Annotated in this window: 57 protein-coding genes (2 of these 57 running past the window's edge); 19 read left to right on the top strand and 38 right to left on the bottom strand. The window is 63.6% G+C overall.

Translation table 11 applies throughout. From position 1 onward, the window contains the following. Positions 1–464, top strand: partial view of a GntR family transcriptional regulator gene (locus O7B34_RS26065; protein WP_337148730.1) — the 3' portion only. 214 nt of this gene lie to the left of the window's left edge; only the last 464 of its 678 coding nucleotides appear in the window; the start codon falls outside the window, past its left edge; the stop codon is at positions 462–464. Positions 465–487: 23 nt separating this feature from the next. Here O7B34_RS26065 and O7B34_RS26060 read toward each other — a convergent pair whose 3' ends face one another. Together O7B34_RS26060 and O7B34_RS26055 are read right to left on the bottom strand one after the other, a co-directional pair. Next, positions 488–1933, bottom strand: coding sequence for an ROK family protein (locus O7B34_RS26060; protein ID WP_337148729.1), 1446 nt, complete (start codon positions 1931–1933; stop codon positions 488–490). Between the two features lie 34 nt (positions 1934–1967). Further along, on the bottom strand, positions 1968–2876 hold the full coding sequence (locus O7B34_RS26055) for a tagatose-bisphosphate aldolase (protein ID WP_337148728.1): 909 nt from the start codon (positions 2874–2876) through the stop codon (positions 1968–1970). A gap of 282 nt (positions 2877–3158) precedes the next feature. Between O7B34_RS26055 and O7B34_RS26050 the strand changes: the two genes are divergently transcribed. From O7B34_RS26050 to O7B34_RS26035, 4 genes are all read left to right on the top strand, one after another. Further along, the gene (locus O7B34_RS26050) at positions 3159–4064 is read left to right on the top strand and encodes a sugar-binding transcriptional regulator (protein WP_337148727.1); all 906 of its coding nucleotides are present in this window, start codon (positions 3159–3161) and stop codon (positions 4062–4064) included. Positions 4065–4485: 421 nt separating this feature from the next. After that, positions 4486–5463 carry an ABC transporter substrate-binding protein gene (locus O7B34_RS26045; RefSeq protein WP_337138891.1) on the top strand — a complete coding sequence of 326 codons (978 nt, stop codon included), beginning with the start codon at positions 4486–4488 and terminating at the stop codon, positions 5461–5463. A gap of 102 nt (positions 5464–5565) precedes the next feature. After that, positions 5566–6630, top strand: a complete 1065-nt coding sequence (locus O7B34_RS26040) for an ABC transporter permease subunit (protein ID WP_337148725.1) — start codon at positions 5566–5568, stop codon at positions 6628–6630. Then, positions 6623–7378 (top strand): ATP-binding cassette domain-containing protein, encoded by a 756-nt coding sequence (locus O7B34_RS26035; RefSeq protein ID WP_337148724.1) that lies wholly within the window; start codon positions 6623–6625, stop codon positions 7376–7378. The genes O7B34_RS26040 and O7B34_RS26035 overlap by 8 nt, the downstream gene beginning before the upstream one ends. A gap of 147 nt (positions 7379–7525) precedes the next feature. Here the strand turns inward: O7B34_RS26035 and O7B34_RS26030 are convergent, their stop codons facing one another. From O7B34_RS26030 to O7B34_RS26005, 6 genes are all read right to left on the bottom strand, one after another. After that, positions 7526–8032 (bottom strand): L-2-amino-thiazoline-4-carboxylic acid hydrolase, encoded by a 507-nt coding sequence (locus O7B34_RS26030; protein ID WP_337148722.1) that lies wholly within the window; start codon positions 8030–8032, stop codon positions 7526–7528. Then, positions 8029–8814, bottom strand: a complete 786-nt coding sequence (locus O7B34_RS26025; RefSeq protein WP_337148721.1) for an ATP-binding cassette domain-containing protein — start codon at positions 8812–8814, stop codon at positions 8029–8031. The genes O7B34_RS26030 and O7B34_RS26025 overlap by 4 nt, the downstream gene beginning before the upstream one ends. Before the next feature lie 4 nt (positions 8815–8818). Next, complete coding sequence (locus O7B34_RS26020) at positions 8819–9694, bottom strand: ABC transporter ATP-binding protein (protein ID WP_337148719.1); 876 nt, start codon at positions 9692–9694, stop codon at positions 8819–8821. Continuing rightward, on the bottom strand, positions 9691–10521 hold the full coding sequence (locus O7B34_RS26015; RefSeq protein WP_337148718.1) for an ABC transporter permease: 831 nt from the start codon (positions 10519–10521) through the stop codon (positions 9691–9693). The genes O7B34_RS26020 and O7B34_RS26015 overlap by 4 nt, the downstream gene beginning before the upstream one ends. Beyond that, the gene (locus O7B34_RS26010; protein WP_337148717.1) at positions 10518–11504 is read right to left on the bottom strand and encodes an ABC transporter permease; all 987 of its coding nucleotides are present in this window, start codon (positions 11502–11504) and stop codon (positions 10518–10520) included. Before O7B34_RS26010 ends, O7B34_RS26015 begins: the two co-directional genes overlap by 4 nt. A 282-nt stretch (positions 11505–11786) precedes the next feature. Beyond that, positions 11787–13397: an ABC transporter substrate-binding protein gene (locus O7B34_RS26005; RefSeq protein WP_337148715.1), complete on the bottom strand. Its 1611-nt coding sequence runs from the start codon at positions 13395–13397 to the stop codon at positions 11787–11789. Between the two features lie 366 nt (positions 13398–13763). On the opposite strand from O7B34_RS26005, the gene O7B34_RS26000 reads away from it, so the two are divergent. Beyond that, a complete protein-coding gene (locus O7B34_RS26000) occupies positions 13764–14954 on the top strand; it encodes a Xaa-Pro peptidase family protein (RefSeq protein WP_337148713.1) in 1191 nt (396 codons plus the stop codon). Between the two features lie 208 nt (positions 14955–15162). On the opposite strand, the gene O7B34_RS25995 is transcribed toward O7B34_RS26000, so the two are convergent. The 3 genes from O7B34_RS25995 to O7B34_RS25985 are packed head-to-tail and all read right to left on the bottom strand — an operon-like array spanning position 15163 to position 17649. Next, a complete protein-coding gene (locus O7B34_RS25995) occupies positions 15163–15579 on the bottom strand; it encodes a cupin domain-containing protein (protein WP_337148712.1) in 417 nt (138 codons plus the stop codon). A 6-nt stretch (positions 15580–15585) separates the two neighbouring features. Next, positions 15586–16443, bottom strand: a complete 858-nt coding sequence (locus tag O7B34_RS25990) for a phosphoenolpyruvate hydrolase family protein (protein ID WP_337148711.1) — start codon at positions 16441–16443, stop codon at positions 15586–15588. A gap of 9 nt (positions 16444–16452) precedes the next feature. Next, complete coding sequence (locus O7B34_RS25985) at positions 16453–17649, bottom strand: Tm-1-like ATP-binding domain-containing protein (protein ID WP_337148709.1); 1197 nt, start codon at positions 17647–17649, stop codon at positions 16453–16455. Between the two features lie 140 nt (positions 17650–17789). Between O7B34_RS25985 and O7B34_RS25980 the strand changes: the two genes are divergently transcribed. From O7B34_RS25980 to O7B34_RS25950, 7 genes are all read left to right on the top strand, one after another. Next, positions 17790–18467, top strand: a complete 678-nt coding sequence (locus tag O7B34_RS25980; protein ID WP_337148708.1) for a TetR/AcrR family transcriptional regulator — start codon at positions 17790–17792, stop codon at positions 18465–18467. Between the two features lie 365 nt (positions 18468–18832). Beyond that, positions 18833–20149, top strand: coding sequence for an ABC transporter substrate-binding protein (locus O7B34_RS25975; protein ID WP_027144635.1), 1317 nt, complete (start codon positions 18833–18835; stop codon positions 20147–20149). A 69-nt stretch (positions 20150–20218) separates the two neighbouring features. Next, positions 20219–21124 (top strand): carbohydrate ABC transporter permease, encoded by a 906-nt coding sequence (locus O7B34_RS25970; protein WP_015315632.1) that lies wholly within the window; start codon positions 20219–20221, stop codon positions 21122–21124. A gap of 1 nt (position 21125) precedes the next feature. After that, the gene (locus O7B34_RS25965; protein ID WP_337148707.1) at positions 21126–22085 is read left to right on the top strand and encodes a carbohydrate ABC transporter permease; all 960 of its coding nucleotides are present in this window, start codon (positions 21126–21128) and stop codon (positions 22083–22085) included. Further along, positions 22082–22312: a hypothetical protein gene (locus tag O7B34_RS25960; RefSeq protein WP_140503109.1), complete on the top strand. Its 231-nt coding sequence runs from the start codon at positions 22082–22084 to the stop codon at positions 22310–22312. Before O7B34_RS25965 ends, O7B34_RS25960 begins: the two co-directional genes overlap by 4 nt. After that, positions 22309–23412: an ABC transporter ATP-binding protein gene (locus O7B34_RS25955; RefSeq protein ID WP_337148705.1), complete on the top strand. Its 1104-nt coding sequence runs from the start codon at positions 22309–22311 to the stop codon at positions 23410–23412. The genes O7B34_RS25960 and O7B34_RS25955 overlap by 4 nt, the downstream gene beginning before the upstream one ends. Beyond that, positions 23412–24515, top strand: coding sequence for an ABC transporter ATP-binding protein (locus O7B34_RS25950; protein ID WP_027144640.1), 1104 nt, complete (start codon positions 23412–23414; stop codon positions 24513–24515). The genes O7B34_RS25955 and O7B34_RS25950 overlap by 1 nt, the downstream gene beginning before the upstream one ends. A gap of 7 nt (positions 24516–24522) precedes the next feature. Here the strand turns inward: O7B34_RS25950 and O7B34_RS25945 are convergent, their stop codons facing one another. Together O7B34_RS25945 and O7B34_RS25940 are read right to left on the bottom strand one after the other, a co-directional pair. Then, on the bottom strand, positions 24523–24954 hold the full coding sequence (locus tag O7B34_RS25945) for a DUF4437 domain-containing protein (RefSeq protein WP_140503104.1): 432 nt from the start codon (positions 24952–24954) through the stop codon (positions 24523–24525). Positions 24955–25067: 113 nt separating this feature from the next. Continuing rightward, the gene (locus O7B34_RS25940) at positions 25068–26039 is read right to left on the bottom strand and encodes an AraC family transcriptional regulator (protein WP_337148704.1); all 972 of its coding nucleotides are present in this window, start codon (positions 26037–26039) and stop codon (positions 25068–25070) included. 178 nt (positions 26040–26217) lie between these two features. Between O7B34_RS25940 and O7B34_RS25935 the strand changes: the two genes are divergently transcribed. Beyond that, a complete protein-coding gene (locus O7B34_RS25935; protein ID WP_337148703.1) occupies positions 26218–27432 on the top strand; it encodes an MFS transporter in 1215 nt (404 codons plus the stop codon). Between the two features lie 113 nt (positions 27433–27545). On the opposite strand, the gene O7B34_RS25930 is transcribed toward O7B34_RS25935, so the two are convergent. Continuing rightward, positions 27546–27893 (bottom strand): GFA family protein, encoded by a 348-nt coding sequence (locus O7B34_RS25930; RefSeq protein ID WP_337148702.1) that lies wholly within the window; start codon positions 27891–27893, stop codon positions 27546–27548. Between the two features lie 116 nt (positions 27894–28009). Between O7B34_RS25930 and O7B34_RS25925 the strand changes: the two genes are divergently transcribed. Then, on the top strand, positions 28010–29302 hold the full coding sequence (locus O7B34_RS25925) for an amidase (RefSeq protein WP_337148701.1): 1293 nt from the start codon (positions 28010–28012) through the stop codon (positions 29300–29302). Between the two features lie 29 nt (positions 29303–29331). Here O7B34_RS25925 and O7B34_RS25920 read toward each other — a convergent pair whose 3' ends face one another. Genes O7B34_RS25920 through O7B34_RS25900 form a run of 5 tightly spaced genes read right to left on the bottom strand, consistent with a single transcriptional unit; the run spans position 29332 to position 33588 of the window. Next, on the bottom strand, positions 29332–29721 hold the full coding sequence (locus tag O7B34_RS25920; RefSeq protein WP_337148700.1) for a hypothetical protein: 390 nt from the start codon (positions 29719–29721) through the stop codon (positions 29332–29334). A gap of 39 nt (positions 29722–29760) precedes the next feature. After that, the gene (locus tag O7B34_RS25915) at positions 29761–30741 is read right to left on the bottom strand and encodes a hydroxyacid dehydrogenase (RefSeq protein ID WP_337148741.1); all 981 of its coding nucleotides are present in this window, start codon (positions 30739–30741) and stop codon (positions 29761–29763) included. A gap of 14 nt (positions 30742–30755) precedes the next feature. Beyond that, positions 30756–31475, bottom strand: coding sequence for a FadR/GntR family transcriptional regulator (locus O7B34_RS25910; protein WP_337148699.1), 720 nt, complete (start codon positions 31473–31475; stop codon positions 30756–30758). Positions 31476–31477: 2 nt separating this feature from the next. Beyond that, the gene (locus tag O7B34_RS25905) at positions 31478–32647 is read right to left on the bottom strand and encodes a mandelate racemase/muconate lactonizing enzyme family protein (protein ID WP_337148698.1); all 1170 of its coding nucleotides are present in this window, start codon (positions 32645–32647) and stop codon (positions 31478–31480) included. A 53-nt stretch (positions 32648–32700) separates the two neighbouring features. Next, a complete protein-coding gene (locus O7B34_RS25900) occupies positions 32701–33588 on the bottom strand; it encodes a sugar phosphate isomerase/epimerase family protein (protein WP_027144650.1) in 888 nt (295 codons plus the stop codon). Between the two features lie 400 nt (positions 33589–33988). Between O7B34_RS25900 and O7B34_RS25895 the strand changes: the two genes are divergently transcribed. The 3 genes from O7B34_RS25895 to O7B34_RS25885 are packed head-to-tail and all read left to right on the top strand — an operon-like array spanning position 33989 to position 37174. Beyond that, on the top strand, positions 33989–35044 hold the full coding sequence (locus O7B34_RS25895; protein WP_337148697.1) for a sugar phosphate isomerase/epimerase family protein: 1056 nt from the start codon (positions 33989–33991) through the stop codon (positions 35042–35044). 53 nt (positions 35045–35097) lie between these two features. Beyond that, entirely contained in the window at positions 35098–36285 is a 1188-nt protein-coding gene (locus tag O7B34_RS25890) for a Gfo/Idh/MocA family protein (RefSeq protein ID WP_337148696.1), read from the top strand. Between the two features lie 37 nt (positions 36286–36322). Next, entirely contained in the window at positions 36323–37174 is an 852-nt protein-coding gene (locus O7B34_RS25885) for a sugar phosphate isomerase/epimerase family protein (protein ID WP_337148695.1), read from the top strand. 231 nt (positions 37175–37405) lie between these two features. On the opposite strand, the gene phnE (O7B34_RS25880) is transcribed toward O7B34_RS25885, so the two are convergent. The 13 genes from phnE (O7B34_RS25880) to phnG form a co-directional block, all read right to left on the bottom strand. Further along, positions 37406–38773: a phosphonate ABC transporter, permease protein PhnE gene (phnE, locus tag O7B34_RS25880; protein ID WP_337148694.1), complete on the bottom strand. Its 1368-nt coding sequence runs from the start codon at positions 38771–38773 to the stop codon at positions 37406–37408. A gap of 3 nt (positions 38774–38776) precedes the next feature. Then, a complete protein-coding gene (gene phnE / locus O7B34_RS25875; protein WP_337148693.1) occupies positions 38777–39733 on the bottom strand; it encodes a phosphonate ABC transporter, permease protein PhnE in 957 nt (318 codons plus the stop codon). A 56-nt stretch (positions 39734–39789) separates the two neighbouring features. After that, entirely contained in the window at positions 39790–40698 is a 909-nt protein-coding gene (gene phnD / locus O7B34_RS25870; RefSeq protein ID WP_337148692.1) for a phosphonate ABC transporter substrate-binding protein, read from the bottom strand. A gap of 110 nt (positions 40699–40808) precedes the next feature. Beyond that, complete coding sequence (gene phnC, locus O7B34_RS25865) at positions 40809–41666, bottom strand: phosphonate ABC transporter ATP-binding protein (protein ID WP_337148691.1); 858 nt, start codon at positions 41664–41666, stop codon at positions 40809–40811. A gap of 130 nt (positions 41667–41796) precedes the next feature. Beyond that, positions 41797–42507 carry a DUF1868 domain-containing protein gene (locus O7B34_RS25860; protein WP_337148690.1) on the bottom strand — a complete coding sequence of 237 codons (711 nt, stop codon included), beginning with the start codon at positions 42505–42507 and terminating at the stop codon, positions 41797–41799. Positions 42508–42656: 149 nt separating this feature from the next. Next, complete coding sequence (locus tag O7B34_RS25855) at positions 42657–43274, bottom strand: DapH/DapD/GlmU-related protein (protein WP_337148689.1); 618 nt, start codon at positions 43272–43274, stop codon at positions 42657–42659. After that, complete coding sequence (phnL, locus tag O7B34_RS25850; RefSeq protein WP_337148688.1) at positions 43271–43978, bottom strand: phosphonate C-P lyase system protein PhnL; 708 nt, start codon at positions 43976–43978, stop codon at positions 43271–43273. The genes O7B34_RS25855 and phnL overlap by 4 nt, the downstream gene beginning before the upstream one ends. A gap of 49 nt (positions 43979–44027) precedes the next feature. Continuing rightward, positions 44028–44804, bottom strand: coding sequence for a phosphonate C-P lyase system protein PhnK (gene phnK, locus O7B34_RS25845; RefSeq protein ID WP_056577906.1), 777 nt, complete (start codon positions 44802–44804; stop codon positions 44028–44030). Further along, positions 44801–45700: an alpha-D-ribose 1-methylphosphonate 5-phosphate C-P-lyase PhnJ gene (locus O7B34_RS25840; protein ID WP_337148687.1), complete on the bottom strand. Its 900-nt coding sequence runs from the start codon at positions 45698–45700 to the stop codon at positions 44801–44803. Before O7B34_RS25840 ends, phnK begins: the two co-directional genes overlap by 4 nt. Beyond that, positions 45697–46116, bottom strand: coding sequence for a FosX/FosE/FosI family fosfomycin resistance hydrolase (gene fosX / locus O7B34_RS25835; RefSeq protein WP_337148686.1), 420 nt, complete (start codon positions 46114–46116; stop codon positions 45697–45699). Before fosX ends, O7B34_RS25840 begins: the two co-directional genes overlap by 4 nt. After that, positions 46113–47225, bottom strand: a complete 1113-nt coding sequence (locus O7B34_RS25830; RefSeq protein ID WP_337148685.1) for a carbon-phosphorus lyase complex subunit PhnI — start codon at positions 47223–47225, stop codon at positions 46113–46115. The genes fosX and O7B34_RS25830 overlap by 4 nt, the downstream gene beginning before the upstream one ends. A 2-nt stretch (positions 47226–47227) precedes the next feature. Continuing rightward, positions 47228–47839, bottom strand: a complete 612-nt coding sequence (gene phnH / locus O7B34_RS25825; RefSeq protein WP_337148684.1) for a phosphonate C-P lyase system protein PhnH — start codon at positions 47837–47839, stop codon at positions 47228–47230. Further along, a complete protein-coding gene (gene phnG / locus O7B34_RS25820; protein ID WP_140756376.1) occupies positions 47839–48300 on the bottom strand; it encodes a phosphonate C-P lyase system protein PhnG in 462 nt (153 codons plus the stop codon). Before phnG ends, phnH begins: the two co-directional genes overlap by 1 nt. Positions 48301–48413: 113 nt before the next feature. On the opposite strand from phnG, the gene phnF reads away from it, so the two are divergent. Then, a complete protein-coding gene (gene phnF, locus O7B34_RS25815) occupies positions 48414–49160 on the top strand; it encodes a phosphonate metabolism transcriptional regulator PhnF (protein ID WP_337148683.1) in 747 nt (248 codons plus the stop codon). An 8-nt stretch (positions 49161–49168) separates the two neighbouring features. On the opposite strand, the gene O7B34_RS25810 is transcribed toward phnF, so the two are convergent. The 6 genes from O7B34_RS25810 to O7B34_RS25785 form a co-directional block, all read right to left on the bottom strand. Next, positions 49169–50185 (bottom strand): zinc-binding alcohol dehydrogenase family protein, encoded by a 1017-nt coding sequence (locus O7B34_RS25810; RefSeq protein ID WP_337148682.1) that lies wholly within the window; start codon positions 50183–50185, stop codon positions 49169–49171. A 76-nt stretch (positions 50186–50261) separates the two neighbouring features. After that, positions 50262–51230 (bottom strand): ABC transporter permease, encoded by a 969-nt coding sequence (locus tag O7B34_RS25805; protein ID WP_027144667.1) that lies wholly within the window; start codon positions 51228–51230, stop codon positions 50262–50264. Beyond that, the gene (locus O7B34_RS25800; protein ID WP_140503053.1) at positions 51227–52780 is read right to left on the bottom strand and encodes a sugar ABC transporter ATP-binding protein; all 1554 of its coding nucleotides are present in this window, start codon (positions 52778–52780) and stop codon (positions 51227–51229) included. The genes O7B34_RS25805 and O7B34_RS25800 overlap by 4 nt, the downstream gene beginning before the upstream one ends. A 156-nt stretch (positions 52781–52936) precedes the next feature. Then, a complete protein-coding gene (locus O7B34_RS25795) occupies positions 52937–53929 on the bottom strand; it encodes an ABC transporter substrate-binding protein (protein WP_337148681.1) in 993 nt (330 codons plus the stop codon). A gap of 340 nt (positions 53930–54269) precedes the next feature. Continuing rightward, a complete protein-coding gene (locus O7B34_RS25790; protein WP_337148680.1) occupies positions 54270–55268 on the bottom strand; it encodes an aldo/keto reductase in 999 nt (332 codons plus the stop codon). A 61-nt stretch (positions 55269–55329) separates the two neighbouring features. Beyond that, positions 55330–55406, bottom strand: partial view of a UxaA family hydrolase gene (locus tag O7B34_RS25785; RefSeq protein WP_027144671.1) — the 3' end only. Its footprint extends 1429 nt past the window's final position; the window shows 77 of its 1506 coding nt (coding positions 1430–1506); the start codon falls outside the window, past its right edge — the gene reads right to left on this strand; the stop codon is at positions 55330–55332.

Here is a 55406-nt window from a genome sequence, read left to right as displayed (position 1 = left end):
GGCACGGGCCGGCGGTGGCCAAGCCGGACCTTGGCCGAACCGACGAGATCTATGAGCTCAGGGCCCTGCTCGAAGGCATAGCCGCGCGTGCCTGCGCCATGTCGGCGACGAATGCGCAACTGACCCTGCTCGACAGTGCGCTCGCCAATCTTTTCGAAGCCTGGGCATCCAGCAAGCCGGCCGAGGTGATGCGGGCGACGACAAAGTTTTACGAAGTGCTTTTCGAGGCAGCCGACAAGCGCGTCGCCTGGGAGATCGTGACCGGGCTCAATGTGCGCATCAATCAGCTGCGTTCCATGACCATTCTTTCCGCTAACCGTCGCGGACCGGCGATTGCCGAGATGACCGAGATCATGGATGCCATCAGATCGCGCAGGCCCGACGAGGCTGAAGCGGCGGCGCGGCGGCATGTCAAATCCGCCTGGCAGATCGCCCGCGCGACGCTTCGGCTGCCACCGGCATAACCGGCGCTGGCACCGGAAGCGGCTCAGGCGTCGCTGGCCAGGGTCGCGCGCAGCCATGCGGCGATGGCATCGAAGTCGATCGGCTGCGTCGTATCGACGTCGAACAGCGGCCCGCGCCGCAGCGGTTCGGCGCGCTTGGCCAGTTCAATCAGTTCAGGGATATAGGCGGCGCCGGGATGGCCGGGTAGGCGCTGACCGAGCCGGGCGCCATAACGTTCGGCCAGAACCTCGCCGGGCGCGTGGCACCAGATTTCGACTGTGTGTTCGACGCCGGCCTTGCGCAGATGATCTTCGAGCACTTGCCGCGGCTGGAAACCGAACCAGGCATCGACGATGAAGGTGCTGCCTGCAGGGGCGTCGCCGACGAGCGACCAGATTGCCTGGTAGCTGGCGCGGCCGAGCGTGCGATTGAATTCGCGGTCGGCGCCGCCGAGCACTTCGAGGAACGGATTCTTGACGGTATCGAGTGCAAGCAGCGGCCATCCCATGCGATCGGCGATGCCGCGTGACACCGTGCTCTTGCCGCTGGCCGGGATGCCGTTGACGAGCACGGCGCGTCTGGCGCGGCCAGGCTGAACGGAAGGCGATGTCGACGCCGTCGCCGAAAGCGCCTGCAGCGCGGCGCCGATCACACCGGCATCGTCGCCGAGCTGCGCCGGCGCTACCGGGCATTGGTACCATGGCGCCAGCGCCGGCGCGTGGCCGAGCGCTCTGTGTGCCGCCAGGCCAAGCCCACCGCCAAGCAGGACGAGATCGGGGTCGAACATGGCGACGGTGGTATCGATCGCCGCGCGCAGCGGCCTTGCCCAGGTCTCCAGTATGCCGCGCGCCTTGATGTCGCCGGCCGCGTCGCGGGCAAAGAGCTGGTCGACCGAAACGTTGGGGCCAAAGCCGGCGAGCGCGATATGGCGGCCAAGTGCCGTGCCGGAACTGGTGGTTTCGACACAGCCGCGACGCCCGCAGGCGCAGACCTCGCCGTTGACGTCGACGGTGATGTGGCCAAGTTGCCCCGCCGTTGCCCGGCCGCGCATGATCCGTCGGTTCTGGACGACGGCGCCGCCGATGCCTGTGCCGATGGTGAACATGGCGATGTTGTCGTGGCCTTGGCCGGCGCCAAGGACCATCTCGGCGGCCAGCGCCATATTGCAGTCATTGTCGAGGATAACAGGCTTGCCGGTCATGCTTTCCAGCCGCTGCGCGAGCGCGACCGAGGCAAGGTTGACGTAGCCTCCCGACAGGACCGCGCCGCGGCGCGCATCGACGCGGCCGGGAACACCGACGCCGATGGCCACCACATCAGGCGTATCGAGAAGGCGCACCATGTCGGCGATGCGGCCAAGCACCAGTTCCGGATCGGGCGCGCTCTTCTCGGAGAGGCGTTTGAGGATTTCACCGGTGCCGGAGATGCGGGCGGCACGCAAATTGGTGCCGCCGATATCGATCCCTATGGCCATCGACTTTTGTGGCATGACATCCTGCACGTGTCGGTGATCCAACAGGATATCAGGCGGCGGCCTTCTGCCGATAGTGCCCGATCACCGCCTGGATCTCGCGCAGTCGCGGCACCGCGATGGTCTCAAGCCTTTCGCGTTGAATGTCACGGTCGAGCGAGATGCAGTCCTTCCACAGTGAACGGCCGGCGATCACACCGGAGGCGCCGTTTTGCATGGCGATCTCGACCTGGCCGAGAAAGGTGGCGTGGTTGACGCCAGCCGAAAGCACGGCCCACGGCACTTCGCCGGCCATTTTTGTGATGTTGGCGCAGGCTTCCGGTGTTCCGGGGTAGGGAAGCTTCAGCACCTTCGCGCCGCATTCCAGCGAGATCCTTGTACCCTCCTCGATCAGCCAGGGTGTCTTGGCCGCATAGTCCTCGGGGCTTTCACCTTCAAGCTGATAGGTCAGGAATTCGACCACGAGCAGCAGGTCCTCCTTGCCGAAATCGGTGATGCATTGGCGCAGGATGGCGATGTTGTGTTCGTTGGCCTGCGGCTTGTCGGCCCGCAGATACACCATGATCTTGCCGCCCGTGCCGCCGAGTTCGCGCACGCGCCGCGCATCGATGCCGGGAACCAGCCGAGACAGGCGGTAGCCTTCTGGCGAGACGTCGAAACCGGAGGCGTCGAGGCCGATGAGGAGTGCGGTATCCCGGTTCAGCACGCCTTCATCGACAACCCGCGGCACCGCGCAGAGCGGATCGAGCAGCACGCAGGAGGCCGCACTTGCCAGGTAGCGCGTGATGTCGGCCTTGGTGTCGCCGAGCATGTCGTTGGTGATCCTGGCCTGGTCCGCGGGGTCCGACGCCAGCAAGGTGCGCATGCCGCCGCGCTGGTCGCAGGCGATGGCCACCATGGCTCCGTCCTTGCCGCATATCTGCTGGTAGCCGCGCCGTTCCGCGGTGGTCATCTTCGTCATGGTCTTCTGTCCGATGTTGGCGCTCTCTCGTCGAGGGCGCTGATCCCGTGGATACAATGGTCAGTTTGCCCGCCTGCCGGCAGGAAGATTTTTGCCGCCTGAGGCATCGCCGGCCGCTGGGATAAGCAGCCTTGCCGGCGCTTGGCCTGGTATGGCCCTCAAGTTGCGAGTTCGCCGGATTTGCGCGATAACTCCCATCGGCGTACACGTGTGTAACACGTTGCTGAAAGGAATTGCAAGCTGTCTGTTCCCTCCGTCCAGGACGCGACCGCATCGCGCACCATGCTGCACACGGTTGCCAAGCTGCACTATGTGGAGGAGATGTCGCAGGTCGACATAGCGCGGCAGCTCGGTGTCTCCACCGCGACGATTTCGCGCCTGCTGCAGCGGGCGCGGGCCGAGGGCATCGTGCGCATCGAGGTCATCGACCTGGCGACGCCGGAAGATATCACCAGGCAACTTGTCGACGGATTGAAATTGCGGGACGCCGCCATTGTCGAGACGCCGGCGGCGGGCGCGCTGACGGCGCTTTCCGCCCCGCTTGGCGCTTTGCTCAGGCAGGCGCAGCTGGTGGCCGGCTCTGTGGTCGCCATCGGCTGGGGGCGCGCGGTGCGCGAGGTCATTCGAGCCGGCCTGCCGCGCATGCCAGGCGTGCTGACGGTGGCCGCAACCGGCGGCATGCAGCAGCACGCGGCGCATTTCCAGGTCAACGAATTCGTGCGGCTTGCCGCGGAGGAGTTCGGCGGCACGCCACACTTCATCCACGCCCCCTATCTGCCGTCGAGCGAGTTGCGCGAGGTCTTCCTCGGAGACGCCACCATCCGCGATGCCGTCGCGCTGTGGGACAGGACTGATGTGGCGATCGTCGGCATTGGCCTGCCGCATGCCATCAACGCGCCCGAGGCGAGTGCCGCCACGCCGAGCGAGCAGGCGCTGGTCCACGCGGCCGGCGATGTCCTTCGGCATTATTTCGATGCCGATGGCGTGCCGATAGCCTGGGACGGAGAGGGCCGGATGATCGCCATGTCGCCGGCGCAACTTCGGGCCGTGCCCTTGGTGATCGGTATCGCCGCGACGCCGGAAAAAGCGACGGCCATCATTGGCGCCGCTCGCGCCCGGCTGATCAACGCGCTGGTAACGGATACCAAGACTGCGCAGGCCATCCTCGCGGTTCTTGCAACGCGATAGCTGCCGCTCGCTGTCGGCGCGGAGAGAAGCTGTTGCGAAATCGATTGTGTCGCCGGGGAGTCGGGACGATAGTTCGCCGGGGGCTCCGAGGAGCAGTCAGATGGTGTCTGGGAAAGCCGGCGTTGTGGCCTCGGAAAAAACCGTGTTGCAATTTATTTCTGCAAAGTGTTACAAACTGCGAACCCGGCGTGCAGGCATGCCGGGCGCGGTGGTTCCCTGACTTCGCGGAGGCGACGAAAGCGAGCACGGCGATTGTGCCGGTGGGCTGGACCGGCTGACATTTAGACTGGAGGGCGCTTGGGAGGAGCTGCCCGCGAAAGGCAACAGGCGTTCCCGGCCGTCGGCATCCTGCCTCCGCGCGGATGACGGCCATTCCAATGTCACCGAAAACGGCAGAACTGCCAACAATGAGGAGGATGTCATGAAGAAGATCGTTGCCGCGCTCGCGGCACTTGCCGTCAGCGCGACGGTGCTGATGGCGCCCGCGCAGGCGCAGGACAAGAAATACACCATTGCGCTCATTCCCGGCCTCACCACCGACGGCTTCTACATCACCATGCGCAAGGGTGCCCAGGCGGCGGCCGATGCGCTCGGCGTGAACCTGGTCTTCCAGGGCGCTCCGGACTTCAACCCGGTCACCCAGGTGCCGGTGCTCGACGCGGTCATCGCCAAGAAGCCGGATGCGATCCTGATCGCGCCGACCGATAAGGTTCAGCTGGTCGAGCCGCTGCGCAAGGCCAATGACGCCGGCATCCCGGTCATAACAGTCGATACTTTCATCGGCAGCGGCGTCTACCAGACGGGTGCAGGCGATGCCGATTTCCCGCTGGCCTACATTGCCTCGGACAATGTGCTGGGAGGCGAGATCGCCGCGCGCGCGCTGGCCACCGCCATCGGCGACAAGGGCAAGGTCTATGTGTCGAACGTCAAGCCCGGCATTTCGACCACCGACCAGCGCGAAGAGGGGTTCAAGAAGGAGATGGCCAAGCATACGGGCATCACCGTGCTGGAGACCCAATTCAATGATGACGACGCCAACAAGGCGGCCTCGCAGCTGCAGGCTGTCTTCGCGCGCAATCCCGATCTCGTCGGCGTGTTCGGCGCCAATCTGTTCTCGGCCCTGGGTGCCGCCAACGGCGTCAAGCAGGCGGGCCAGACGGGCACCGTCAAGGTCGTTGCCTTCGATGCACCGACCAGCATCGTCGACAACATCAATACCGGCCTCGTGGATGTGGCAATCGCCCAGCATCCCGCCGAGATCGGTTATTTCGGGGTCGTTTCGGCCTATGCCCATCTGACCGGCCAGTCGATCCCGGTCGCGATCGGCACCGGCTTCACGATCATGGACAAGTCCAACATCGCGGACCCGAAGATATCGAAGTATCTCTACTCCGAGTAAGTCCAGACGAGCTTGGCTCCTCCCGGTATCGCCGGGGGGAGCTCGTGCCGGGTCCCGCAAAAGGCGGGGCCTGTTTGAAGACAGCCGCGCCGCGGAGTATTCATGACCTCGACATCACCAGCCCAACCGGCCGAGAAGCATGTCGCCCCCCAGGCCGATCATGGCGATCCGGCCAGGACCCTGATCGGACGCATCGCCGAAGGGCGCGCCTGGTTGTTCCTCGCCGGCCTGATCATCTGTTTCGAGATATGGTCGAGGTTCGCCTTCGGCGCGACGTTCGTGCTCAACCCGTTCAACTTGCAGTCCATCGCGATCTTCGCGATAGCGCCGCTGCTGCTTGCGACCGGACAGACGTTCGTCATCATTTCGGGCGGCATAGACCTGTCGCTCGGCTTCATCATGGGGCTTGCCGCAGTCGTTGCCGCACATGCCACCAATCTGGCGGGCGCCGCCGCCATTCCCTTGCCGCTGGCCATGCTGGCTGGCATCCTTGCGGCGGTGATCGTCGCCAGCTTGCCCGGCATCATCAATGGCCTCCTAATCTCGCGCCTCAGGGTGCCGCCGTTCATCGGTACGCTCGGCATGTTCGGCGTGGCGCGCGGTGTCGCCTTCCTGCTTGCCGGCGGCACGACTGTGCCGGTGCAGAATTCCTGGTTCGCGCTGCTCGGCAATGGCAAGTTCCACGGCGTGCCTTATCTGGTCATGATCGCTGCCGTTTTCGTCATCGCGATGCATTATCTGCTCGGCCAGACGCGGTTCGGCCAGCACAATTATGCCATCGGCGCCAATGTGCAGGCGGCGCGGCGTGCCGGTATCGACATCAAGGGCCACATATTGCGGCTCTATGTGCTGTCTGCGATGTGCGCCGGCCTTGGCGGGGCGCTCTACGCGGCGCGCTTCACCGCCGGCGCGGCACAGGCCGGCGAGCCGTTGCTGCTCGACAGCGTCGCTGCGGTGGTGATCGGCGGCGCCAGCCTGTTCGGAGGCTCCGGCACGATCCTGGGCACGGTCGCCGGCGCGCTGGTGATCGCGGTGATCCAGTACGGGCTTGTCTTCGTCAATGTCGAGCCGTTCTGGCAGTTCATCGCCGTCGGCGTCGTCATCATCATTTCCGTGCTCATAGACCAGGCGCAGCGCCGGTTCAGTGGAGGCCGCCAGGATGAATAACACCAACCCGAACACCCCCTTGCTCGAAGTCCGCAACCTGTCCAAGCATTTCGGCGCCGTGCGTGCGCTCAGCGATTTCTCCATGGCCGTGCGGGCGGGCGAAGTGGTGGCGCTTGCCGGCGACAATGGTGCAGGCAAGACGACGCTGATCAAGGCGATCTCGGGCGTGTTCCAGCCGACAGGCGGCGAAATTCTGCTCGGTGGCCAGCCGGTGGCATTCGCGACGCCGCAGGAGGCGCGCGAAAAGGGCATCGAGACGATCTACCAGGATCTGGCCCTGGCCGACAACCTATCGATCGGCGCCAACATCTTTCTTGGCCGCGAACCGATGCGCAAGGCGTTCGGCTTTCTGCCGGTGCTCGACCGCAAGGCGATGGCCGACGCGGCCAGGGAGACGATGAGGCGGCTGGATTTCCACGTCAGCCGGATGAACGCCCCGGTCAGCAATTTCTCCGGCGGCCAGCGCCAGGCCGTCGCCATCGGCCGCGCTGTCTACTGGGACGCGCAGATCCTCATCATGGACGAACCGACGGCGGCATTGGGCGTGCCGGAGCAGCGCAAGGTGATTTCGCTGATCCACCAGCTCAAGGCGCAAGGACGCGGCGTGATCTTCATCTCGCACAATCTGCAGGATATCTTTGCGGTCTCGGACCGCATCGTCGTCCTGCGGCGCGGCGTCCAGGCCGGCGAGCGCAAGATTTCCGAGACCAATCATGATGAGGTCGTCCGGTTGATGGTCGGGGGTTAAGGCGTGTTGATATTCAGCAGGCCTGCAAACGCCTGACACATGCGCTTCCGGTGCTTACGCACCTTAAATACGCTCCGCTCCGGTTCGCGACGTCAGCCGTTTTCGGCTCGGCCTGACCTGAACCTCGACACACCTTAAACCGTCGGCTTAGCCAGCATCCTGGTTGGTCAGCGCGATGTGGCAACAGTCGGAGCCGTGACCCGGCGTCCAGGTGACATTGTCGAAACGCACGCCGGTCGCCTCGAAGAGGCCGCGGTCGAAGGCGCCGGCGATGCGGCAGAGGGTCGCGAGCTTGTCGTCGCCGACACCAGCCTCGACCCAGGCATCCTTCAGGGGGCAGCGCTTGACCTTGAAAGCGATGCGGTCGTCACTGCGTTCGATATCGGTCGGGTACATCAGGCCGCTATCCGGGCTGACAGCCAGAAACGCCTCGCCGATTGCTGGCGCATCGTTGGGGCCGAAGGCGGCAAAAGCGGCCGCTGCAACCTCCCTACCACGCTGTTCTATGGTGCGGATCATGATCGCCTCGGCCTTTTCGGCGCCCAGCTCCTCGGTCAATTCGTCGAGAAAAAGGCGATAGAGATCGGCGCGGTTGCGGAAGGCGGAATCGAGCTCGCGCGACAGTTTCTCTGCTCTGGCTTCGGGATCGGTCATGATGCGTCCTGTGTGGTCCTGTGTAATCTCGGGGCGGCTGCCACCAGCGCCTGGCCGATGGCCGATTGCGGTGCACCGATGACGGTTCGGGCATCACCGTTCTCGGCGATCCGACCGGCATCGAGAAGGATGACACGGTGGGCGACCGCCCGGACGACGCCGAGATCATGCGAAATGAAGAGATAGGCGATCCGTTCCTCGCGCTGCAGGTCGAGCAGCAGATTGAGGATCTGGCCGCGCACTGAAACATCGAGAGCCGATACTGCTTCGTCAAGCACGATCAGCGACGGTTTGGTGGCGATGGCGCGGGCAATCGCCACGCGCTGCCGCTGACCGCCGGAGATTTCGTGGATGGCGCGGGGCGCGAGATCGGCCGCCAGGCCGACCCGTTCCAGCAAGGCAGCGATGCGGCGCGGGCGCTCGGATCGCGAGGCGACGCCGTGGATGCGCAAGGGGTCGTCGAGGACGCGCGCCACCGTGGCGCGCGGATTGAAGGCGGCGAGCGGATCCTGGAACACCATCTGCAGGCGGGCGCGGCGCGCACGCAAGGCCGCGCCGCGCAAGGCAAGGAAATTATCGCCTTCGAATTCGATGCGTCCGCCATCCGGCTCGATCAGTCGCAGCACCAGCCGCGCGATTGTCGACTTGCCGCTGCCGGAAGGGCCTGCCAGCGCCAGCGTTTCGCCTGGCTCGATATGGAAGGAGACATCGTCCACCGCGGCGAGTGTCTTGCCGCCGCGACTATAGCTTTTGATGAGATTGGATACCGTCAGCAGGTTCATGGATTCAGCCGCTTCGGTTCAGCAAGGGCTCGGCGTCGAGGCCGATATGGGCGTCGAGCAGCGCGCGTGTATAGGCTTGCGTCGGTGCGTTGACGATTTGCCCAGTGCCGCCGATTTCGATCAGTTCGCCATGACGAAATACGGCGATGCGTTCGGCAAGCTCGGCGGCGAGCGCAATGTCATGGCTGATAAACAGCAGCGTCATGCCGTCCTCGGCCACCAGCCGTCGGATCAGCGCGACGATCTCGGCCTGCACGATGGTGTCGAGCGCGCTGGTCGCCTCGTCGGCGATCAGCAGTTTCGGCCCGGCGGCAATCGCGGCGGCAATCGCCACACGCTGCTTTTGACCGCCGGAGAGCTGGTGCGGGAAGGCGTGAATGGTGGAGTCAGGGTCTGGCAGGTGGACGCGTTCGAGCAGTGTCTTTGCCCTGGCATAAGATGCTGGCCAGCCGAGACCAAGATGGGTGCGCACCACTTCCGCGATTTGTTTGCCGACGGTCATCACCGGGTCGAGGCTGGCTGATGGGTCCTGGAAGACGAAGCCAATGTCGCGGCCGCCGAGGGGGGTATGGTCTGGCATGGAGGCAGACTTTTGCCCCCTGCGCCCTACGAGGCCCCCCTCCGGCAGGACAGAGGGGGGTGCCTTGGCAGCCAACGATGAAAGGGAGAACCACTCGATGCTCCCTTCTGCCCTGGCGGACTGCGGCAACAACCGCGCGATCGCCAGAGCCAGCGTGCTCTTGCCCGAACCACTCTCGCCGATGATCGCCAGCCGTTCGCCTGCCTGGAGATCGAGAGTAATGTTCTTCAGCGCCGCGACGTCGCTGCCATCGCGGCGGTAGGTCACCGTCAGATCGCGGATCGACACCAGCACCGTCACGACAGGCCCCTGCGCACGGCCGTCGTCTCGACGATGCCTTCGCCGGCGAGATAGACGCCCAATACCGTCAGCACCAGCGCAATGCCCGGGACGATCGACAGGAACGGCGCGGTGCGCAGGACAGTGCGGCCTTCCGCGATCATATCGCCCCAGGTGACGCGGTTGGGATCGCCGAGGCCAAGGAAGGACAGGGCCGCTTCAGTGAGGATCGCGGCGGCGACGATGACCGACGACATCGCCAGCACCGGCGGCAAGGCATTGGGCAGCACTTCGCGAAAGGCGATCTCCAGCGGACGCATGCCGATGACGCGGGCACCGGCGACATAGTCGCGCTCACGGATCGACAGCACTTCCGCGCGCGCAATGCGCGCTGGCCCGGTCCAGGTGCCGAGCGCTATCGCCACGACGACGACGCCGAGCGAGGGGCCAACCACGCTGACCAAGGCCAGTGCCAGCAGGAAGCCAGGTACGGTCTGGAACGCGTCGGTGATGCGCATCAGCACCTCGTCGACGAGGCCGCCGGCAAAGCCGGCCAGCGTGCCGACGATCGCGCCGATGACGAGGGCCGCGGCGGCCGCGGCAAGGCCGACAGCAAGCGAGGTGCGGGCGCCGTGAAACAGTTCGGCCAGTACGTCGCGGCCGAGCCGGTCGGTGCCGAGCGGCAGCGACCAATCCTGGAATGGCGGCAGCAGCGCGGGGCCGGCAATGGCCTGTGGGTCCCCGGGAAACAGCAGCGAGGCCGACAGCGCCATGGCAAACAGCACCGTCAAAAGGATAGTGCCGGCAACTGCCTCGGGCGTGCGCAGGAAGCGGCGCAGACGTTTCATGCGCCCGCCTCACTGGCGCCGACGCGCGGGTCAAGGAAGGCATAGGCGATGTCGACAAGAAGGTTGATGAGGATGACCAGCACCGCGCTTGTGAGGATGATGCCAAGCAGCAAGGGGGTGTCGCGCGCGGCCACCGCTTCCTGCGCCAGCCGGCCGAGGCCGGGCACGGCAAAGACGCTCTCGATGACGACGCTGCCGCCCAGCATCTGCGCCGATTGCAGGCCGAGCATGGTGACCAGCGGCAGCAGTGCGTTGCGGGCGACATGGGCGAGCACGATGCGGCGGCGCGATAGCCCCCTGGCGCGGGCGGCCAGCACAAAATCCTGGCGCCAGACCTCGGCCATGCCGGCGCGCATCATGCGCAGATAGAGCGCCAGATAAATGAAGCCGAGTGCTGAAACCGGCAGCACCAGATGGATAGCTATGTCGGCGGCGCTGTTGAGACCGGTCTTGTCCGAGGCCAGCGTCTCGACGCCGCCGATCGGCAGCCAGCGCAGGTCGACGGCGAAGATTACGATCAGCACCAGGCCGAGCCAGAAGCCGGGCACCGCGTAGAGCGCCAGCGAGGCGACAGAGAGAAAACGGTCGCGCAAACCGCCGGGCCTTGCGCCGGCATAGATGCCGAGCGTCGAGCCGAGGCCGAAGGAGAGCGCGGTGGCGCTGACCATCAGGATGAGCGTGGTCGGCAAGCGCTCGAGGATGACGTCGCGGATCGGCCTGGAGAAGGTGACGGACTGGCCGAGGTCGAGATGCAGCAATGCCCAGAGATAATTGGCGAGCCGCGTCAACTCCGACTGGTCAAGGCCCCAGCGGTGGCGCAAGAGCTCGATCATGCCGGCATCGCCGCCGGTCGAGACGATGTAGGCGTCGACTGCATCACCCGGGGCGGCTTCGAGCAAAAGGAAAGTGCCGATGACGACGATCAGCAGTACGAAAATGCTGCCGACGAGGCGACGGCGGAGGAGGACCAGGGCACGGGTCATGCGCGCGTCGGAGGTTTGGCGCGGGGCTGCCTACGAGAAATGCCGAGCCAAGGCGCCCCCCTCTGTCCTGCCGGACATCTCCCCCTCAAGGGGGGAGATTGGCTTGCCCTAGCACCACCTCTTTTTTCTGCGACATTTGCGATTGGCACCGAGGCCGATGACATCCAATCTCCCCCCTTGAGGGGGAGATGTCCGGCAGGACAGAGGGGGGTATCGTAGGGCTCGACCTCCGTCATTGCGCCTACGACTTTTTCGCCGCGAATTCTCATCCGGGTGAGTGTGTCACGATTCCAAATATGTGTCCGCCCAGTTCGAAACCGCCCAGCGCGGGTTGTTGGCGATGTTGCCGACCTTGTCACTGGCGACGCTGATAAAACTCCATTCGGCGACGTTGATCAGCGGCAGGTCGGCCGCGACCTGCTTCTGGAACTCCTTGTAGAGGTCGGTGCGCGCCGTGGTGTCGAGCGTTTCGGAGGCCTTGGTGATCAGCGCGTCGAGCGCGTCGTTCTTGTAGCCGCCTTGATTGGAGAACGGCACGCCATCGGGAATGCCGCTCTGCACCAGGATGGTGGTCGAGATCGCCGGGTCGCCGCGGAACACCGGCGGGCCGACGGCAAGATCGAAAGCGTGATCGGTATAGACCGCCCTGATGTGCGCGGCCGAGTCGTTGTTGACCAGCTGCGCGTCGATGCCTATTGCCGCGAGCGCCTGGCGCAGATAGTCGCCGAACTGTTTTGTCTCGTTGAAATAGGGGGCCGGCAAGAGCTTGAGCGAGAAGCGGTTGCCGTCGGCGCCTTTCTTATGACCGGCTTCATCGAGCAGGGCGTTGGCCTTGGCGACGTCGAAGGCGTAGGTCGGCACGTCGGCGGTGTAGAATTGCGGATCGTTCTTCGGCACCGGGCCGGTGGCGGTGGCGGCATAGCCGAGGAACACCGTCTTGACGACGAAATCCTTGTCGATGGCATGCGCGATGGCCTGGCGCACCTTGAGGTCGGCCAGTTCCTTGCGGCGATGGTTGATTTCGACCACGAGTTGGTAGGTCAGGCCCTCATAACCCTTGGTGATGACCTTCAGGCCGGGAACCTTGGAGATGCGGTCGAGGTCGGCCAGTGGCACGGCGGAGAAAGCCGCGAGCTGGATTTCCTCGGCCTCGAGCGCGGCAACGGCCGAGGTACGGTCGGGCAGGACCTGATAAATGATTTCGTCGAGATAGGGCTCGTCCTTGCCCCAGTAGTCGCTGTTCTTCGTCAGCCGGTAATACTGGCCGGCCTTGTACTCGCCGAACTTGAACGGCCCGGTGCCGATGGGGGCGTTGTTGGCCGGGTTGTCCTCGATCTTGCCGACTTCGTAGACGTGCTTCGGCACGACGCTCGACAGTGCCGGCAAGGCGTTTCGGATCAGCTGGAACGGCGTCGGCTTGGCGAATTTGAACACTGCGGTCAGATCGTCTGGTGTGTCGACCGCGCTGAGGTCCTTGAACACCGTGCGGCCGAGATTCTGCAGCGGCTTCCAGATATGCAGCGCCGAGAAGGCGACGTCGGCCGAGGTGAACGGCTTGCCGTCATGCCATTTGACTCCTTCGCGCAGCTTGAACGTCGCCGACAACCCGTCGGCGGCCCCTTCCCAGCTCACCGCCAGCCGAGGTGCAAGCCCATCCTTGCCGTCGAAGGAAGCTTCAGCCAGCGTCTCGACGATCTTGCTGGAGATGAAGAAGACGCCGTTGGAGGCGACGATCGCCGGATTGAGATTGCGTGGCTCGGAATCGGCGGCAAGCACGAGCCGGCCGCCCTTCTTCGGCGTCTGTGCCCAGACCGGTGCCGGCATGGCCGTGGAGGCCAGCAGCATTGCCGAGCCGGTAAGCATGGTGCGCCTGGAAATGGTGAAACCTGACATGATCGAACTCCGTCCTCTCCGCGACCGGGCGCGACAACACCCCTCGAACGCCGGCGCTTGCATCGGCAGCCTTGCGGCGGGGATTATGAGCCTTGCCGAGGGTTTCGCCAGAGACGGAATTGGCGCATCCTTGCTTGGCTTTGAAATTTTCGTCCGCTGGACCAGTTAGCACAAGTCCATTCAATTCGGCTGGCTGGTAGGACCAGATCTGCGGATATATGGACAAATGACGCTTGGTGACCGTCCGGGCGTTGCGTCGTAAACATTCTGGCTAGACCACAGTGAGAAAAATGGTGCAGATTTGATCGCGAGCCGGCGTATCGAGTGCGAAACAGCACCGATCCCGGGCAATTCAGGGAGAGAGTGATGAACATTGCACCGGGCAAGAGTGCCGTCAGCAATATCCCGTTCGACCAGGCGAGGGTCGACCGGCTGATGGAGGAGGCCGGCATCGACGTGCTGCTTGCGACCTCCAAGCACAACACGCAATATCTGTTGGGCGGCTACAAGTTCATCTTCTTCGCCGCCATGGATGCGATCGGCCACAGCCGCTACCTGCCAATCGTCGTCTACGAGAAGGGCGGGCCGGACCATGCGGCCTATATCGGCAACCGCATGGAGGGCGGCGAGCACCAGAACCATCCGTTCTGGACGCCGACGCTGCATGCCGCCTGCTGGGGCACGCTCGACGCCGCCAATCTCGCGGTCGAGCATGTCAGGAAGATCGGCAAGGACGGTGCCCGCATCGGCATCGAACCCGGCTTCCTGCCGTCGGACGCCTATGCGCTGATCCGCAAGGCATTGCCCGACGCGAAATTGATCGACGCGACCGACATGCTGGAACGCATGCGCGCCATCAAGACGGACGCGGAGCTCGAAAAGCTGCGCACCGCCTCCGAACTGATCACGGATTCCATGCTGGCGACCATCGCCTGGGCGCACGAGGGCACGACAAAGAGCGAGATCATCGAGCAGCTCCGGCGCGAGGAGACCAATCGCGGCGCGCATTTCGAATATTGCCTGCTTACGCTGGGCTCCAGCCACAACCGCGCTTCGTCAAGCCAGGCGTGGAAGAACGGCGAGGTGCTGTCGATCGATTCCGGCGGCAATTATCACGGCTATATAGGCGACCTCTGCAGGATGGGCATTCTGGGCGAACCGGACGCAGAGCTGGAAGATCTGCTGGCCGAGGTCGAGGCCGTGCAGCAGGCGGCATTTTCGAAGGTGAGGGCAGGTGTGCTGGGCGGCGACATGATTGCTTACGCCGAGGGTGTGCTGAAGACGTCCAAGGTCGCGCCCTACACGGATTTCTTCGCCCACGGCATGGGCCTGATCACGCATGAGGCGCCATTCCTGATGACCAACCATCCGGTGACTTATGAAGGCACTTATGCCGCCAAGCCGCTGGAGAAAAACATGGTGCTGTCGGTGGAGACCACCATGCTTCACCCGACGCGCGGCTTCATCAAGCTGGAGGATACGCTTGCCGTGACCGAGAGTGGTTATGTGATGTTCGGTGATCGGGGCAGGGGCTGGAACAGGGGTGGTACGGCCTGATTGGATTGAGGGTGCGCTGCCCCTCGACCGGCTGCCGCCACCTTCTCCCGTATAGAGACGGGTAGAAGGGAGCTGTCGCAACCTCGGCGCTCGTCCTGCACCGTTGAAAATTGACGAAAGCATCGGTGATAGCGTCTTTCTCGCCGTCACTATACGGGGAGAAATGTCCGGCAGGACAATGAGGGGCGCCGCCGCCTCGAGCAGATCATCACTGTCCCGCCGGGATCAGCCTGAAATCCGGCAATTCACGCAACCCAAGCTCCGGTCCCGCCGGCGAATAAACCACGAAGAGTTGCATAGGCCCGTCACCAGTATTGAGCGTCGAGTGGAACCGGCTTTCCGGCACGTAGATGGTGCAGCCGGGGCCGACATTCTCGACCACCGGGTTGCCCTTCTCGTCCTCGACCATCTGTTCGCCATGGCCCGAGATGACGAAGATGATTTCCTCGGCGCCCAGATGGTTATGGCGGGTATGGCCCTTGCCCGAGGGCAGGTCCACGACGCCGCCGGAAAAGCGGGTCGCGCCATTCACTTCGGGCGCAACGGTCAGGGACAATTTCCCCCAGTCGAAACCGAAGGCGCTGACGTCCTTCGGGTAGACAAACACCTTGCTCTTGTCGGCCATCTCTCATCATCCCTTCTTTTTCTTGGCGGTCTTCTCGCCGCCGAGCGCCTTGAAATCCGCTGTCTGCCTGGCGATCGCGGCTTCCGCGGGCAGCCGTTCCATCGAGCTCGCGCCATAAAAGCCGTGCAGGCCTTTGGCATGGGAGAGGATGTAGCGCGCATCGTCGGGCATTGAGATTGGGCCGCCATGGCAAAGCAGGATGACATCCTTGCGTACCGAGCGCGCGGCCTCGGCAATGGCGTCGATGGCAGCGACGCAGTCGTCGAGCGACTTGGCCGAGGTGGCGCCGATCGAGCCGCCAGTCGTCACACCCATATGGGCAACGACGATGTCGGCTCCGGCCTTGGTCATGGCGCGCGCTTCCTCGGGGGTGAAGACATAGGGCGTGGTCAAGAGGTCGAGCTTGTGCGCCTCGGCGATCATGTCGACCTCGAGGCCGAAGCCCATGCCGGTCTCCTCGAAGCTCTGCCGCATGGTGCCGTCGAAGAGACCGATGGTCGGGAAATTCTGCACGCCGGAAAAGCCCATCGTCTTCAGTTCCGCCAGCAGCAGCGGCATGATGACGAAGGGATCGGTGCCGTTGACGCCGGCCAGCACGGGCGTGCGTCTGACCACCGGCAAGACCTCATAGGCCATCTCCTTGACGATCTCATTGGCATTGCCATAGGCGAGCAGGCCCGCGGCCGAGCCGCGTCCGGCCATGCGGTAGCGGCCGGAATTATAGATGATGATGAGGTCGATGCCGCCGGCTTCCTCTGCCTTGGCCGACAGGCCGGTGCCGGCACCGCCTCCGACGATCGGCACGCCCTTGTCGATCATTCCCCGGAATTTCTTCAATATGTCCTTGCGCGGTATGGCTGGCATGTCTGGGTCTCACTGTCTGGCGATATCGAGAAAGGCAGCGACCGCGGCCCTGGCGAATTCGGGATCGTTGATGTGCAGCGGCAGGCGGGTGACGCGGCGCGTCGCACCCGGCCTGATGGTGCGCTCGATGGCGTCGAACAGGACGGCATCGGCTTCCGGATCGAAGAAGGCGCCGCCTTCGATATCGAGTGCGGAGACGCCTTTTTCCGGGATCAGGAAATGCACTGGACCTTCGCAATGGGCGAGCCTGGTACCAATCCATTCGCCGATCGCGCGGCATTCCTGTGCGGTCGTACGCATCAGGGTGACGTTCGGGTTGTGCTCATAGAACAGCCGGCCGCGATAGCGCTCCGGAATGGTCGAAGACGCCCAGAAGTTGACCATGTCGAGCGCGCCCACCGAACCGACATAGGGCAGGCCGGTGCGGGCAATGGCACCGAAACGATCCTGCGTCGCCGGCAGCACGCCATTGAACAGCAGGTCGCAGACCTCCGTCGTGGTGATGTCGATGACGCCCGACAGCAGGCCACTGTCGGCCAATTTCTCCATGCTGCGGCCGCCGGTGCCGGTGGCATGGAAGACCATGCAGTCGTAGATGTCGCGCAATTGATCGGCGATTGCGGTCACGCAAGGCGTGGTGACGCCGAACATGGTGAGGCCGATCGATGCCTTGCCGTCCGCTGCCGGCGCCGGATTGCCTGCCATGCCCGCTATCGCCTGGGCGGCGTTGTGCAGGACGACACGAGACAGCCGGTTGAGGCCAGCCATGTCGGTCACCGATGGCATCATGATGATGTCGGATACGTCCACATAGGGAGCGGTGTCGCCCGAAGCGAGCGTCGAGACCATGATCTTGGGCAGGCCGAGCGGCAGCGCGCGCATGCCCGCGGTGACGATCGAGGTGCCGCCGCCGCCGCCAATGCCGATCACACCTGATATGTCGGTGCACGACTGGACAAAGCGCGTGAATGCCCCAGCCATCGCCGCAACCGATCTGCCGCGGTCGTCGATGCCGAGCACCGCACCGCGGCCATCGGGATGACAGGCGGCGACCTCCCCAGCCGAGACGTCGACCGGCACGGTCGCGCCTCGCGTGCCGACATCGACACGGCAAACGACGGCGCCCGTGGCAGCGATCGCATCTGCAAGGAAGCCGAGTTCCTCGCCCTTGGTATCGGCCGTGCCCACCACATAGACGCGCTTCATCTGCGCCCCCCTGTGCTGGATGGCCCAAAGGTGGTGATGCTCAGCAGATGAAAGCTTTGTGCGCCATAAAGCGTCAACATAGCCACTCCAGGATAAGGGGCTGCCATTGCAATTTTTTGAGACGCGCGTATCGTATTGGTATGGATGTCTCACGTCAACAACCCGCAACGAACGAAGACACCGGTAACAGAGCCGAACGCGGACCCCGCGCGCGTACGAAACGGCTGATGCTGGAGACGGCGACAAGGCTGATGCAGGCGGGGGCGACGCCCTCTGTCAGCGAGGTGGCGGAGGCGGCCGAGGTTTCCCGCGCCACCGCCTATCGCTATTTCCCGAGCCAGGCAGCCTTGGTGCAGGCGGTCGTCGACGAGGGGCTCGGGCCGATCCTCACCTGGAAATCCACCGCCGCCGATGCCGAGCGCCGGGTCGCAGACCTGTTCGATACGGCCATGCCGCGCATCGAGGCCTTCGAGGCGACATTCAAGGCAGCGTTGAAGCTGTCGCTGGATCAATGGGCGCGACGCCAGGCGGGTACGCTGGGCGGCGAGCCTGCCTTCACGCGCGGCCATCGCGTCGAATTGCTGAAAGAGGCGCTCGCGCCGCTCAAGGGCCGCTTGCCGCCGCGCGATTTCAAGCGGCTGGCGCAGGCGCTGTCGCTCATCTTCGGCGTGGAGGTGCTGATCGTGCTCAAGGATATATGGGGGCTGGACAGCCGCCGGACGATGTCGGTCGCGCAATGGGCGGCCAGTGCGCTGGTGCGCGCGGCGATCGCGGAGTCGGCCACCGATACGGCTGGATTGACGCTGGCGACGACATAGGAATAGCGCTAATCTGGTTCTACCAGATTAGCGCGTCGACCACTGATAATACCCGCGATGCAAAAGTCCGCACAAGGCCAAAGCATATCAATGAGTAGGAAAATACAGAGAAAACAGTTGGATAAGTCTGAAATTCGACGGCTTTGGCAGGCATCGTGCGCAAGAAAGGGCTTGACGGGCATTCATAATTGGTAATACCAGATTTGGAAAGAAAAGCGGATCGAAAGTGAGGGCTGCGACCCATTTCCGGACAGAGCGAGGAGGCTCCGAATTTCGGAAAGCGCGACCACCGGAGGAACTACCAGGGCCAGCTCCGTCGCCGGCTCGCAAGACAAGGTAGAATGCGCACAAGGGAGGAAATCATTATGCGCAAGTTAGTGACCAGCGTGCTTGCTGGTATCGGCTTAACGCTTGCCTGCGGAACATCCGTCTACGCGCAGGAAAAGTCGCTCACCATCTTCTGGGCGGAGTGGGATCCGGCCAATTACCTGCAGGAACTCGGCAACGAGTACGAGAAGGAAACCGGCGTCAAGATCACGGTGGAGACCACGCCCTGGTCCGACTTCCAGACCAAGGCCTTCACCGAGTTCAACGCCCATGGCGACGCCTATGACCTGGTCGTTGGCGACTCGCAGTGGCTCGGCGCCGGCTCCACCGGCGGCCACTACGTCGACCTGACCGACTTCTTCAAGAAGCATGATCTCGGCAACGTCATGGCACCGGCGACGGTGAAATACTATGCCGAGTATCCCGGCAACAGCGGCAAATACTGGGCGATCCCGCTCGAGGGCGATGCCGTCGGCTGGTCCTACCGCAAGGACTGGTTCGAGGATCCGAAGGAAAAGGAAGCCTTCAAGGCCAAGTACGGCTACGACCTCGACGTGCCGAAGGACTTCAAGGCGCTGCGCGACATCGCCGAGTTCTTCCACCGGCCGGATCAGAAGAGATACGGCATCGCCATCTACACCGACAATTCCTACGACGCGATGGCGATGGGCTTCGAGAACGCGCTGTTCTCCTATGGCGGTGAGTTGGGCGACTACACGACCTACAAGGTTGATGGTCACATCAACTCCGACAAGGCGGTGGCCGCGCTCGATGCCTATAAGGAACTCTACAAGTTCACGCCTCCGGGCTGGGCCAAATCGTTCTTCGTCGAGGACAACCAGGCAATCACGGAAAACCTGGCCGCGATGAGCATGAACTTCTTCGCGTTCTTCCCCTCGCTGATCAACGAAGCGTCGAACCCGAATGCCAAGAACACCGGCTTCTTCGCCAACCCTCCCGGTCCCAATGGCGACCAGTTCGCCGCGCTCGGCGGGCAAGGCATCTCCGTCATCTCGTACTCGCAGAAGCAGGAAGAGGCGATGAAGTTCCTCGAATGGTTCATCAAGGACGAGACCCAGAAGAAGTGGGCGGCCCTTGGCGGCTATACCTGCAGCCAGGCAGTGCTCAAGTCGCCTGAGTTCCAGAACGCCACGCCCTACAACAAGGCCTTCTACGAGACCATGTTCAAGGTGAAGGACTTCTGGGCGGTGCCGGAATATGCCGAACTGCTGCAGCAGCTGAACCAGCGCGTCTATCCCTACATAATCGGCGGCAGTGGCACCGCCAAGGAAACGCTGGACGCTTTGGCTGGAGACTGGAACGCGACCTTCAAGAAATACGGCCGCGGCCAATAATCATTCATGTCCCGCGGAGGGGGCGGTGTCGCCTCCTCCGTTTCTTTTTCTTGAACCGGGAGCAGGGTCTTGGCGACCACGATGATCACCACCCTCGACAGATCCTCGCGTGCCGCGGCGCGCGGCCTGAGCGATATTTCCATCCGCAATCTCTTCATCATCCCGACGGTTCTGTTCCTGATCGTCTTCAACATTTTTCCGCTGATCTATTCGCTCGGCTATTCCTTCACCGACTTCCGCGCGTCGACCAACGCGCCGGCGAATTTCGTCGGGCTGCAGAACTATCGCGACCTGCTCAACGACCCCTATGTCTGGTCGAACTTCGCCATCACGGCGAAATACGTGATTGTCTCGGTCGTCGGACAGCTGCTCGTCGGCTTCGGCGTGGCGATGCTGCTCAACCGGGATATTCCGCTCAAGGGTCTTATCACCACGCTGCTGCTGCTGCCGATGATGCTGTCGATGGCGGTCGTCGGGCTGTTCTGGAAATTGCTTTACGACCCGTCATGGGGGGTCATCAACTATGCGCTCGGGCTCGGCAATTTCGAGTGGCTGGCCGACCCCAAGATGGCGCTTTACGCCGTCGCGCTGACCGACATCTGGATGTGGTCACCCTTCGTCATGCTGCTGTCGCTGGCCGGCCTGTCCGCGGTGCCGAAGCATCTCTACGAAGCCGCCGCGATCGACCGCGCCGGGCCGTTCTACACCTTCTTCCGTATCACGCTGCCGCTGGTCGCGCCGATCCTGATGATCGCGGTCATTTTCCGCACCATGGAAGCGTTCAAGACCTTCGACCTTGCCTACATCCTGACCAGCCAGCCGACGGCCGAGCTGATCTCGATCCGGCTCTACAAAATGGCGTTCCAGGAATGGCAGACCGGGCGCTCCTGCGCGATGGCCTACATCGTGCTGATCATGGTGCTGGCAATCACCAACATCTACGTCAAATACCTCAACAAGGTGAAGGAGCGCTGAGATGGCCGCCGTCCGCACTTCTTCCGAGATCACCTTCAACCGCGTCGCCATCGTCGCCGTGCTGCTGGTGACGATAATATTCCTGGCGCCGATCTACTGGATCGCATCAACGGCGTTCAAGCCGCGCAATCTTGCCACCACCATCCCGCCGACCGTCGTCTTTCAGCCGGAGATATCGCCGTTCGTGAAGCTGTTCACCAAGCGATCTCAATTGCGCAATCCGCCGTCGCCGGAAGAGTACGCGGCGGCCCCGTGGTGGGAGCGCGTCGTCTTCGACGGTGGCGAAAAGATCGTGCGCGACGGCAAGGGCCAGGTGCAGTGGTCGGGCTATCCGAGCCGCTTTCTGAACTCGCTGATCATCGCCATCACTTCGACGGTGCTGGCGGTCGGCATGGGCACGTTCACCGCCTATGGGTTCTCGCGCTTCAAGGTGAAGGGAGAGGCGGACCTGCTCTTCTTCATCCTGTCGACACGCATGCTGCCGCCCGTGGTGGTGGCGATCCCGATGTTCCTGATGTACCGCGCGGTCGGCCTCAACGATACCCACATCGGGCTGATCATCCTCTACACCGCTTTCAACCTGTCCTTCTCGGTGTGGCTGATGAAGGGTTTCATGGATGAAATCCCGAAGGAGTATGAGGAGGCGGCCCTGGTCGATGGTTACACCCGCATGGAAGCCTTCTTCAAGATCGTGCTGCCGGAGGCCGCCACCGGCATCGCCGCCACCGCCGTCTTCTGCTTCATCACGGCGTGGAACGAATATGCCTTCGCCCTGATCATGACCAACCGCCGCGCCCAGACCGCACCGCCGTTCATTCCCAGCCAGGTCGGCTCCGGCCTGCCGGACTGGACGGTGATCGCCGCCGGAACCTTCCTGTTCCTGCTGCCGGTCGCCATCTTCACCTTCCTGCTCCGCAATCATCTCTTGCGCGGCATGTCCTTCGGAGCAATCCGCAAATGAGCTTTCGCGCCATCAATCAGAAATATCTGGAACCGGGTTCGCAAATACTCATGGTGCTCGGCATCGTGGCCCTCTGCCAGCCCTGGAACATGCTGCTGCACGCCTATGGCCTGACCATCATCCTGATCGGGCTGATCGGCTTCAACATCACCTCGAAGATCGCACCCGAGGAACAGGCCGGCACCGGCCATGGCGCGGACGCGCGAAATCCGGGAGCACAGCATTGACCCAGATCGAGCTTCGCGGCGTCCAGAAATTCTTCGGTGCCGTCCAGGTCATCAAGGACCTCAACCTCAAGATCGCGGACAATGAGTTCATCGTGCTGCTCGGCCAGTCCGGCTGCGGCAAGACGACGACGTTGCGCGCCATCGCCGGGCTGGAAACCATCGATGAGGGCGATATCCTCATCGACGGCAAGCCGGTCCAGCATCTGAAGGCGGCCGACCGCGATATCGCCATGGTGTTCCAGTCGTTTTCGCTCTACCCGCATATGAGCGTCTACGAGAACATCGCCTTTCCACTCCGCGCCACGCGCAAAAGCAAAAGCGAGATCGATCAGGAAGTACGTTCGGTCGCCAAAACGCTGCAAATCCTGGACCTGCTGGCCAAGAAACCGTCGGCGCTCTCAGGCGGTGACATGCAGCGGGTCGCCATCGGCCGGGCGCTGGTGCGGCGGCCGAAGGCGATGCTGATGGATGAGCCGATCGGTGCGCTCGACGCCAAGCTGCGCGAGGAGATGCGGGCCGAGATCAAGCGGCTGCACATCAAGCAGGGCTCGACCACCATCTATGTCACGCACGATCAGATCGAGGCGATGAGCCTGGCGGACCGCATCGTCATCATGCATGAGGGGGTGCTGCAGCAGGTGGGAACGCCCGACGAGGTCTATTCATGTCCGGCCAACCTGTTCGTGGCGCAATTCGTCGGCAGCCCGGTGATGAACGTCGCCGACGCGGCGGTCGCCGAGACGGCGTCTTCCGTTTCGGTCTCGGTCGGTGGAGCGGCTTCCGGCTTCGAGTTTCCCCGCGCATTGCTGTCGAAGCTCAATGGCCATGCCGGTGGCAGCCTGGCGCTCGGCATTCGGCCCGAAGGGGTGCTCATTCGCCGTGACCCGGCCGATGGCTTCATGGCCGTCGAGACGCAGATCGTCGAACCGCTCGGCTCCTTTGACATCGTCGACCTCAAGGTCGGCTCCAAGATGCTGCGTGCCCGCACCAAGAGCGGCTACATTTCAGGCCCCGGCGAAAAGGTCTTTGCCAGGATCGATCCGACGCAGGCGCATTTCTTCGACAAGGCAAGCGGCAAGTCGCTTGAGGTGAGGCTCTGATGGCCCATATCCAGCTCAAGAACATTTCCAAGAGTTTCGGCAACCACACGGCCTTGACCGGACTGGACCTCGACATCGCCGATGGCGAATTCTTTGTCCTGCTCGGCGAAACGGGTGCCGGCAAGACGACGACGCTGCGGCTGATCGCCGGGCTGGAGAAACCGAGCGAGGGGCAGGTCTTCATCGACGGGGTCGACGTTGCCGACTGGGGCGCGGCCGAGCGCGACGTGGCGCTGGTGCTGCAGCAATACTCGCTTTATCCGCGTTACACGGTGCGCGAGAATCTCGAATTTCCGCTGAAGCCGAAGATCCGCCGTCTGCCGGACGCCGAGATCAAGGACCGCGTCGACCGCGCCGCCCGCACGCTGCGGATCGAGCACCTGCTCGACCGCAAGACCGACCGGCTATCCGGCGGCGAGATGCAGCGCGTCTCCATCGGCCGCGCCATCGTGCGCAAGCCGCGCGTGTTCCTGATGGACGAGCCGCTGTCGGCGCTGGACGCCAAATTGCGCGAGGCGCTGCGCACCGAGTTGAAGAACCTGCAGATACAGCTCGGCGCCACCTTCCTGTTCGTGACCCACGACCAGATCGAGGCGATGTCGATGGGCGACAAAGTCGGCGTGCTCAACCACGGCCGCATCATCCAGACCGGCACGCCGCACGAGATCTACAACAATCCGCGCGACACCTATGTGGCGAGCTTCGTCGGCTCGCCGCCGATGAACCTGATCGACGGCAGGCTGGTGAACGGCCGCGCGGTGATGGCGCCGTTGAATTTCGAACTGCCCTTTGCGGGGGCGGCCAAAATCTTTGCGGGGGCTGGGGCGAGTGGGGCGACCGACGGTCGCCCGCTCGTCTTCGGCATCCGTCCGGAGGATGTCTATCTGGAAAGCGGCGCACCGGTCGAGGCGCGTGTCCACGACGTCGAGAACCACGGCGTGGAAAAGATCCTGACGCTGCGGGTCGGCGATACGACACTGCGCGCCACGGTGCCGGCCAGGACCGATGTCGCTATCGAGCAACCGGTGCGCTTTGCCTGGAACCCGGACAAGGTGGTGCTGTTCGACAAGGGCAGTGGGGTCAGCCTGCGGCACGCGTCATAGGGCGCGGCTATTTCGGCAGGTAGGTCTCGTAAGGCGTATCGTTGATCAACAGGATCACGCATTCCGTCTCCGAGAGGCAGGCGTCGTCATGCATCTCATTGGCCTTTTGTGTCCAGTAGGAACCAGGCGGCAGTTCGACCTTGGTCGCCTCACCGCCTTCCATCTGCCAGTGAGCCCACAGACCCTGGATGACCACGGCGCGATAGTCGGCGGTGTGCGCGTGAACAGGAGCACGCCAGTTGCCCGGGACTTTCAGCAAGGTGCCGGCAGGCCCCTTGGCCCTTTCGCCCCACAGTGGTCCCAGGCGCTGCGGCTGGTCCGGCGCCTCGGCGACGTAAGGGATCTTGCCTGCCGGCAGATAGCTATCCTCGAGGGCAAAGGCGCGTCCGGGAATGACCGACAGGACACCAAGCGCCAGCAGTGCGAAATGATTGGCCATGGGATTTCCTCCGCGGGCCAGATTATCCGCCGGAAGCCGGCCGGCAATGACGCTGCGTCCAAAAGACCTGGCAATTCCTCCAGCCGGGAAAGGATTGGAGCGGCTGCCTGACGTCAGGACGGGTCGTCGCCGGCACCAATGTGGCGCAGATGGCTCGGCGCCACGCCCATCACCCGCTTGAAGGCGCGGCTGAAGGATGCTTCCGAATCATAACCCAGTTTCGCCGCCGCCACCGATACCCTCATGCCATCGCGGGCCAACCATTGCCTGGCCTGGTGCATGCGCACGCGCAGCACATATTTGGCCGGCGTCTCTCCGACCACTGTGGCGAAGCGCTGGGCAAAGGCGGAGCGCGAGGCTCCCATCATCCGCGCTAGCGCCTCGACGCTCCAATCGCGATCCGGCTGCAGGTGGATGGCTGCCAACACTTTGCCGACGTCGGGATTGCGGACGGCGGCGATCCAGCCGGTGGCATCGCCACAGCCGTTCTCCACCCAGGAGCGGATGATCGTGGCGGCGAGCACATCGGCAAGGCGGGCAAGGATTCCGCCGGAGCCGACCCGGTCCATCGTCACCTCGCCGGCCATCGCGTCGAGCAGATGCTGAATACCCGGCGCATTCGCCATCAACTTATGCGCCTGCATCAGGTTTGGCATCATGTCGAGCAGCGGGTGCGAGCCGTCGAGATTGAAATGCATGCTGCCGCAAAACAGCAAGGTCTTGGGGCCGCCGCACTCGTTGGAGACGTCGTAAACATTCTCGCACACCGGTTCGATCGTGTAGCGGCCGATCGGCACCGGGGGCACGCCGGGCGCGCTGGCCAGGACATGCGCGTCGCCGCGCGGGATCAGAAGCGCGTCGCCTACGGAGAGTTCGATCCACTCCCTGGCCGGCGAAAACAGCCAGCAACCCTGCTGGCCGATGAAATGAAACCGCGCTGCCTTCTGTGCGGGGAAGGAAACGGCCCAGGGCTCGCCCAACACGCAGCGGCCATAGTCGACGCCATCGAGCCGTAGTCCGCGCAGCATGTCGGTCAGCGGATCACCAGAAGTCGGCAGCGTCATTTTGGACGAATTGTAATTCATTCTGGTGTTTCTAGCATGGAAACTCCAACCCGTCACTCCCATGTTGCGCTGCAGCCAAATGCTGCGCTGCAAACAAACCGAAGACCCGGCCGCATAGCCAAGCCATGGCGGCAAGGCGTGTAACGGTAGCCCGAGCCGGTTCTTTTCTATGTGGCGCTGCAAACATCGGAGACTGACCATGGCCGAACCCGCGACAGGCGCCATTGACGCCGCACTTCTGAATCCCGCAGAATCCGATGAACGAACCGAGCCCGCATGGGGCGCCGTGGTCTCGCTCGCCTTTGGCGTTTTCGGTCTGGTCACCGCCGAATTCCTGCCCGCCAGCCTTTTGACGCCGATGGCGCGCGATCTCAGCGTAAGCGAAGGCGTGGCAGGGCAGGCGGTGACGGCAACCGCCATCGTCGGCGCCATCGCCGCCCCCACCATGGCCATCATCACAAGGCGCATGGACCGCAGGCTGGTGATGTGGATGCTGACGATGTTCCTGATCCTGTCCAATCTTCTCGCCACCTTTGCCTCGTCGCTGCCCATGCTTCTGCTTGCCCGTGTCGTGCTTGGCGTGGCCCTTGGCGGCTTCTGGGCGATGTCGGCGGCCATGGCGTTGCGGCTGGTGCCGATGCGGCTGATGCCGCGCGCCATGTCGATCATCCTGACCGGCGTGTCGCTTGCCACCGTTACCGCAGCTCCGGTCGGCGCCTATGTCGGCGACGTCTGGGGCTGGCGCACGGCCTTCATGATTGCGACGATCGTCGGGGCGCTGGCGCTGCTGGTGCAATTGGCCACCATTCCGAAGCTGCCGCCGGTGGGGGTCGCGAGCTTCCGCACCTTGCTCGAGGTGCTGGAGCGGCCGTCGATCAGGGTTGCCCTGCTGGTGGTGCTGCTGGTCGCGTCCGGGCACTTTGCCGGCTTCACCTATGTCCGTCCCTTCCTCGAGAAGGTGCCGGTGCTCAACATCGAGACGATCTCGCTGGTGCTGCTGGCCTACGGCATAGGCGGTTTCTTCGGCAACATCGCCGGCGGCATCCTGGCCGAGCGCAACCTCAAGGCCGCGGTGGCGCTGGCGCCCCTGCTGATTGCATTGGCGGCCGCCTCGATGCTGATCCTTGGCACTTCGCCCATGATCGCCGCCGCCGCCGTCGCGGCCTGGGGCTTTGCCTTCGGCGCGGTGCCGGTCGGGTTGCAGAGCTGGCTGGTGCGGGCAGCGCCGGACCAGGCTGAAAGCGCCGGCGGCCTGATGGTGGCGACCTTCCAGGTGGCGATTGCGATGGGCGCCGTCTTTGGCGGTCTGCTGGTCGACCATGCCGGCGTCGCCAGCGCCTTTGCCTATTGCGGCGCGGCGACGTTGCTGGCGGCCATCGTGGTGTTTCTGCGCGGTCCGAAGCAGGCCGAATAGTCTCTCCCAACGGTCGTCCCTGGCAACGGCCCGAGAACCCTTACGGTTTTCGGGCCGCCGTTATTTTGAGGCAACGGTGAACGAATAGCGGGCGATGTGGGATACTGGGAAGCTTAGACTGCCCGCCCGTCGAAGTCGAAGATCGACAAGGCGGACGGGTCGAGACCGGTGACGCAATTGATGTTGACGTAAGCGCTGCGTTCGCCGCCTTCGCTGGTGTCCTCGGCAAAAGGATGGATGCCGCAGGTTCGGCAGAAGCGGTGCGCTATTCTCTCCTCGCCGAATGTGTAGCGGCCGAGGTCATCGCCCCAGGCGACGAGGGTAAGCCTGTCACGTGGCACGGCCCATAGCAGCGCACCCTTGCGGGCGCAGATCGAGCAATTGCAGCGCACGACGCCCTCAAGCTCGCCCTCCACCTCGAACGCAACCTTGCCGCAATGGCAGCTGCCTTTGTACAGCATCAGTATCTTCCTATCGCTGGCAGGTGCAAAGGCACGCTGGCCGGGTTATCCCTTCGGCAGGCTTAGCGGCTGCTTGCCCTAAGGACGTTTCTATCCTGGCGGAGTCCGACATCGACATGCAATCAATCCGCGACCGTCTCGAAAACATCCTGTCACGTCTTGCCAATCGTGCGGCCGACGAGAAGGTCTTCACGAAGCTCTATGCCGAAGCGGCGCGCGCTGCCGCTGATGCCAGCGACGCCCGCAAAAGAGTGGGCGTGACGCTCGGGCCGCTCGACGGCACCATTTTCTCGATCAAGGATTTGTTCGATGTCGCCGGCGAGCCGACCACGGCCGGTTCGCTGATGCGCAAGACCGCCGCGCCTGCTGTGCGCGATGCCACCATCGTCGGCAGGCTGCGCCAGGCCGGCGCCGTCATTATCGGCAAGACCAACATGACCGAATTCGCCTTCACCGCGATCGGCGATAACATGCATTATGGCACGCCAGGCAATGCAAGGGATGCCAGGTGCATCCCCGGCGGTTCGTCATCCGGGGCCGGCGTGTCTGTGGGCGAGGGCACCAGCGAAATTTCGATCGGCTCCGACACCGGTGGTTCGATCCGCATTCCGGCGGCGCTCAATGGTGTCGTCGGTTTCAAGCCGACAGCGCGGCGCGTGCCGCTCTCCGGCGCCTTTCCGCTTTCGGGAACGTTGGACTCGGTCGGACCGCTCGCCCGAACCGTCCCGCAATGCGCCGCCGCCGACGCGGTGATGGCCGGCGAGGAGCCGAACGAGTTGATGGCCATTCCACTCGCCGGGGTTCGCATCGGCATTCCGCGCGGCGTTCTCTTCGGCGACACGGAAGGCGAAATTGCCGCGGCTTTCGAGCATTGTCTTGGCAAGATCGAACAGGCTGGCGCACGCATCGCGGATCTGCCGATCGACGACATGATCGCGAATCTGCGCGCGGCCACCAAGCGCGGGTCGATCGCGGCGATGGAGGGCGCGGAAGTGCATGCCGACTGGCTGGCGACAGGCGCATCGGTGCCGGTGGATCCGCATGTCAGCGGGCCTCTGTCGCGCGCCGCACTGCTGCCGACGCCGGTTTATATCAGGGCGCTCCGCCGCCGTGCCGCGCTTGCTGCCGCCATGGATGAGCGGCTGGCGTCGATCGATGTGCTGGCCCTACCTACCGTGCCGGTGACGGCGCCGACCATCGCGGCATTGGCCGAGGATGCCGAACTGCGTGATCGTATCGAAGGACTGCTTTTGCGCAACACGCAGGTCGCCAACCAGTTCGACCTCTGCGCGATTTCGTTGCCGATGCCGGGTGCATCGCTGCCAATGGGATTGATGCTCGTGGCGCGCAATGGCCATGACAGTCGTCTGCTGAGGATCGCCGCGTCGGTGGAGAGGCTGCTGGGGTGATTGATCGGCGGTGGGCCGTAGATGACGGATCAGTGCGACGAACAGTGCTTCCGTTCGCCGTCCTTGGCGGTGCGCACGATGCGGGTCGCGGCCAGCCAGGGCAAGCTGTAATCCTTGCCGGTGATGGTCTGCGTGCGCTGCTCGATCGCGCCCCTGACCACGATCTTTCCGCTGTAAAGCACGTCGGACTGATCGGTTATCGCTTTGTCGGCCTGCGGCAATCCGCTGGTGTCGATCGACACACCCTTGATGATCGTGCCGGTGACGAGATCGAGCGCGCTGCTCGATTCACAGGGCGCCTTGAAGCAGCGCATCCCGTTGTCGCAATAGACATAGCTGCTCTCGGCCGCAGCGAGTGCCGGCAAGGTGCAGATGGAGGAAGTCGCGACAATCAGAGATGCAAGGCGAAGACCGGACATGGCCTCAACGTCGCGGAGAATTGGGGCGAAACCGCGATGCTATATCTGCGCCGGAAACCGTCGCCGGTAATGATCGACCACTTCCGGATTGCGCAGATTGACCGGCAGCTTGCCGGCCAGCACCAGCAAGACTTCGCTGGCCGCGCCGACGCCCATGCGCATCATCGATTCCTCGGTGATCCCCGCCATATGCGGGGTGACAATGACATTGTCGAAGCCGAAATAGGGATGATTTGGCGGTAGCGGCTGCGTCGAGAAAACGTCGAGCGCGGCGCCGCCGATGCGGCGCTCCCGCAAGGCCTCGATCAACGCGTCATCATCGACGACCGGCCCGCGCGACACGTTGATCAGCAGTGCGTTGGGCTTCATGCGGGCGATACGTTCGCGGCTGATCAGGCCGCGGGTCTCCGGCGTCAGCGGGCAGCAGAGCACGATGATGTCGCTCTGCTCGACCAGCGCGTCGATCGACAGGAAGCCGACTTTTTCCGGCGCCGGCTGCATGCTGCGCGTCGTTGCCACCACTTTCAGGTCGAAGCCGTGCGCGGCGATGTGGCCGACGGCCTGCCCGACGGCGCCGAGACCAACAATGCCAATGGTCTTGCCGGCGAGTTCGATGTTTGAATTGGCATGCTCGCGGCCGGCAAGCCAGCCTTTGGCACGCAGGTCGCGGTCGACCCTGCGGAACTGCCGCAGCAGTGCAAGCGCGGTGAACAGGACATGTTCGGCGACCGAGCGGGCATTGACCGCCGGCACGTTGGCCACGAGCACGCCGGCTGCCGCGGCCGCTTCCATCGGGATCATGTCGAGCCCGGCGCCATGGCGGATCGCGGCCCTCAGCTTCCAGGCTCCCTCGAACAATGCCGGCGGCAGAGGCGCCCGCACGATGACGATGTCGGCGTCCTTGGCCTCCCTGGTCAAGGTGGCGGCGTCGAGCGCGGAGGCAATGACGAGCTGACCGGCGCCGGCGAGCCTGGCCGTGGCGCGCGGGTGCAACGGATGGGTCGACAGGATCTTGGGCATGGCCTGGGTCACGGTCAGGCCTTTTCGAGTGTCGCGCCCGCGGGCACAGCCGCCATGCCGCCCTCGATCAGGCCCTTCCAATAGCTTTCCGCGCCCTGCAGGTGGGCGCTCATCAGCGCCTGGGCGAGATTGCCATCGCGGCGCAGCAGCGCCTCGTAGATCTGCACGTGCTCGGCATGCGAACGCAAGCTGCGTTCGGGGTCGTTGAAGTAGATCGGCAGGCGCTGCTCGCCCATCAGATAGTAGACGCTGCAGATGTTGTGGAAGACGCTGTTCTTGGTGGCGCGCACGATCTCCAGATGAAATTCGCGGTCCTCCTTGGCCAGGCCTTCGCCCGCGGCAATGCGGTCTTCCGACGCCTTGAGGATTTCGCGCAGGCGCTCGAAATTCTCCTCGGTGGCGCGCGAGCAGGCAAGCTCGGCGGCCTTGATCTCATGGATCTTGCGCAACTCGACCGTTTCATAAATCTGCAAGGGATCGAGCGGCAGGCCGGCGCGCGCAAACAGCGCCAGCGCCTCGACGCTTGCCTGCTTGGTGTCGATGTAGATGCCCGATTTGGCGCGGCGCTCGACGATGCGCATGGCTTCTAGGATGGCGAGCGCTTCGCGGATCTGGCCACGGCTGACGCCGAAATGCTCCGCCAGCTCGCGTTCCGACGGCGTGCGGCCGCTCTCCTTGTCCGAATGGGAGAACAGATAGGCGGCGAGTTCCGCGAGAAGGTTCTTTTCTTTCATCGTCAATTGCGTTGCGCGTGCGCCTCCAGGAATCGCTCCGAAATGGTGAATCCCAATCCAGGCTTTTCCGGGATCGCTATCATGCCGTCCCTTGCTTCGACAGTCTCTTCGACCAGATCGTGGATCATCGGGTTGGCGCCGAGCGAATATTCGACCGTGAAACTCGAAGGCGAGGCGGCGCAGACATGCAGCCCGGCGAAGAAGCATGGCGCACCGGCCCAAAGATGCGGCGCGAAGCGCAAATTGAAGGCGCTGGCGATGGTGCCGATCTTCATGGCCTCGCTGATGCCGCCGCAGAAGGCCGGGTCCGGCTGGAAGATGTCGGCGGCCTTGAGCACGGCGAGGTCGCGGAAGGCATAGCGCGTCGCTTCGCTCTCGCCGGTGGCGATCGGAACCGCGCCGGCGGCGCGCACTTCGGCCATGCCCGGCTTGTCGTCGGCGATCACAGGCTCCTCGAACCAGGCGAGATCGAGATCGCCGACGAGATGGATGAAGCGCTTGGCCTCCGCCACCGTATAGGTGCCGTGGGCATCGACCATCAGCTCGACGTCGGGGCCGAGCGCCTGGCGCGCGGCGCGCACACGGGCGGCGGAAATGTGTGCCGCGCCATCCATGGCGCCCACCCGCATCTTCAGCGCCTTGAAGCCGCCCCTGGCGACGTAGGATCTCAATTGCTCGCCGATGGCATCGGCGGAGGCCCAGCCGCCGGAGGCATAGGCCTGCATGCGATCGGCCTTGCGGCCGCCCAGCAATCGCCAGACCGGCTGGCCAAGCGACTTGCCAAGGATGTCCCAGAGCGCGATGTCGACGGCGCTGATAGCGGCGATGCTCATGCCGCGCCGCGCCAGTTGCGGCATGGCGTGGCCGGCATGGGCGGCGCTCTCATGGCGTACGCCGTTGTAGAGCATCTCCCAGATGACGCCGATATCGGCCGGATCGCGGCCGATCAATTGCGGGCCGATCTCGTGGTTCAGCATGTGGACGAGAGCGCCGTAGCTGCCGGCGCTGCCAGCTGCGTTCTTGCCTTCGCCCCAGCCGACCAGCCCGTCATCGGTTTCGATGCGCAGGATGGCGGCGTCGAAGGTCGTGACCTGGCCGAAGTCGCTACGATGCTGCTTCGCGGCTTCGATCGGCACGCGGACCCACCAGGCCTGGACTGTCTTGATGCGCATTTTGTTCCCCTGCCCGCCGCCGGTAGGGCGGAAGGGCAAATTCCAGGCGTCGACTACTTGATCAGCGGCAACAGCGTTTCGGCGGTGATGCGCATCTGGTCGGTGTAGAATTTCTCGGTGAGCACGCTGGAGCCGTGATCCTGGATGAACTTCAGCTGCTCGGGCGAGATATCGACCGGGTGGCGCTCGACCATTTCGGGATAGGGTGCTGCCGGCGTGCGGTCGACCGGGGCGACGAACTCATTGGTCAGCGCGCCGTCATAACCGACTTCCTTCAAGGTCGCGACGATCCTTGGCCAGTCGATCTGGCCGAGCCCGGCGGCGAAGCGATTGTTGTCGGCGACATGGAAGTCGAACAGGCGCTTTCCGACCTGCCGGATGGCGTCATGGACGTTAAATTCCTCCATGTGGATATGATAGGCGTCAAGGCAGACGCCGCATTCGGGGCTGACCGCATCGGCCAGCGCCAGCGCCTGGGCGCCGCGATTGAACAGATAGGTTTCGAAGCGGTTGAGCGGTTCGACAGCGATCTTGACGCCGACCTTCTTGGCGTGGGTGAAACATTCGCGGGTCGCATCGACGACCCACTTCCACTCCTCCTCCTCGGTGCCGTCCGGCACCACCTTGCCGACGGTTGCCGGAACCAGCGTGATGATCTCGCCGTCGAGTTCGCTGACCATCGTCAGCACGTCCTTGACGTATTGCACGGAGCGCTCACGCTGGCCCTGGTTCCTGGCGGCAAGGTTACGTTCACCCAGCATCAAGGTGACCGCGCCCCAGCAGCGGATGCCATGCTCCTTCAGCAGCGCCCGTGTCTCCTTGGTCTTGTACTGCGCGGGCTCGCCGGAAATCTCGATCGACTCATAGCCGAATTTCTTGATGCGCTTGAGCGTCGTCTCAAGGGGTTCCGCGCGCATCCAGTTGTGCGTCGAAAGATGCATGGCCTGTCCTTCCCAGATTCGTCCGTATGGTTTGCCTGCGACATGCATCGCCGAAAGACGACGCAAGGGTTCCTCCCCAAGGCATCCCCAGACTTTTCCTGCAAACTGGTTCGACCAATTGGGCCTGAAAAGAGGTCTACAGCAAATTCCTCGAGACGGCAACAACTGTGGTGGCGCAACTTTTGGGGTGGATTAGTTTGTTGATTACATTGCGATATGTGCCGTTATTTTGCGCGTCCGGAGCGCCTTTTCGGCGCATTCCGAGACTTGACCAAATTGCCTTATTTGGTCATACCAGAATGGCATTGTCGGCAGAGCGTCCGACGCGAAAAGACCAAAGTGACTGGCCCTGCTTTCATCAGGCGCTATGCTTGGCCGTGACAAAACGAGGAGGATGCCGATGCCGACGACAATGAAGGGCCCTGGACTGTTTCTGGCGCAGTTCGCGGGCGATGCCGCACCGTTCAATTCGCTGGCGTCGATCACCAAATGGGCCGCCAGTCTCGGCTACAAGGGCGTGCAGATCCCAACCTGGGACGCGCGCCTGTTCGACCTCGAGAAGGCGGCGTCCTCCAAGGCCTATTGCGACGAGGTGAAGGGCACCTGCACTGACGCCGGCGTCGAGATCACCGAACTGTCGACGCATCTGCAGGGGCAATTGGTGGCGGTGCATCCGGCCTATGACGCGCAGATGGATGGGTTCGCGCCAGCTTCGGTGCACAACAACCCGCAGGCGCGGCAGAAATGGGCCGTCGAACAGATGAAGTTCGGCGCCAAGGCGTCGCGCAATCTCGGGCTGAATGCCTCGGTGTCGTTCACCGGCTCGCTGGCTTTCCCTTACCTCTATCCCTTCCCGCAGCGGCCGGCCGGACTGATCGAGGAAGCCTTCGGCGAACTCGGCAAGCGCTGGAAGCCGATCCTCGACGTCTATGAGGACAATGGTGTCGATGTCGGCTACGAAATTCATCCTTCAGAGGACGTGTTCGACGGGGCGACCTTCGAGATGTTCCTCGACGCGGTCGGTGGCCACAAGCGCTGCAACATCAATTACGACCCTTCGCATTTCCTGCTGCAGCAGCTCGACTATCTCGAATTCATCGACATCTATCACGAGCGGATCAAGGCCTTCCACGTCAAGGACGCCGAGTTCAATCCGACGGGACGGCAGGGCGTGTACTCCGGTTACCAGAGCTGGACGAACCGCGCAGGCCGTTTCCGTTCGCTCGGCGACGGGCAGGTGGATTTCGGCGGCATCTTCTCCAAGCTGACGCAGTACAATTACGATTCCTGGGCGGTGCTGGAATGGGAATGCTGCCTGAAGCATCCGGAGGACGGCGCGGCCGAAGGGGCACCCTTCATCCAGCACCACATCATCCGGGTGACGGAGAAGGCATTCGACGATTTCGCCGCTGGCACCACGGACAAGAAGCTGCTGCGCGCCATGATGGGAATTTGACACGGCTTTCGCTTCCCCTCGGCGGAGGGGAATCTCACACGAGGGAGAAAAACATGGTTGCTGCATCGAAGTCGGAAACGGGAGGCGGCCCGATCCGCTATGGCATGGTTGGCGGCGGGCAAGGCGCTTTCATCGGCGCCGTGCACCGCATCGCGGCACGCATTGACAATGATTTCGTGCTGGTCGCCGGCGCCCTGTCGTCCGACCCGGCGCGTGCGAAAGCCTCGGCCGCCGAACTCGGGCTCGATCCCTCACGCAGCTATGCGTCCTACGCCGAAATGGCCAAGGCCGAGGCGAAGCGCCCGGATGGCATCGAGGCGGTGGCCATCGTCACCCCCAACAACGTGCATGTGCCGGCAGCCAAGGCTTTCCTGGAGGCAGGCATCCACGTGATCTGCGACAAGCCGCTGGCCACGACACTGGCCGAAGCCAAGAAGCTCGTAGCGATAGTCGAGAAGACCGGCAAGGTGTTCGTGCTCACCCACAATTACACCGCCTACCCGATGGTGCGGCAGGCCCGCGAAATGGTGGCAAAGGGCGTGCTCGGCGACATCCGCATCGTGCAGTCGGAATATCCGCAGGACTGGCTGACCGAGGACCTCGCCGCCACCGGCCAGAAGCAGGCGTCATGGCGAGGCGACCCCAAGCAGGCGGGTGCCGGCGGCGCGCTCGGCGATATCGGCACCCATGCCTACAACCTCGCCCGCTTCGTCTCCGGGCTCGAGCTCGATACCCTGTCGGCCGATCTCGATGCCTTCGTGCCGGGCAGGCTGCTCGACGACAATGTCAATGTCATGCTGCGTTTCAAACCGACGGGAAAAACGCATCCGGCAAAAGGCATGATTTGGGCAAGCCAGGTGGCGCCTGGTCATGAGAATGGCCTGAAGCTGCGCATCTACGGCTCGAAGGGCGGTCTGGAATGGGTTCAGGCTGATCCCAACTATCTCTGGTACACGCCGTTCGGCCAGCCGAAACAATTGATCACTCGCAACGGCGCCGGCGCACTGCCGGTGGCGGGCCGTGTCAGCCGCGTTCCGTCAGGCCATCCCGAGGGTTATCTCGAAGGCTTCGCCAATATTTACCAGGAGGCGGCACGCGCCATCCGTGCGGCACGCAAGAAGGGCGGCAAGCCGGCAAAGGATGTCGTCTTCCCGACCATCCAGGACGGCGTCGAAGGCATGGCTTTCATCGAGGCCTGCGTGAAGTCGTCGAAGAAGAATGGGGCGTGGACGAAGCTGTAAGAGGCGCCTGGCCAGCGGAAAAAGGGGGAGGGCGTCGATGAAAATCGGCATGTGCATGTTCTTGTGGACGACGGCGGTGTCGAAGAAGCACGAGCCATTGCTTCGCGACATCAAGGCAACCGGCTTTGACGGTGTCGAAATCCCGATCTTCGCCGGCACGCCGGACGACTACAGGAAACTGGGCGAGCTGCTGGACAGGATCGGGCTGGAGCGGACCGCGGTCTCGGCGATGGGCGATCCGGCGATGAACCTGATCGCGGCCGATGCGGCAACGCGCAAGGCCGGCGTCGATTACATGAAATGGGCCATCGATTGCGCCGATGCGCTTGGCGCCAGCACGCTGAGCGGACCGCTGCATTCGACCCTTGGCGCCTTTTCCGGGTCCGGACCGACTGCCGCCGAGAAGAAGCGCTCGGTCGCCTCGCAGCGCGCCATCGGCGACCACGCCGGCAAGCGCAACGTCACCATCGGGCTCGAGGCGCTGAACCGCTTCGAATGCTATCTCCTCAACACGATGGCCGACCTGTCTGAGCACGTCGACGTCATCGACCGGCCGCACATCAAGGCGATGTACGACACTTTCCACGCCAATATCGAGGAGGCCGACCCGATCGGCGCCTATACGAAGCACCGCAGGAACGTCGTGCATATCCACATATCGGAGAACGATCGCGGCGTGCCGGGGCGCGGCAACATCCCGTGGAAGGAAACCTTCGCGGCGATCCGCAAGAGCGGCTACGACGACTGGCTGACCATCGAGGCGTTCGGCCGCTCGCTGAAGGAATTGGCGGCTGCGACCAAGGTGTGGCGCGATTTTTCCGAAACGCCGGAAGCGGTGTACCGGGAGGGGTACAAGCATATCAGGAACGGGTGGAAGAAGGCGGCTTAGGAAGCCGATAACGTTGCGTCGGCGATCCTTCGCGCCCCCCTCTGTCCTGCCGGACATCTCCCCCACGAGGGGGGAGATTGGCAGCTTCGCGGCTGTCGCTTTCTTGCAACGATGGTGATTGGCGAAAGCAGGGATCACATCCAATCTCCCCCCAAGTGGGGGAGATGTCCGGCAGGACAGAGGGGGGCGCTGTCCCTCGGACCTCTCGCCTCATCTGCACCACAGGACGAATCAACCCTGCTTGGCCTGGATCCTGTTGTAGTCGTGAATCGTCCGGCTCAGCCTACGGCGCAGGAAGTTGGATATGTTGTCGAAGATGAAGACGACGAGCAGGATCAGCAGCACCATGTAGAAGACGTTGGCCCAGTTGGAGTTGGTGCGCATCGCTTCCCACAGTTTCAGGCCGATGCCGCCGGCGCCGACGGCGCCGATGATGGTGGCGCCGCGGGTGTTGGATTCCCACTGGTAGAGCGTCTGGCTGATGAAGACCGGGATCACCTCGGGCATAACGCCGTAGCGCTGCACCAAGATGCCGTTGGCGCCGGTCGAAAGCACCCCTTCACGTGGTTTGTCGTCGATGTTCTCCAGACCTTCCGAATAGACTTTGCCGAGGGTGCCGATCTCGGTGAAGAAGATCGCGGCACTTCCCGCCAGCGGGCCGGGGCCGAAGGCGCGGGTGAAGAACAGCGCCCAGATCAGCATATCGACCGAGCGCATGAAGTCGAAGAAGCGCTTGAGCACCTGGCTGAGCACGCCGCTCGGCGTGATGTTGCGCGCCGCGAAGAAGGCCAGAGGGAAGGCGACGATGCCACCGAGCAGCGTGCCGAGGAAAGCCATGACAATGGTCTGCAAGAGCTTCGTCCAGACATCGCCATGTTGCCACTGGGCGTTGTTCCAGATGTTGTCGCCGGCCAGAGCGAGATTCGAGATGCCAGGTTTCAGCTCTGGCCCCGATACGATCAGCGAGATCACTTCCCCCGCCGATTTGCCGAAGAAGGGCGAGCGTGTGTCGAAGACGAAGTTCGCCCAGCCGAGGAAGCGCTTGCGCACCTTGACGCGGTCGACGGTGACGCGCACCTCGCCGACAAAGCCCATCTTGGCCACCACCTCGTCGTCGTGCGCGGTGATCCAGTCCGGCACCGGACCCGTGATCACCGGCTTGCCGCTGGTCAGCGCCACCGGCACCGTCTGTCCATGAGCGACAATCGTCGCGTAGGTCTTGTCGAAGGTGACGGATTTGGCCTGGCCGTCGATCCGCACGGTGAAGGACCCGTCGGCATTCTTGATTACCCAATCCGGATTGGGATTGTCGCCCAGTGCCGAGAAACGCGGATATTTGGGCGTGATCTCCGGCTGGTCGAGACGGAATTCCGGTTGCAGATCGTAGCTGATCCATTGTGTCAGGAAGAGCGGGAGGCGCTCCCAGTGCGATTCCCGCAATACCTGCGGCAGGCTGAAGAACCACAAGGCATAGACCAGATAGAGGAGGGTGCCGGTAAACAGGAGCAGCGGACCGAAGCGCTTGTATGCCGGGCGCCGGAACACCTGCGGGTGGCGCGCCTCGATCGACAGCATCTCCTCGGCGGTCATGGTCGCCATGATTTACGCCCCCATCATAAAGGCTTGTTCGCCGACCAGCTTGCGACGAAGCCAGGCGGAAAACTGGTCGATGATGAAGATGGTCGTGAACAGCAGCAGCACCAGCGCCAGCGTCTTGGCACCGAAGCCGCGCGAGATGGACAGCTTCAGTTCTTCGCCGATGCCGCCGCCGCCGACGGCGCCGATGATGGTGGAGGCCCGCACGTTGATCTCGACCCGGAGCAGGGTATACGACACGAAATTGGGCAACACCTGCGGCAGGTCGGCGAAGCGCACCCGCTCGAACCAGTTGGCGCCGACCGCCGTCAGGCCTTCCTCGGCACGCATGTCGATGTTCTCGTTGATCTCGTAGAACAGCTTGCCGAGTGCGCCGATCGAATGCAGGCCGATGGCGATGATGGCGGCGATCGGACCGGTCGAGACGATTGCCGCGAAGAGGCCGGCGATGACGATTTCCGGAAAGGCGCGCAGCAATTCCATGAAGCGCTTGACCACCAGCCTCAGTGCCGGATGAGGCGTCAGGTTGCGCGCCGCGATGAAGGAAAAAGGCACTGCGAAGATGAAGCCGATGAAGGTTGAAACCAGCGCCACGTTCACCGTGGTCAGCATCAGTTCGAAATATTCGGGGACGTAGAAACCGCCCCACACATAGACGCGGCCAAGCGGGAAGTTGAATTCCTGGGTGCCGGTATCATGCGGCGAGGCGATGTCGAACAGCGCCCGCCAGACGTCGTTCCAGTCCTTGGGGACCAGCCAGCTCAGGAAATCCAGAATGTGCGGCAGCCGGTCGAAGAAGTGCCCGGCATTGGCTTCGTCGGCGAACCACATGCTGGAGAGCATTGCGGCAAGCAGCAGTCCGACGCCGAGCACGGTATAGAGCCGGCGCAGCGACGTCTGGCGTCGCCAGGCATCGGCCGTCTGGTGGGTGGCGCCGGAGGTGGCTGTCACGGAAAGGGTCATGATCGGAGATGCAAAAAGGGCGGTACCTGAGATACCGCCCCTTTGCAATTTCGCCGTTAGCCGCCGATGGCTGCCTTACGGGCTTCGACGATGACGCTGTAGAAGTCCGGCTTCACCGGAACATAGCCGGTGAAATCGCCGCCTTCGACGCCTTCGAAGCAAGCCTTGTCCTTCTTGGGCAGGTCGGTAAAGAAGGCGGTCAGCTTGGCGGTCATGTCGTCGCCGATCGCGGTGCGCACGACGAGCGGACCGTTCGGGATCAGGCCCGAACGCCAGACTTCGACGAAGTCGTTGGGGTCGACGGCGCCCTTGGCGACTTCCTTGTGGAAGGTGCCGGAGGTGTAGCCGTTCTTGAAGTCGCCTATACCCGAGGAATCGTCGACCGCGACATCGACCTTGCCGTCACGCACGGCCAGAACGTTGTTTTCGTGGCCGCCATTGAACTGGGTCGAGGCGAAGAAGGTTTCGTTCGAGGCGCCGGTGGTCTTCGGAATCTGGGTCAGCGGGATCAGGTAGCCGGAGGTCGAATCCGGGTCGGCATAGCCGAGCTTCTTGCCCTTGGCCGACTTGATGTCGGTGATCCCCGAGGTCTTCAGCGCCAGGCCGATGGAATAATAGCCGGTGGCGCCGTCGGTCTGCTGGGTGGTGAGGATCGGGGTGACCGCCTTCGGGTCCTTGATGTAGACGCTGGCATAGCCGGAAGCGCCGAGTTCGGCGAAGTCGAGCGTGCCGCCGAGCAGGCCCTGGATGACGCCGTCATAGTCGGCGGCGGGGAACAGCGAAACCTTCTCGAAGCCGAACTCGGCCTTCAGGTGGTCGGCCAGGCACTGGTAGTTGCGCAGCCGGTCGGTTTCGTTTTCGCCGCCGAGAATGCCGACGCGAAATTCCTTCATATCGGCGGCATGGGCCATGCTGGTGGCCATGGCGAGCACCGAAACGGCACCGAAAACCATCTTCCTGAACATTTGCTATCTCTCCTGTAGGTTCCGGCCCCGCGCCGGCAGCGTTCTTGATCTTGACAAGTGCCCTTGACGCGGGCGGACGATCCAGGCTGCTCGCTATGCCCGTAATGGGCTCAGTATCCCGGGAATGCAGGTTCGAGCGGTCCGGCGGATGCGGCGATCTTCTGCTTGAAGGCAACGCTGGTGGAGGTGATGACCTCCGATATCTCACCGCCATTGCTGTCGGCGCCATAGACTAGACGCACCGCTTCGCGGTTGAGCTCTTCGGGCGGCCCGTCGAAGACGACCTTGCCGGCGGCCATGCCGATGATGCGGCTGCAATAGGTGCGGGCAGTATCGAGCGTGTGCAGGTTGGTGACGACGGTGATGCCTTCGCGCAGATTGATGTCCTGCAGCGAATCCATCACCACCTTGGCGTTGAGCGGGTCGAGCGAGGCGATCGGCTCGTCTGCGAGGATCACTTTGGGCTGCTGCATCAGGGCACGGGCAATCGCGACGCGCTGCTGCTGACCGCCCGACAGGGTGCCGGCGGGTTGAAGTGCCGTACGGGCGATGTCGAGCCGCTCGAGCGCGGCGACCGCCTCGGCGCATTCGGCACGGGAGAACATGCCGAGAAGGTTGGACAGGGTCGAACGGTGGTTCAATTTGCCAAGCAGCACGTTGGTGAGCACATCGAGGCGCGGCACCAGGTTGAACTGCTGGAAGATCATGGCGCAGTCGCGCTGCCAACGCCGCAACGGCGACCCGCGAAGGCGGGAGACCTCGGCGCCGTCAAAAAAAATCGACCCCTGGCTGGGGTCGACAAGACGGTTGATCATGCGAAGAAGCGTCGACTTGCCTGCACCCGAACGACCGATGACGCCGACCATCTGCCCCTGCGGGATCGAGATGTTGACGTCGCTGACGGCGGTGTTCTTGCCAAATCGTCGGCTGACACCGCGAATTTCGAGCGTGGCAGAGCTTGCTGACATGGGCTGGTTCCAGTCCGGTCCATATTGATCGTCAGGCACTCGCCTAACGCAGCCACATGAACCTGCCGTGTCGCCAGCATGTCAGTTTTGTTACGCTCCACAGATACGACGGCCGGCGTCCTGCCGGCGATCAGCCGAGCACCAGCAATTCCTCGAAATGCTCCATGTCGCGGAATGCGCAGAAGGCTGGAGCCTTGATCTCGATCACCGGCGCCTGCCGCGCGAAAAGCGCCAGGCAGTCATCAAACAGCGCCTGCCATGCGGCGGCCCTGTCGTCGGCAAGACGCTGGATCTGATAAGCGAAGGTGATGTGGAAGACGTAAGCGTCGTGATCGGGATGCCGGTAGCCGAACGGCAGGGCCAGCGCATCGCGCCATTCACGCATGATGCGCACATCCTCGTCGGTCGCGCCGGCAACGGTGAGGCCGGTAGGCACGATCTCGACGACCTTGATGTTGAACGGACCGGCACCCTGGAAACCCTTCAGGCGCTCCAGATAGAGGCGGGTCATGGCGTCGATGCCGGTGTCGAGCGACACGTCCCGTGGCCAGTAAGGCAACCGGCGGCGATATTCGATGATGCCCTGGAAGAGTGTCATGTGCAGGCTGGAGACAGGCGTGAAGGCAAGGCGGTCGACATCCGGCATCGCCATCATCCGATCGCGCACGGCGAGCACCACGGCTTCGGATGGCGAGCCGCTGACCAGATGTCTGACGACGGTGTTGCCGGGCTCGAGGAGAAAGTTGCCTGACGCGTCGTAGCGCGTGCCGAGATGCGCCGGCGGCGTCGGATTGGAGCCGGCAAAGAATCCGGCGAGCGAGGGTCTGACGGTGTCGAGCATGGCGATCTCCTTGGAACACCCGCGTCCTGCCCCGGTGATGTGTCAAGGATATGAAACAGAGTCGCTCATGACGTCGATGTGAGGGCTATGTCTCCTTGCCTGCAACAATTGCGAACGGAAAACCGGTTCCCACTTCTTCTGGAACTGCTCTATCCCTCGTATTTCTCCAGGAACGCCTCGGCCGACAGCTCGCGGAAGTCGTCGAGCGAGGCACGCAGCCTGGCATGGTCCCAGTCCCACCAGGCAAGCGCCTGGTAGCGCTCGGTGGTGCGACGGTCGAAGCGCTCGCGGATCGGTTTGGCCGGCACGCCGGCGACGATGGTGTAGGGCGCGACGTCCTTCGAGACGACCGCTCCGGCGCCGACCGCGGCACCATCGCCAACGGTGACGCCGGGCAGGACGGTCGAGCCGTGGCCGAGCCAGGTGTCGTGGCCGATGGTGACGCGTTTGGCGCGACGCTCAGCGAAGAATTCGCTCTCGTGCTCGGCGTCGTCCCAATAGTCTGAGGCACGGTAGGTGAAATGGTGCAGCGTCGGCCGCCATGTCGGGTGGTTGGTGGCGTTGAGGCGCACGCTGGCCGCGATGTTGGCGAACTTGCCGATCGTTGCGCACCAGACGGCGCAGTCCTGCATCATGTAGGAATAGTCGCCGAGTTCGGTTTCCGAGACCCGGCTGCGGTCGGCGATCTCGGTCCAGCGGCCGAGCGTCGAGTTGTGTACCTCCGCTGTCGGGTGGACCAGCGGCGTCTCCGACAATTTCCTGGTCATGCGGCGAGTTTTCCCGGAGCGAAGGCGGTGACGTCGATGACGCGGTCGGCCACGGCCTCGCGCACTTCGTGGTCATGGAAGATGCCGAGCAAGGCGACGCCTGCCGCCTTCTTGGCGGCGATAAGTTCGATCACCACGTCGCGATTGGTTGCGTCGAGCGATGCGGTCGGCTCGTCGAGCAGCAGGATCGGATGTTCGGTGATGAAACCGCGCGCGATGTTGACGCGCTGCTGCTCGCCGCCCGAGAAGGTTGCCGGTGGCAGCATCCAGAGTTTTTCCGGCAGGTTGAGCTGGGCCAGCAAGGAGCGTGCCTTGGCCCGAGCTGCCTCGCGCTCCTCGCCGCGTTCAACCTGTGGTTCGGCGACGACATCGAGGGCCGAGACGCGCGGCACGGTGCGCAGGAATTGGCTGACATAGCCGATCGTTTGCCGGCGCACGGCAAGCACGGTGCGTGGGCTGGCATGGGCGAGATCGATCAACCCATCCTCGTGCGTGACGATGATCTGGCCTTCGTCGACGGCGTAGTTGCCGTAGAGCATCTTCAGGATCGAGCTTTTGCCGGCACCGGACGCACCGCCGAGCACGGTGCATTCTCCGGCCTTGATCGAGAACGAGACACCCGCGACGACGGGCAATTTGATGCCGTCGCGCAGATGCATGGTGAAGCTTTTGGCGACATCGGAGACAACGAGAGGCGTCGGCATCAGTAAGTTCTCCAATCGTCAATCGTCGGCGGGCGTACACGAGCCATCATCACACCTGCAAAATCGAGGAAACGAGCAATTGCGTGTACGGCGCGCGCGGGTCGTCGAGGACGCGGTCGGTGAGGCCGCTTTCGACGACGCGGCCGTCCTTCATCACCATCATGCGCTGTGACAGAAGCCGCGCCACGGCGAGGTCGTGGGTGACGACGATCGCGGCAAGGCCAAGATCGGTGACCAGGCCGCGCAAGAGGTCGAGCAGGCGCGCCTGCACGGAAACGTCGAGGCCACCGGTGGGCTCGTCCATGAACACCAGCCGTGGCCCGGTGACGAGGTTGCGGGCGATTTGCAGGCGCTGGCGCATGCCGCCGGAAAAAGCGCGGGGTTCGTCGTCGATACGGTCTTCCTCGATCTCGACGCGCGACAGCCAGTCGACGGCCGTGGCGCGGATCTTGCCGTAGTGACGGTCGCCGACCGCCATCAGGCGCTCGCCAACATTGGCGCCGGCAGACACGGTCATGCGCAAGCCATCAGCCGGGTTCTGGTGGACAAAGCCCCAGTCGGTGCGCATCAGGAAGCGGCGCTCGGCCTCGCTCATGCGGTAGAGCTCGCGAAACTGGCCGTCGCGCATGCGGTAGCTGGCGGTGCCGGAGGAGGGCAGCAGCCGCGTCGACAGGCAGTTGAGCAGCGTCGTCTTGCCGGAACCGGATTCACCGACGACAGCCAGGACTTCGCCCGGCCACAGGTCGAAGGTGACGTTGTCGCAGCCGACCCGCGAGCCGTAGAACTTGGAGAGCGCCGAGACGCGCAGCAGCGGTTCGTCGGTCATTGCGCCGGCTCCAAATTTTCTGGGGCAAGATGGGTTTCGGGAGCAAGGTGGCCGCGATGGCCCTCTTCACGCCGCTTCTCGCAGTAATCGGTGTCCGAGCAGACGAACATGTGGCCGCCATGGTCGTCGAGGATGACCTCGTCGAGATAGACATTCTCGGCCGCGCACAGCGCGCAGGGTTGGTCGAAAGTCTGCACCTCGAACGGATGATCCTCGAAGTCGAGGCTCACCACATCGGTGAAGGGCGGCACGGCGTAGATGCGCTTTTCGCGGCCGGCGCCGAACAGCTGCAGGGCCGGCGAGCGGTGCATCTTGGGATTGTCGAATTTCGGCGTCGGCGAAGGGTCCATCACATAGCGGCGCTCGACCTTGACCGGATAGGCATAGGTGGTGGCGATGCGGCCGTGCTTGGCGATGTCCTCATAGAGCTTCACATGCATGAGGCCGTATTCCTCCAGCGCATGCATTTTCCGCGTTTCGGTCTCGCGCGGCTCGAGGAAGCGCAGCGGTTCGGGGATCGGCACCTGGTAGACCAGCACCTGGCCTGCGGTGAGCGGATGCTCGGGAATGCGGTGGCGGGTCTGGATGATGGTGGCGGTGGCGGTATCGGTGGTCACCGCGACATTGGCTACTTTCTTGAAGAAGGCGCGGATCGATACGGCATTGGTAGTGTCGTCGGCACCCTGGTCGATGACCTTCAGCACGTCATCGGGGCCGATGATCGATGCCGTGACCTGGACGCCGCCGGTGCCCCAGCCATAGGGCATCGGCATCTCGCGCGAGGCGAACGGCACCTGGTAGCCGGGAATGGCGATGCCCTTGAGGATCGCCCGACGGATCATCCGCTTGGTCTGCTCGTCGAGATAGGCGAAGTTGTAGGTTGCGATGTCGGTCATGATGCGACCTCAAGTCCCTTGGCATAGCGCTTCAGCCGCTCATCGAGCGTACCGGTGTGCAGTTCGAACATGTGGTTGTCGTCGTCGTAGAAATAGATCGAGCGGCCTTCGCCCTCGACGCGAGGGCGTGGCGGGTGCGTGTCCAGCCCGAGCTTGGCAACGCGCTCGGCGTAGCGGTCGAAATCGGCGTCGCCGATCTTGAAGGCGACATGGTTGTAGCTGCGCTCCGGCAGCTTCTCGCCTTCCATGATGGCGATCCAGATGTCGCCGATCAGGAAGAACTTTTCGCGTGACAGCGAGAACTGTCCGGCGTCGCTGGCATAAACCTCGCGCGCATCGAATATGCCCTCCAGGATTGCGGTCATCCGATCGAGGTCGCGCACGATGAAGGTCATGTGGGACAGGCACTGGATCATTCCGCCGCCTCCCGCGTCTCTTCGATTTTTTCGGGATTTTCGCGGGCCTCGTATTCGGCGCGCATGCGGCGCACGAGGTCGAGTTCGGCCTGGAAGTCGACATAGTGCGGCAGCTTCAGGTGCTCGACGAAGCCGGTGGCCTGGACATTGTCCGAGTGCGAGATGACGAACTCCACGTCCTGCGCGGCGGCAACGACGTCCTCACCGAGTTCGGAGGCGCGCAGCGCCCGGTCGCAGAGCGCCATGGCCATCGCCTTGCGCTCGCTCTGGCCGAAGACGAGACCGTAGCCGCGGGTGAATTGCGGCGGCGCCTTGGCCGAGCCCTTGAACTGGTTGACCATCTGGCATTCGGTGACGCGCACCGTGCCGAGCGGCACCGCGAACGGCAGTTCGGGAACGTCGAGTTCCAGCTCGACCTCGCCGATGCGAATCTCGCCGACGAAAGGATGGTTGCGGGCATAGCCGCGCTGCGTTGAATAGCCGAGCGCCAGCAGAAAACCCTCGTCGCCGCGCGATAGCGCCTGCAGGCGGATGTCACGTGCCATCGGGAATTCCAGCGGCTCGCGGGTGATGTCGCCGGGAACATGGTCCTGCGGCATGTCGCCATCGGGTTCGATCAGGCCTTCGCGGGCGAGGATGGCCGAGACACGCGGCATGGGCTCGGTCTGCCCGGCGCGCTGCACCGGTTCGGCGACGCCTGCGCCGGCGGCAAGCTCCGGGTCGAGCAGGCGGTGCGTATAGTCGAAGGTCGGACCAAGCAGCTGGCCGCCAGGCAGATCCTTGTAGGTCGCCGAGACGCGCCGTTCGACCAGCATCGCGCTGGTGTCGATCGGGCTGGTGTAGCCGAAGCGCGGCAGCGTGGTGCGGTAGGCGCGCACCAGAAAAATCGCCTCGATCATGTCGCCGCGCGCCTGGACGATGGCGAGTGCGGCCAGCTCACGGTCATAGAGCGAACCTTCGCTCATCACCCTGTCGACGCCGAGCGCCAGCTGTTCGACGATCTGGTCGAGGCGCAGCGCCGGCACCGAGCGGTCGCCGCGCCGGCGGTCGGCAAGCAGGGTGTGAGCGTTGGCAATTGCGGCTTCGCCACCTTTTACCGCGACATACATCTTCAAGCCTCCATCGTCTTGATGCGCGTCGTGCGCGGCAGGCAGGCTATGCCGTCCGATGTGGCGAGGACGATGTCGACGCCGCGCGGAAAGCGCTTGTTGTTTTGCTTCCACTGCTCGACGAAGTGACGCGGCATCTGTGCCGGCGCGATCGTGGCGCTGGTTTCGATGCCGGGGCCTTCGAGCAACAGCGGGGCCCCTGAAGCGAGGTCGCCGACCTGCAGGATCAGCGTCGTCGAGCGGTCGGGATAATCCTGCGTGCCCTGCGAAAAACCGTCGAGCGCCATCATCTCGGCCGGCGTGGCAATGAACGCGAAATGCGCGTCGGCTGATGTATTGGCCAGCGGCGCACCGGTGTGGAAGCCAAGCCAGGAACCGATCACCGCGGAGGCATGCAGGGCCGGGTCGAGCCAGAGCGGCGTGTCGTTGTCGCACAGCGCCAGGGCAATGGCTCCCGATGTTGCCGAAAGCGGCGCCGGCGGGCGGGCCAGAGCCGGTAAGGGCTGGACGCTGCCTGGCCGCGCCATGGCATCCATGACGGCCCGAAACACGGTCTGGGCGTTGAAGACCGGATCGGCGAAACCGCCCTCGATCGATTGTGCCGCGATATCCATCAATCTTCTCCGCGAACCATGGTGAAGAAATCCACTTTCGTCGCCGCCGTCTCGGCGCGGCGTTTTTCGTGGGCAGCGGTCAGAGCCGAGCGTAAGGGCGCAATGAGCCTGGTCTCGACCTCGGTGCGGCGGGCAGGGTCCTGCCAGAGCGCGTCGGCGATGGCTGCCAGCTTCGCCTTCTGCTTGTCGCGGCCAAGCGCGTAGCAATGGCCGACCTGCCCGGATGGCAGCCGGACGGTGGCACGCGTGACGGTCGCCTCGCCGACATTGAAGGGCGCGCCGCCGCCGCCGATGCGGCCACGCAGCGTGACCAGGCCGGTCTCGGGGCCGCGCAGCAGCTCGGCTTGCGAAGGCAGGCCGGCCTCGTTCCAGAGCCGCACGATGTCGTCGCCGCTCGATTGCGCCAAGGTGGCCATGGCGGCCTTGCGCTCGGCCTGGTCGCGGGCTTCCTGTCCTCGCATCGCCAACTTTCCTCTTCGCTAAATTTGTCTATTGATATAGACAACTATACAAATTATACATATTACCTAGCGCGAGTCCATGACGGGTGCGTGACAGGTCGGGAGGCAAAAACATGACCGGGCAAGCGGCCGATACCATCGAGCGGCGCAGCGGCGTCGCACTTTGGCGCCAGATCGCCGACAGGATCCTGCAAGCGATTGCCATTGGCGATTTCGCCGAAAATGCCGCGCTGCCGCCCGAGGTCGCGCTGGCGGAGCGTTATGGCGTCAACCGTCACACCGTGCGCAGCGCCATATCGGCCCTCGTGCAGGAGGGCGTATTGCGGGCCGAACAGGGGCGCGGCACGTTCGTCTTGTCGCGCAAGCGGCTGTCCTATCCGATCGGCGCGCGCACGCGCTTCTCTGCGGGGCTGCAGGGGCAGACCTCGGAACGGCACATCCTGCTGCTTGCTTTCTCGGTCGAGCCTGCCAGCCAGCGCGTTGCCGAGGGGCTTGGCCTTGCCCGGGGTGCCGAGGTAATCCGGCTGGAAACGCGCGGCGAGGCCGACGGACGGCCGGTGTCGCGCGCTGCCGCATGGTTCGAGGCGAAGCGCTTTGCCGGCATCGACAAGGCGATGGCGCAAACCGGTTCGATCACCGCGTCGCTCGCTCGTTTCGGTATCGACGACTATCTCAGGCAATCGACCGTGCTGTCCGCGCGCCATGCGGACGCCGCCGATCTAGCCGATCTCGATCTGCAGCCGGGCGCCATCGTGCTGGTGACAGTGGCGGTCAACGTCACGCCCGACGGCCAGCCAATCCAGTTTTCCGAATCGCGTTTTCCGGCCGAGCGAGTGGAGCTGAAGCTCTCGGCGCTATAACGCCCTGGCTATCCGATCTCGATCACGGCCTTTATCAGGCCCGACTTCTCGTGTGCCCAGCGTGCGAGATCCCCTGGCGTATCGGCCAGCGTGGTGCGGTGGGTGACGAGCTTGGCCAGCGGCACGGCACCATTGCGGATCGAGGCGGCGACATGATCGAAGTCGGCGCGCAACGCATTGCGGCTGCCGACCAGTGTCATTTCGCGCTTGTGGAATTCGGGGTCGGAAAAGACGATGTCGTCCTTGACGACGCTGACCAGCACCAGCGTGCCGCCATGCGCGACATGGGCGAAGGCCGATTGCACCGACCGGGTGTTTCCGGTGGCGTCGAAGACCACGTCGAAGCCTTCGCCGTCTGTCGCATCACGCACCAGATCGGACACGGGTGCTTGCGAGCCGTCGAGAATCGAAAAACCGAGCTCACTCGCCGCGAAGACCAGTCTTTCGGTGCTCATGTCGAGAAGTGTCACGTCGAGCCCGGCAATGCGTGCGAAGATGGCGGTGCCAAGCCCGATCGGGCCGGCGCCGATGACCAGCGTGCGTGCACCGGGCTCGGAACGCGCACGGCGCACGGCATGCGCGCCGATGGCCAGGAATTCGACGGCGGCGGCGTCGGCGAGCGACAGCCCGTTTGTGGGATAGAGATTCTCAGCCGGCACCAGGATCTGTTCGCACATGGCGCCGTCGCGATGCACGCCGAGCACTTCGATCCTGACACAGCAATTGGGCTTGCCGTGCCGGCAGGCGATGCATTTGCCGCAGGAAAGGTAGGGGTTGATGATGACCGGTTCGCCGACCGCAAGCCCGACTCCTTCGCCGACTTCGACGACGGTGCCAGACACCTCATGGCCCATGATGCGGGGGTAGGCGAGGAACGGGTGCTTGCCCTCGAAGATATGGTAGTCGGTGCCGCAGATGCCGACATGGCTGACCGCCACCAGTGCCCAGCCGGGAGGCGGCGAGCCGGGAGCCGGACGGTCTTCCAGAATGAGTTCGCCGGGCGAGCGGCAGACGACGGCTTTCATGTTTCAGTCCATTTTGGGTTTACGAAACGCCGGCCCGTTTTGATACCGGGCCGGAGATCGTTTTTCGGCTCGTTGACTACTTGCCGCCGCGGCGGCGCAGACCGTCGAAATAGACAATGACGATGATCAGCACGCCGGTGATGACACGCTGCCAGAAGGCATTGACGTTGAGCAGGTTGGCGCCGTTGTTGATGGTGGCGAGAATGAAGGCGCCGAGCAGTGGCCCGTGCACCGAGCCGACCGCGCCGAACAGCGAGGTGCCGCCGATCACCGACGAGGCGATCGCCTGCAATTCCCATCCTTCGGCCTGGGTCGGATTGCCGATGCCGATGCGCGAAGCCAAGAGCACGCCGACGAACGCCGCGCAGAGACCCGACAGCGTGTAGGCCATGAAGATGGTGCGCTGGACGTTGACGCCGGACAGGCGCGAGGCCTCGGCGTTCGACCCGACCGAGAACAGGTACCGGCCCCAGCGGCTGTGATGCAGGAAGACATAGGCGGGTATGCCGACCAGCAGGACCATCCAGAATAGATTGGGAACGCCGAGGAAGGAGTTGCGCGAGAATTCCTGGAAAGCATCATTGTTGATCGAAATCGAATTGCCGTTGGTCATCAAAAGGCCAATGCCGCGCAGCGACGTCAGGGTCGCCAGCGTGATGATGAAGGGCGGCAGGCCCATCTTGACGATGCCAAAACCATGGAAGAGGCCGATGGCGACGCCGACCAGCAGGGTGAGCAGGATGGCGAGGAAGACCGGGACGCCGGCATTGATCAGCATCGCGGCGATGACGGTGGCGAAGCCGACCACCGCGCCGACGGACAGATCGATGCCGCCGGTGATGATGACGAAGGTCTGGCCGACAGCCAAAATGGCGATCATCGAGCCCTGACGGAGCAGATTCGAGATGTTGTTGGCCGACGCGAAGCTCGATGTGGATAACGATAGAATGACCCACAGCAGCACCAGCAGCGCCAGCAGCGTCAGTCCGAACAGGGCGTTGTAATTGCGCTTCGGTTTTTCGGCAGGAATCGCCTCGGTGCTCATGTCTTTCCTCCCAACTTTTCTTGTTTCTCGGCGAGCGCCTGTGTGAGAATGTCCTCGTGATCGGCGGTGTGGAACCCGTGCGTGGCCACCAGCTTGCCGCGGCGGAACACGTGCAGCGTGTCGGCCAGTTCATAGACCTCCGGCAAATAGGACGAGATCAGGATGATGCCGGCGCCCTTCGACAACAGCGCGCTGAACAGGCGGTAGATTTCGGCCTTGGTGCCGACATCGACGCCAACCGTCGGCTCGTCGAAGATGAACAGCTTGGCGCCGTGCGCCAGCCATTTGCCGATGACGATCTTCTGCTGGTTGCCGCCGGACAGGCTGGAAGCCAACGCATGGCGCGTCGGAGTCTTGATCCTGAGGCCAGCGATCTGGCGGTCGGCCTCGGCCTTCTCTTTCGCGTTCGAGATCAACAAATTGCTGGAGATGCGCTTGTAGATCGGCAGGTTGAGGTTGAGGCCAACCGGCAAATTGAGGCAGAGGCCCTGGTCGCGGCGGCTTTCCGGCGCCAGCGCCATGCCGAGCTTGATCGCGTCATGCTCGGAGTTGATCTGGACATCCTTGCCTTCCCACAGGACCTGGCCGGCCGACTTCTTGTGCCGGCCGTAGAGCGTGGTGACGAATTCGCTGCGCCCGGCGCCGATCAGGCCGTAGAGCCCGACGATCTCGCCGGCACGGACTGTCATCGACACGTTTTCGAAACCCTTGCCCGAGAGGTTCCTGGCCTCGATGATCGCGGCACCCGGAGTGAAATGCTCCTTGTGGTAGATTTGTTCGATCGAGCGGTTGATCATCAGTTTGACGAGTTCGGCGTCATTGGTCTCGCTGATGTTCCTGGTGCCGACCAGCGTGCCGTCGCGCAGCACCGAAACACGATCGGCGAGCTCGAACACTTCCTCCATGCGGTGGCTGATATAGATGATCGTCACGCCCTCGGTCTTCAGGCGGCGGATCAAGGTGAAGAGCTGGTCGGCCTCCTTGCGGGTCAGGTAGGCGGTCGGCTCGTCGAAGATCAGGAATTTGGTGCCGCGCACGGTGGCGCGGGCGGCGGCGATCAGCTGCTGCTGGCCGATGGTGAGGTCGCCGAGAGTAACATGCGCCGGCAAGTCAAAGCCGAGATCGTCGATGATCTTCTGCGCTTCCTTGACCATGGCGCGCTGCTGCAGGATGCCGAAGCGCGAATTCTCCTCGCCGAGGAACATGTTGGCCGCGACCGTGAGGTGACGGCAGAGCACGACTTCCTGGTGGACGGCGTTGATGCCGAGCGCCATCGCCTCATGCGGGGTCGCCAGTGCAGCCGGTTGACCCTCCCAGATCACTTCCCCGGAGGTGCGCGGCATGACGCCGGTCAAAAGCTTGATGAGCGTGGATTTGCCGGCGCCGTTCTCGCCGACGATGGCGTGGATCTCGCTTGCCTTGAAGGCAAGGTCCACCGGCTTCAAGGCGTGAGTGCCGGGATAACGCTTTTCCAGCCCGCGCAATTCGAGGATGGTCCTGCCGGGCTCCAGCGCGGGAGCCGGATGCAGTTCGTGCGCCGTCGGCGTCATGGCGATCCTCCCAGATTGGCCCCGCGGCTGGCACCTGGCGAGGCTGTGATCGTCTTTTCAAACAGCCTAGCCGAAGCCGGCCGATTGCCAAGCCGCTCGTGGCGGCGGATGTTTCCGGGGCGAGACGCCCCGGAAACGGTTTCGAACACGGGCTGCTCAGAGCTTCGGATTAAGCAGCGCGTCGATCTTGGGATCCTTCATGTTGTCCTTGGTCACGAGATTGGCACCGGTGTCGACATTTGCCTCCACCTTCTCGCCCTTCGAAGCGGCGAGCGCCGTCTTGATGCCGTCATAGCCCATCCGGTACGGATCCTGGACGACGAGGCCCGAAATGACGCCGTCATTGAGGAACTTGATCAGCTTCTCGTCGCTGTCGAAGCCGATCAGTCCGACCTTGCCGGCAAGTTTGTTCTCGGCGATCGCCTGGCCGACGCCTTGCGCCATGATCAGGTTTGACGCGAAGATGCCCTTCAGGTCCGGATTGGCGGTGATCAGGTCGGTCGCGATGTTGAGGCCGGTGGTGGCCTGGCCGTCGGCGTATTTGTCGGCGATCAGTTCGAGGCTGGGATATTTGGCCTTGAGCTGTTCCTTGAAGCCTTGCGCGCGCTGTTCGAGCGAGCCAGCGCCAGGGAGCGCCGTGATAAGCGCAACCTTGCCTTCGACCTTGCCGCCGTTGGCGGCGCCGATCGCGGCGGCGAGACCGTCAGCGGCGACGCGGCCGCCCTGGACGTTGTCGGTGGTCAGGAACGAGGTGAAGGCCTTGGAGTCGGCGCCGGAGTCGATGCCGATGACCTTGACCTTGGCCGCGGCCTCGTCGATCGGCTTGCCGAGCGCCTTGGCTTCGGTCGGCGCGATGACGACGGCGGCCGGGTTGCCGGCGACGGCGTTCTCGAGGATGGAGATCTGGCCGTTGACGTCGGTCTCAGCCTGGGCGCCGAGTTCCGGCACATTGACGCCGAGATCCTTGCCGGCCTTGCGGGCGCCGGCCAGGACGATCTGCCAGTAGAAGGACGTGGTATCCTTGACGATGATCGGAATGGTCACGTCCGCCGCCGAAACCGGTGCGGTATGCATGACGCCGGTGAGCATCGAGGCTGCCGCCAGGGCCATGACGGCGCGGCGGTTGAGAATGCTGGTCACGAATTTCATAGGATCCTCCCTAAGTCGCCTGGTGAAACGTTACGGAAGCCCGGTTCGGATAGGCGTGGCCCAAACAGAACTTTATCAATAAAAAACAGTTGCACTGTTTTGATAGTCCATCGATCCAGCCGATGCAAGCGGTGTTTCCGGCCAACTCTCCCAAAGGCCTGACAACGACTCCTACCGGCGTCGGCTCCTCTCCAGTCTTGGTCGGGCGCTCCCGTTTCCGTTCTGCGGAAGCATGGAATATTAATTCCATAAACCAGTCAATATGGAATGTTCATTCTTTTTGAGATCGCGACATTGTGAAGCCGGCCCACGACCCTGTGAACATCCGAAAGTGCGGGCTTCAAGGCAGTTCCTGCACCACGGTGTAGGGACGATACTTGGCATATTCCGTCTCCGGCACGTCGATATCGAGCAATTCGAGGTTGCGCGTCAGGTTCGCCAATTTTGCGGTGCCGGTCAGCACGGTGGCGACTGTTGGCTCGTGCAAAGGAAACTGGAACGCGGCCGCCGGCAGCGGATAACCGCCTTCGCCCGCGATCTTCTCCATGGCGTCGACACAACCGAGCACATCGTGGCTGGCGGGTAGGTAGTCGAAATGCGCGCCTTGCACCGGCCCGGTCGCCAATATGCCCGAGTTGAAAACACCACCGATCACCAGCGAGGTCTGTTGCGCGCGGCACAGCGGCAGCAGTTCGGCTTCCGCGCTGCGGTCGAGCAAGGAATAACGGCTGGCGAGCAGGATGCAGTCGAGCGGCGCCCGGCGCATGACGTCGAGGCAGATCTGGACTTCGTTGACGCCGAGCCCATAGGCCGAAATCGTGCCGGCCCGCTTCAGCTCTTCGAGCGCCTTGAGCCCGCCGTCCATCAGCTGGCGAAAGTGCAGTTTGGTCTTCTCGACTCCGTGCGTGTAGACGCCGATGTCGTGCACATACAGGATGTCTATCCTGTTTAGCCCAAGGCGCGCATAGCTGAAGTCGACCGACCGCATGATGCCGTCATAGGAATAGTCGTAGTCCAGCGCGAAGGGCAGCGGATCGACATAGGAGTGGTCGGGAACCTGGTCTTCCGGCACCGGGCGGAACAGCCGGCCGACCTTGGTCGACAGCACGTAGGAATCACGCGGCTTGTAGCGCAGAAAGTCGCCGAAGCGACGCTCCGACAGGCCGAAACCGTAGAAGGGCGCGGTGTCGAAATAACGCAAGCCGGCTTCCCACGCGCCCTGCAATGTTTCCATAGCCGCCTCACGCGAACAGGCCCGGTATAGACCGCCGATCGCGGCGCCGCCGAAACTGACTTCGGTCACCTCCAGCGCTGTCTGGCCGATACGGCGTTTTTTCATCCACAACCTCCCTATTCCCGGCCACTTGTGCGGCCGGGCAGTCTACCAGATATCAATCGAATTAGAGCGTTGCGCCGAGATGCCAGGGCACGAACTCGTTGTCGCCGTAGCCGAAATCCTCGCTCTTGGTCTTGCGGC

The sequence above is a fragment of the Mesorhizobium sp. Cs1299R1N3 genome, from assembly GCF_037179625.1.
GTDB lineage: Bacteria > Pseudomonadota > Alphaproteobacteria > Rhizobiales > Rhizobiaceae > Mesorhizobium > Mesorhizobium salmacidum.
This window is presented reverse-complemented; position numbering and strand designations above follow the sequence as displayed.

Bases quoted from the DNA above. Each gene is read 5' to 3' on its own strand.
- O7B34_RS26035 (WP_337148724.1), top strand. From the start codon at position 6,623: ATGAATAACACCAACCCGAACACCCCCTTGCTCGAAGTCCGCAACCTG.
- O7B34_RS26050 (WP_337148727.1), top strand. From the start codon at position 3,159: ATGCTGCACACGGTTGCCAAGCTGCACTATGTGGAGGAGATGTCGCAG.
- O7B34_RS25920 (WP_337148700.1), bottom strand. From the start codon at position 29,721: ATGTCCGGTCTTCGCCTTGCATCTCTGATTGTCGCGACTTCCTCCATC.
- O7B34_RS25890 (WP_337148696.1), top strand. From the start codon at position 35,098: ATGGTTGCTGCATCGAAGTCGGAAACGGGAGGCGGCCCGATCCGCTAT.
- O7B34_RS25980 (WP_337148708.1), top strand. From the start codon at position 17,790: ATGGATGTCTCACGTCAACAACCCGCAACGAACGAAGACACCGGTAAC.
- O7B34_RS25855 (WP_337148689.1), bottom strand. From the start codon at position 43,274: ATGACCAGGAAATTGTCGGAGACGCCGCTGGTCCACCCGACAGCGGAG.
- phnE (WP_337148694.1), bottom strand. From the start codon at position 38,773: ATGGCGACCATGACCGCCGAGGAGATGCTGTCGATCGAGGCGCGCCAC.
- O7B34_RS25895 (WP_337148697.1), top strand. From the start codon at position 33,989: ATGCCGACGACAATGAAGGGCCCTGGACTGTTTCTGGCGCAGTTCGCG.
- fosX (WP_337148686.1), bottom strand. From the start codon at position 46,116: ATGATCCAGTGCCTGTCCCACATGACCTTCATCGTGCGCGACCTCGAT.
- O7B34_RS25910 (WP_337148699.1), bottom strand. From the start codon at position 31,475: ATGAAAGAAAAGAACCTTCTCGCGGAACTCGCCGCCTATCTGTTCTCC.
- phnL (WP_337148688.1), bottom strand. From the start codon at position 43,978: ATGCCGACGCCTCTCGTTGTCTCCGATGTCGCCAAAAGCTTCACCATG.
- O7B34_RS25940 (WP_337148704.1), bottom strand. From the start codon at position 26,039: ATGAATTACAATTCGTCCAAAATGACGCTGCCGACTTCTGGTGATCCG.
- O7B34_RS26055 (WP_337148728.1), bottom strand. From the start codon at position 2,876: ATGACGAAGATGACCACCGCGGAACGGCGCGGCTACCAGCAGATATGC.
- phnK (WP_056577906.1), bottom strand. From the start codon at position 44,804: ATGACCGACGAACCGCTGCTGCGCGTCTCGGCGCTCTCCAAGTTCTAC.
- O7B34_RS26045 (WP_337138891.1), top strand. From the start codon at position 4,486: ATGAAGAAGATCGTTGCCGCGCTCGCGGCACTTGCCGTCAGCGCGACG.
- O7B34_RS25810 (WP_337148682.1), bottom strand. From the start codon at position 50,185: ATGAAAGCCGTCGTCTGCCGCTCGCCCGGCGAACTCATTCTGGAAGAC.
- phnH (WP_337148684.1), bottom strand. From the start codon at position 47,839: ATGGATATCGCGGCACAATCGATCGAGGGCGGTTTCGCCGATCCGGTC.
- O7B34_RS25930 (WP_337148702.1), bottom strand. From the start codon at position 27,893: ATGCTGTACAAAGGCAGCTGCCATTGCGGCAAGGTTGCGTTCGAGGTG.
- O7B34_RS26025 (WP_337148721.1), bottom strand. From the start codon at position 8,814: ATGAACCTGCTGACGGTATCCAATCTCATCAAAAGCTATAGTCGCGGC.
- O7B34_RS25990 (WP_337148711.1), bottom strand. From the start codon at position 16,443: ATGCCAGCCATACCGCGCAAGGACATATTGAAGAAATTCCGGGGAATG.
- O7B34_RS26005 (WP_337148715.1), bottom strand. From the start codon at position 13,397: ATGTCAGGTTTCACCATTTCCAGGCGCACCATGCTTACCGGCTCGGCA.
- O7B34_RS26015 (WP_337148718.1), bottom strand. From the start codon at position 10,521: ATGAAACGTCTGCGCCGCTTCCTGCGCACGCCCGAGGCAGTTGCCGGC.
- O7B34_RS25905 (WP_337148698.1), bottom strand. From the start codon at position 32,647: ATGCGCATCAAGACAGTCCAGGCCTGGTGGGTCCGCGTGCCGATCGAA.
- phnE (WP_337148693.1), bottom strand. From the start codon at position 39,733: ATGACCCTTTCCGTGACAGCCACCTCCGGCGCCACCCACCAGACGGCC.
- O7B34_RS25975 (WP_027144635.1), top strand. From the start codon at position 18,833: ATGCGCAAGTTAGTGACCAGCGTGCTTGCTGGTATCGGCTTAACGCTT.
- phnF (WP_337148683.1), top strand. From the start codon at position 48,414: ATGACCGGGCAAGCGGCCGATACCATCGAGCGGCGCAGCGGCGTCGCA.
- O7B34_RS26060 (WP_337148729.1), bottom strand. From the start codon at position 1,933: ATGCCACAAAAGTCGATGGCCATAGGGATCGATATCGGCGGCACCAAT.
- phnG (WP_140756376.1), bottom strand. From the start codon at position 48,300: ATGCGAGGACAGGAAGCCCGCGACCAGGCCGAGCGCAAGGCCGCCATG.
- O7B34_RS25800 (WP_140503053.1), bottom strand. From the start codon at position 52,780: ATGACGCCGACGGCGCACGAACTGCATCCGGCTCCCGCGCTGGAGCCC.
- O7B34_RS26010 (WP_337148717.1), bottom strand. From the start codon at position 11,504: ATGACCCGTGCCCTGGTCCTCCTCCGCCGTCGCCTCGTCGGCAGCATT.
- O7B34_RS26000 (WP_337148713.1), top strand. From the start codon at position 13,764: ATGAACATTGCACCGGGCAAGAGTGCCGTCAGCAATATCCCGTTCGAC.
- O7B34_RS25830 (WP_337148685.1), bottom strand. From the start codon at position 47,225: ATGTATGTCGCGGTAAAAGGTGGCGAAGCCGCAATTGCCAACGCTCAC.
- O7B34_RS25790 (WP_337148680.1), bottom strand. From the start codon at position 55,268: ATGAAAAAACGCCGTATCGGCCAGACAGCGCTGGAGGTGACCGAAGTC.
- phnC (WP_337148691.1), bottom strand. From the start codon at position 41,666: ATGTCAGCAAGCTCTGCCACGCTCGAAATTCGCGGTGTCAGCCGACGA.
- O7B34_RS25840 (WP_337148687.1), bottom strand. From the start codon at position 45,700: ATGACCGACATCGCAACCTACAACTTCGCCTATCTCGACGAGCAGACC.
- O7B34_RS25945 (WP_140503104.1), bottom strand. From the start codon at position 24,954: ATGGCCAATCATTTCGCACTGCTGGCGCTTGGTGTCCTGTCGGTCATT.
- O7B34_RS26030 (WP_337148722.1), bottom strand. From the start codon at position 8,032: ATGACCGATCCCGAAGCCAGAGCAGAGAAACTGTCGCGCGAGCTCGAT.
- O7B34_RS25925 (WP_337148701.1), top strand. From the start codon at position 28,010: ATGCAATCAATCCGCGACCGTCTCGAAAACATCCTGTCACGTCTTGCC.
- O7B34_RS25985 (WP_337148709.1), bottom strand. From the start codon at position 17,649: ATGAAGCGCGTCTATGTGGTGGGCACGGCCGATACCAAGGGCGAGGAA.
- O7B34_RS25795 (WP_337148681.1), bottom strand. From the start codon at position 53,929: ATGAAATTCGTGACCAGCATTCTCAACCGCCGCGCCGTCATGGCCCTG.
- O7B34_RS25935 (WP_337148703.1), top strand. From the start codon at position 26,218: ATGGCCGAACCCGCGACAGGCGCCATTGACGCCGCACTTCTGAATCCC.
- O7B34_RS25950 (WP_027144640.1), top strand. From the start codon at position 23,412: ATGGCCCATATCCAGCTCAAGAACATTTCCAAGAGTTTCGGCAACCAC.
- O7B34_RS25960 (WP_140503109.1), top strand. From the start codon at position 22,082: ATGAGCTTTCGCGCCATCAATCAGAAATATCTGGAACCGGGTTCGCAA.
- O7B34_RS25900 (WP_027144650.1), bottom strand. From the start codon at position 33,588: ATGCATCTTTCGACGCACAACTGGATGCGCGCGGAACCCCTTGAGACG.
- O7B34_RS25860 (WP_337148690.1), bottom strand. From the start codon at position 42,507: ATGCTCGACACCGTCAGACCCTCGCTCGCCGGATTCTTTGCCGGCTCC.
- O7B34_RS25995 (WP_337148712.1), bottom strand. From the start codon at position 15,579: ATGGCCGACAAGAGCAAGGTGTTTGTCTACCCGAAGGACGTCAGCGCC.
- phnD (WP_337148692.1), bottom strand. From the start codon at position 40,698: ATGTTCAGGAAGATGGTTTTCGGTGCCGTTTCGGTGCTCGCCATGGCC.
- O7B34_RS25965 (WP_337148707.1), top strand. From the start codon at position 21,126: ATGGCCGCCGTCCGCACTTCTTCCGAGATCACCTTCAACCGCGTCGCC.
- O7B34_RS26040 (WP_337148725.1), top strand. From the start codon at position 5,566: ATGACCTCGACATCACCAGCCCAACCGGCCGAGAAGCATGTCGCCCCC.
- O7B34_RS25915 (WP_337148741.1), bottom strand. From the start codon at position 30,741: ATGCCCAAGATCCTGTCGACCCATCCGTTGCACCCGCGCGCCACGGCC.
- O7B34_RS25805 (WP_027144667.1), bottom strand. From the start codon at position 51,230: ATGAGCACCGAGGCGATTCCTGCCGAAAAACCGAAGCGCAATTACAAC.
- O7B34_RS25885 (WP_337148695.1), top strand. From the start codon at position 36,323: ATGAAAATCGGCATGTGCATGTTCTTGTGGACGACGGCGGTGTCGAAG.